The sequence below is a fragment of the Roseateles sp. AC306 genome, assembly GCF_979253795.1.
In genome coordinates this window covers 167,381-222,247 of sequence record NZ_CEEDEB010000007.1, presented here as the reverse complement: position 1 = coordinate 222,247, position 54,867 = coordinate 167,381, and the positions used below count along the sequence as shown (strand labels likewise).

General features: G+C 67.4%; 55 protein-coding genes and 1 tRNA gene (2 of these 56 only partly in view). 23 read left to right on the top strand and 33 right to left on the bottom strand.

Annotated features, from left to right (window positions below):
• The 8 genes from hpxZ to AC0IZJ_RS16090 form a co-directional block, all read right to left on the bottom strand.
• On the bottom strand, positions 1 to 77 hold the beginning of the coding sequence (gene hpxZ, locus AC0IZJ_RS16125) for an oxalurate catabolism protein HpxZ (protein ID WP_471851672.1). Its footprint begins 325 nt before the window's first position; the window shows 77 of its 402 coding nt (coding positions 1-77); its start codon is at positions 75 to 77; the stop codon falls past the left edge of the window.
• Positions 77 to 1,879, bottom strand: a complete 1,803-nt coding sequence (gene atzF / locus AC0IZJ_RS16120; RefSeq protein ID WP_471851669.1) for an allophanate hydrolase — start codon at positions 1,877 to 1,879, stop codon at positions 77 to 79. Before atzF ends, hpxZ begins: the two co-directional genes overlap by 1 nt.
• Complete coding sequence (locus AC0IZJ_RS16115) at positions 1,876 to 3,414, bottom strand: ABC transporter ATP-binding protein (protein ID WP_471851668.1); 1,539 nt, start codon at positions 3,412 to 3,414, stop codon at positions 1,876 to 1,878. The genes atzF and AC0IZJ_RS16115 overlap by 4 nt, the downstream gene beginning before the upstream one ends.
• Positions 3,415 to 3,427: 13 nt before the next feature.
• Positions 3,428 to 4,120 (bottom strand): biuret amidohydrolase, encoded by a 693-nt coding sequence (gene biuH / locus AC0IZJ_RS16110; RefSeq protein ID WP_471851666.1) that lies wholly within the window; start codon positions 4,118 to 4,120, stop codon positions 3,428 to 3,430.
• A 13-nt stretch (positions 4,121 to 4,133) separates the two neighbouring features.
• Positions 4,134 to 5,060 carry an ABC transporter permease gene (locus AC0IZJ_RS16105; protein ID WP_471851664.1) on the bottom strand — a complete coding sequence of 309 codons (927 nt, stop codon included), beginning with the start codon at positions 5,058 to 5,060 and terminating at the stop codon, positions 4,134 to 4,136.
• On the bottom strand, positions 5,057 to 6,181 hold the full coding sequence (locus tag AC0IZJ_RS16100) for an ABC transporter permease (RefSeq protein WP_471851662.1): 1,125 nt from the start codon (positions 6,179 to 6,181) through the stop codon (positions 5,057 to 5,059). The genes AC0IZJ_RS16105 and AC0IZJ_RS16100 overlap by 4 nt, the downstream gene beginning before the upstream one ends.
• Positions 6,182 to 6,218: 37 nt before the next feature.
• Entirely contained in the window at positions 6,219 to 7,337 is a 1,119-nt protein-coding gene (locus tag AC0IZJ_RS16095) for a BMP family ABC transporter substrate-binding protein (protein ID WP_471851660.1), read from the bottom strand.
• A gap of 357 nt (positions 7,338 to 7,694) precedes the next feature.
• Complete coding sequence (locus AC0IZJ_RS16090; protein ID WP_471851658.1) at positions 7,695 to 8,015, bottom strand: hypothetical protein; 321 nt, start codon at positions 8,013 to 8,015, stop codon at positions 7,695 to 7,697.
• Positions 8,016 to 8,144: 129 nt separating this feature from the next.
• On the opposite strand from AC0IZJ_RS16090, the gene AC0IZJ_RS16085 reads away from it, so the two are divergent.
• Together AC0IZJ_RS16085 and AC0IZJ_RS16080 are read left to right on the top strand one after the other, a co-directional pair.
• Entirely contained in the window at positions 8,145 to 10,421 is a 2,277-nt protein-coding gene (locus tag AC0IZJ_RS16085; RefSeq protein WP_471851655.1) for a family 1 glycosylhydrolase, read from the top strand.
• A gap of 67 nt (positions 10,422 to 10,488) precedes the next feature.
• Positions 10,489 to 10,626: a hypothetical protein gene (locus AC0IZJ_RS16080; RefSeq protein ID WP_471851652.1), complete on the top strand. Its 138-nt coding sequence runs from the start codon at positions 10,489 to 10,491 to the stop codon at positions 10,624 to 10,626.
• Positions 10,627 to 10,678: 52 nt separating this feature from the next.
• Here AC0IZJ_RS16080 and AC0IZJ_RS16075 read toward each other — a convergent pair whose 3' ends face one another.
• The 3 genes from AC0IZJ_RS16075 to AC0IZJ_RS16065 form a co-directional block, all read right to left on the bottom strand.
• Positions 10,679 to 11,635, bottom strand: coding sequence for a DUF4142 domain-containing protein (locus AC0IZJ_RS16075; protein WP_471851651.1), 957 nt, complete (start codon positions 11,633 to 11,635; stop codon positions 10,679 to 10,681).
• A 195-nt stretch (positions 11,636 to 11,830) separates the two neighbouring features.
• On the bottom strand, positions 11,831 to 14,041 hold the full coding sequence (locus AC0IZJ_RS16070) for a xanthine dehydrogenase family protein molybdopterin-binding subunit (RefSeq protein ID WP_471851649.1): 2,211 nt from the start codon (positions 14,039 to 14,041) through the stop codon (positions 11,831 to 11,833).
• On the bottom strand, positions 14,038 to 14,532 hold the full coding sequence (locus AC0IZJ_RS16065) for a (2Fe-2S)-binding protein (RefSeq protein ID WP_471851646.1): 495 nt from the start codon (positions 14,530 to 14,532) through the stop codon (positions 14,038 to 14,040). The genes AC0IZJ_RS16070 and AC0IZJ_RS16065 overlap by 4 nt, the downstream gene beginning before the upstream one ends.
• Before the next feature lie 339 nt (positions 14,533 to 14,871).
• On the opposite strand from AC0IZJ_RS16065, the gene AC0IZJ_RS16060 reads away from it, so the two are divergent.
• Positions 14,872 to 15,801 carry a LysR family transcriptional regulator gene (locus AC0IZJ_RS16060; protein WP_471851644.1) on the top strand — a complete coding sequence of 310 codons (930 nt, stop codon included), beginning with the start codon at positions 14,872 to 14,874 and terminating at the stop codon, positions 15,799 to 15,801.
• A 15-nt stretch (positions 15,802 to 15,816) separates the two neighbouring features.
• A complete protein-coding gene (locus AC0IZJ_RS16055) occupies positions 15,817 to 16,107 on the top strand; it encodes a winged helix-turn-helix transcriptional regulator (protein WP_471851797.1) in 291 nt (96 codons plus the stop codon).
• A 300-nt stretch (positions 16,108 to 16,407) separates the two neighbouring features.
• On the opposite strand, the gene AC0IZJ_RS16050 is transcribed toward AC0IZJ_RS16055, so the two are convergent.
• Positions 16,408 to 16,662: a hypothetical protein gene (locus tag AC0IZJ_RS16050; RefSeq protein ID WP_471851642.1), complete on the bottom strand. Its 255-nt coding sequence runs from the start codon at positions 16,660 to 16,662 to the stop codon at positions 16,408 to 16,410.
• Between the two features lie 225 nt (positions 16,663 to 16,887).
• On the opposite strand from AC0IZJ_RS16050, the gene AC0IZJ_RS16045 reads away from it, so the two are divergent.
• Together AC0IZJ_RS16045 and AC0IZJ_RS16040 are read left to right on the top strand one after the other, a co-directional pair.
• A complete protein-coding gene (locus tag AC0IZJ_RS16045) occupies positions 16,888 to 17,091 on the top strand; it encodes a hypothetical protein (protein WP_471851640.1) in 204 nt (67 codons plus the stop codon).
• 214 nt (positions 17,092 to 17,305) lie between these two features.
• Positions 17,306 to 18,322, top strand: coding sequence for a hypothetical protein (locus AC0IZJ_RS16040; RefSeq protein WP_471851638.1), 1,017 nt, complete (start codon positions 17,306 to 17,308; stop codon positions 18,320 to 18,322).
• 265 nt (positions 18,323 to 18,587) lie between these two features.
• Here AC0IZJ_RS16040 and AC0IZJ_RS16035 read toward each other — a convergent pair whose 3' ends face one another.
• Positions 18,588 to 18,833 (bottom strand): hypothetical protein, encoded by a 246-nt coding sequence (locus AC0IZJ_RS16035; RefSeq protein ID WP_471851636.1) that lies wholly within the window; start codon positions 18,831 to 18,833, stop codon positions 18,588 to 18,590.
• A gap of 16 nt (positions 18,834 to 18,849) precedes the next feature.
• Here AC0IZJ_RS16035 and AC0IZJ_RS16030 point away from each other — a divergent pair, with 16 nt between their 5' ends.
• Genes AC0IZJ_RS16030 through AC0IZJ_RS16020 form a run of 3 tightly spaced genes read left to right on the top strand, consistent with a single transcriptional unit; the run spans position 18,850 to position 20,633 of the window.
• Positions 18,850 to 19,161 (top strand): hypothetical protein, encoded by a 312-nt coding sequence (locus AC0IZJ_RS16030; RefSeq protein ID WP_471851633.1) that lies wholly within the window; start codon positions 18,850 to 18,852, stop codon positions 19,159 to 19,161.
• 54 nt (positions 19,162 to 19,215) lie between these two features.
• Complete coding sequence (locus tag AC0IZJ_RS16025) at positions 19,216 to 19,725, top strand: hypothetical protein (RefSeq protein ID WP_471851630.1); 510 nt, start codon at positions 19,216 to 19,218, stop codon at positions 19,723 to 19,725.
• Between the two features lie 11 nt (positions 19,726 to 19,736).
• Positions 19,737 to 20,633, top strand: coding sequence for an ankyrin repeat domain-containing protein (locus AC0IZJ_RS16020; RefSeq protein WP_471851629.1), 897 nt, complete (start codon positions 19,737 to 19,739; stop codon positions 20,631 to 20,633).
• A 26-nt stretch (positions 20,634 to 20,659) separates the two neighbouring features.
• On the opposite strand, the gene AC0IZJ_RS16015 is transcribed toward AC0IZJ_RS16020, so the two are convergent.
• On the bottom strand, positions 20,660 to 21,673 hold the full coding sequence (locus AC0IZJ_RS16015) for a hypothetical protein (protein WP_471851627.1): 1,014 nt from the start codon (positions 21,671 to 21,673) through the stop codon (positions 20,660 to 20,662).
• Positions 21,674 to 21,861: 188 nt separating this feature from the next.
• Here AC0IZJ_RS16015 and AC0IZJ_RS16010 point away from each other — a divergent pair, with 188 nt between their 5' ends.
• Complete coding sequence (locus AC0IZJ_RS16010) at positions 21,862 to 22,998, top strand: hypothetical protein (RefSeq protein ID WP_471851625.1); 1,137 nt, start codon at positions 21,862 to 21,864, stop codon at positions 22,996 to 22,998.
• Positions 22,999 to 23,014: 16 nt separating this feature from the next.
• Here AC0IZJ_RS16010 and AC0IZJ_RS16005 read toward each other — a convergent pair whose 3' ends face one another.
• From AC0IZJ_RS16005 to AC0IZJ_RS15990, 4 genes are all read right to left on the bottom strand, one after another.
• On the bottom strand, positions 23,015 to 23,734 hold the full coding sequence (locus AC0IZJ_RS16005; protein WP_471851622.1) for a hypothetical protein: 720 nt from the start codon (positions 23,732 to 23,734) through the stop codon (positions 23,015 to 23,017).
• A 22-nt stretch (positions 23,735 to 23,756) separates the two neighbouring features.
• Positions 23,757 to 24,887, bottom strand: a complete 1,131-nt coding sequence (locus AC0IZJ_RS16000) for a WG repeat-containing protein (RefSeq protein ID WP_471851619.1) — start codon at positions 24,885 to 24,887, stop codon at positions 23,757 to 23,759.
• Positions 24,888 to 24,940: 53 nt separating this feature from the next.
• Positions 24,941 to 25,426, bottom strand: a complete 486-nt coding sequence (locus tag AC0IZJ_RS15995; protein WP_471851617.1) for a hypothetical protein — start codon at positions 25,424 to 25,426, stop codon at positions 24,941 to 24,943.
• A gap of 96 nt (positions 25,427 to 25,522) precedes the next feature.
• Positions 25,523 to 26,953: a hypothetical protein gene (locus tag AC0IZJ_RS15990; protein WP_471851615.1), complete on the bottom strand. Its 1,431-nt coding sequence runs from the start codon at positions 26,951 to 26,953 to the stop codon at positions 25,523 to 25,525.
• Between the two features lie 272 nt (positions 26,954 to 27,225).
• On the opposite strand from AC0IZJ_RS15990, the gene AC0IZJ_RS15985 reads away from it, so the two are divergent.
• Positions 27,226 to 27,771, top strand: a complete 546-nt coding sequence (locus AC0IZJ_RS15985) for a hypothetical protein (RefSeq protein WP_471851612.1) — start codon at positions 27,226 to 27,228, stop codon at positions 27,769 to 27,771.
• Between the two features lie 552 nt (positions 27,772 to 28,323).
• Here the strand turns inward: AC0IZJ_RS15985 and AC0IZJ_RS15980 are convergent.
• The 4 genes from AC0IZJ_RS15980 to AC0IZJ_RS15965 form a co-directional block, all read right to left on the bottom strand.
• Positions 28,324 to 29,037, bottom strand: a complete 714-nt coding sequence (locus tag AC0IZJ_RS15980; protein ID WP_471851610.1) for a phosphatase PAP2 family protein — start codon at positions 29,035 to 29,037, stop codon at positions 28,324 to 28,326.
• 132 nt (positions 29,038 to 29,169) lie between these two features.
• A complete protein-coding gene (locus AC0IZJ_RS15975; protein WP_471851607.1) occupies positions 29,170 to 30,591 on the bottom strand; it encodes a sensor histidine kinase in 1,422 nt (473 codons plus the stop codon).
• Positions 30,560 to 31,246, bottom strand: coding sequence for a response regulator transcription factor (locus AC0IZJ_RS15970; protein WP_471851605.1), 687 nt, complete (start codon positions 31,244 to 31,246; stop codon positions 30,560 to 30,562). The genes AC0IZJ_RS15975 and AC0IZJ_RS15970 overlap by 32 nt, the downstream gene beginning before the upstream one ends.
• Positions 31,246 to 32,046, bottom strand: coding sequence for a MipA/OmpV family protein (locus AC0IZJ_RS15965; RefSeq protein WP_471851601.1), 801 nt, complete (start codon positions 32,044 to 32,046; stop codon positions 31,246 to 31,248). The genes AC0IZJ_RS15970 and AC0IZJ_RS15965 overlap by 1 nt, the downstream gene beginning before the upstream one ends.
• 295 nt (positions 32,047 to 32,341) lie before the next feature.
• Here AC0IZJ_RS15965 and AC0IZJ_RS15960 point away from each other — a divergent pair, with 295 nt between their 5' ends.
• The 6 genes from AC0IZJ_RS15960 (at position 32,342) to AC0IZJ_RS15935 (ending at position 36,623) form a co-directional block, all read left to right on the top strand.
• Positions 32,342 to 32,494, top strand: a complete 153-nt coding sequence (locus AC0IZJ_RS15960) for a hypothetical protein (protein ID WP_471851598.1) — start codon at positions 32,342 to 32,344, stop codon at positions 32,492 to 32,494.
• 529 nt (positions 32,495 to 33,023) lie between these two features.
• The gene (locus AC0IZJ_RS15955) at positions 33,024 to 33,422 is read left to right on the top strand and encodes a hypothetical protein (RefSeq protein WP_471851595.1); all 399 of its coding nucleotides are present in this window, start codon (positions 33,024 to 33,026) and stop codon (positions 33,420 to 33,422) included.
• A 586-nt stretch (positions 33,423 to 34,008) separates the two neighbouring features.
• Positions 34,009 to 34,290: a hypothetical protein gene (locus AC0IZJ_RS15950; protein WP_471851593.1), complete on the top strand. Its 282-nt coding sequence runs from the start codon at positions 34,009 to 34,011 to the stop codon at positions 34,288 to 34,290.
• Between the two features lie 587 nt (positions 34,291 to 34,877).
• Complete coding sequence (locus AC0IZJ_RS15945) at positions 34,878 to 35,276, top strand: hypothetical protein (RefSeq protein WP_471851590.1); 399 nt, start codon at positions 34,878 to 34,880, stop codon at positions 35,274 to 35,276.
• Between the two features lie 522 nt (positions 35,277 to 35,798).
• Positions 35,799 to 36,122: a hypothetical protein gene (locus AC0IZJ_RS15940; protein ID WP_471851588.1), complete on the top strand. Its 324-nt coding sequence runs from the start codon at positions 35,799 to 35,801 to the stop codon at positions 36,120 to 36,122.
• 78 nt (positions 36,123 to 36,200) lie between these two features.
• Positions 36,201 to 36,623, top strand: coding sequence for a DMP19 family protein (locus AC0IZJ_RS15935; RefSeq protein ID WP_471851586.1), 423 nt, complete (start codon positions 36,201 to 36,203; stop codon positions 36,621 to 36,623).
• 443 nt (positions 36,624 to 37,066) lie between these two features.
• Here AC0IZJ_RS15935 and AC0IZJ_RS15930 read toward each other — a convergent pair whose 3' ends face one another.
• From AC0IZJ_RS15930 to AC0IZJ_RS15900, 7 genes are all read right to left on the bottom strand, one after another.
• Entirely contained in the window at positions 37,067 to 37,225 is a 159-nt protein-coding gene (locus AC0IZJ_RS15930; RefSeq protein WP_471851584.1) for a hypothetical protein, read from the bottom strand.
• Positions 37,226 to 38,006: 781 nt separating this feature from the next.
• Positions 38,007 to 38,381: a tryptophan 7-halogenase gene (locus AC0IZJ_RS15925; RefSeq protein WP_471851583.1), complete on the bottom strand. Its 375-nt coding sequence runs from the start codon at positions 38,379 to 38,381 to the stop codon at positions 38,007 to 38,009.
• Positions 38,381 to 41,440: a glycosyl hydrolase family 28-related protein gene (locus tag AC0IZJ_RS15920; protein ID WP_471851581.1), complete on the bottom strand. Its 3,060-nt coding sequence runs from the start codon at positions 41,438 to 41,440 to the stop codon at positions 38,381 to 38,383. The genes AC0IZJ_RS15925 and AC0IZJ_RS15920 overlap by 1 nt, the downstream gene beginning before the upstream one ends.
• Positions 41,441 to 42,382: 942 nt before the next feature.
• A tRNA-Ala gene (locus AC0IZJ_RS15915) sits at positions 42,383 to 42,458 on the bottom strand.
• Between the two features lie 77 nt (positions 42,459 to 42,535).
• Complete coding sequence (locus tag AC0IZJ_RS15910; protein WP_471851579.1) at positions 42,536 to 45,124, bottom strand: [protein-PII] uridylyltransferase; 2,589 nt, start codon at positions 45,122 to 45,124, stop codon at positions 42,536 to 42,538.
• Between the two features lies 1 nt (position 45,125).
• Positions 45,126 to 45,947: a type I methionyl aminopeptidase gene (gene map / locus AC0IZJ_RS15905; protein WP_471851576.1), complete on the bottom strand. Its 822-nt coding sequence runs from the start codon at positions 45,945 to 45,947 to the stop codon at positions 45,126 to 45,128.
• Between the two features lie 12 nt (positions 45,948 to 45,959).
• Positions 45,960 to 46,817 (bottom strand): undecaprenyl-diphosphate phosphatase, encoded by an 858-nt coding sequence (locus AC0IZJ_RS15900; protein WP_471851574.1) that lies wholly within the window; start codon positions 46,815 to 46,817, stop codon positions 45,960 to 45,962.
• Between the two features lie 148 nt (positions 46,818 to 46,965).
• Here AC0IZJ_RS15900 and AC0IZJ_RS15895 point away from each other — a divergent pair, with 148 nt between their 5' ends.
• The 3 genes from AC0IZJ_RS15895 (at position 46,966) to AC0IZJ_RS15885 (ending at position 49,787) form a co-directional block, all read left to right on the top strand.
• The gene (locus AC0IZJ_RS15895; protein ID WP_471851571.1) at positions 46,966 to 47,601 is read left to right on the top strand and encodes a TetR/AcrR family transcriptional regulator; all 636 of its coding nucleotides are present in this window, start codon (positions 46,966 to 46,968) and stop codon (positions 47,599 to 47,601) included.
• A gap of 44 nt (positions 47,602 to 47,645) precedes the next feature.
• Positions 47,646 to 48,299 carry a protein-L-isoaspartate O-methyltransferase family protein gene (locus AC0IZJ_RS15890; RefSeq protein ID WP_471851569.1) on the top strand — a complete coding sequence of 218 codons (654 nt, stop codon included), beginning with the start codon at positions 47,646 to 47,648 and terminating at the stop codon, positions 48,297 to 48,299.
• A 141-nt stretch (positions 48,300 to 48,440) separates the two neighbouring features.
• Positions 48,441 to 49,787, top strand: coding sequence for a TolC family outer membrane protein (locus AC0IZJ_RS15885; protein WP_471851566.1), 1,347 nt, complete (start codon positions 48,441 to 48,443; stop codon positions 49,785 to 49,787).
• A 38-nt stretch (positions 49,788 to 49,825) separates the two neighbouring features.
• Here AC0IZJ_RS15885 and AC0IZJ_RS15880 read toward each other — a convergent pair whose 3' ends face one another.
• A complete protein-coding gene (locus tag AC0IZJ_RS15880; protein WP_471851563.1) occupies positions 49,826 to 50,323 on the bottom strand; it encodes an Lrp/AsnC family transcriptional regulator in 498 nt (165 codons plus the stop codon).
• 108 nt (positions 50,324 to 50,431) lie between these two features.
• On the opposite strand from AC0IZJ_RS15880, the gene yedA reads away from it, so the two are divergent.
• A complete protein-coding gene (yedA, locus tag AC0IZJ_RS15875) occupies positions 50,432 to 51,331 on the top strand; it encodes a drug/metabolite exporter YedA (RefSeq protein ID WP_471851561.1) in 900 nt (299 codons plus the stop codon).
• Here yedA and AC0IZJ_RS15870 read toward each other — a convergent pair.
• Positions 51,309 to 52,163, bottom strand: a complete 855-nt coding sequence (locus AC0IZJ_RS15870; RefSeq protein WP_471851558.1) for an MBL fold metallo-hydrolase — start codon at positions 52,161 to 52,163, stop codon at positions 51,309 to 51,311. The two genes, yedA and AC0IZJ_RS15870, sit on opposite strands and share 23 nt — an antisense overlap.
• Before the next feature lie 33 nt (positions 52,164 to 52,196).
• Here AC0IZJ_RS15870 and yaaA point away from each other — a divergent pair, with 33 nt between their 5' ends.
• Both yaaA and AC0IZJ_RS15860 read left to right on the top strand, forming a co-directional pair.
• A complete protein-coding gene (gene yaaA / locus AC0IZJ_RS15865; protein ID WP_471851555.1) occupies positions 52,197 to 52,976 on the top strand; it encodes a peroxide stress protein YaaA in 780 nt (259 codons plus the stop codon).
• Positions 52,973 to 53,815: a 2OG-Fe(II) oxygenase gene (locus tag AC0IZJ_RS15860; RefSeq protein ID WP_471851552.1), complete on the top strand. Its 843-nt coding sequence runs from the start codon at positions 52,973 to 52,975 to the stop codon at positions 53,813 to 53,815. The genes yaaA and AC0IZJ_RS15860 overlap by 4 nt, the downstream gene beginning before the upstream one ends.
• A 6-nt stretch (positions 53,816 to 53,821) precedes the next feature.
• Here the strand turns inward: AC0IZJ_RS15860 and AC0IZJ_RS15855 are convergent, their stop codons facing one another.
• Positions 53,822 to 54,769 (bottom strand): DUF3667 domain-containing protein, encoded by a 948-nt coding sequence (locus AC0IZJ_RS15855; RefSeq protein WP_471851549.1) that lies wholly within the window; start codon positions 54,767 to 54,769, stop codon positions 53,822 to 53,824.
• Positions 54,766 to 54,867, bottom strand: partial view of a LuxR C-terminal-related transcriptional regulator gene (locus AC0IZJ_RS15850; RefSeq protein ID WP_471851546.1) — the final stretch only. 447 nt of this gene lie beyond the right edge of the window; the window shows 102 of its 549 coding nt (coding positions 448-549); its start codon lies beyond the right edge, outside the window; its stop codon occupies positions 54,766 to 54,768. Before AC0IZJ_RS15850 ends, AC0IZJ_RS15855 begins: the two co-directional genes overlap by 4 nt.

Genomic DNA, 54,867 nt, shown 5'->3' with positions numbered 1-54,867 from the left:
AGCGCCTGCTCGTAGGCCTCGAACACGGTGCCGAGTTCGGCCAGGACGGCCGGGTCGTCGATGTGGCTGGCGTCCATCATGAGGACGCCGCCAAGTAGGCGCGCCAGCCGCCGTGGTGGCTGATGTCGGGGGCGCCGAGGAGCGCCGCGCCCTCGCAGATGAAGCCCTTGACCCAGCTTCCGTCGGCCAGCTCCAGGCTGCCCAGGCCCAGCGGCGGCGGGATCAGCGCCAGCAGCGAGCCGATGTCGGCCTGCGGCAGCTGGTAGACCTCGACCTCGATGGGGTGGCCGCTGTCCGCATCGGCCACGCGCGCCAGGCCGGGCTTGGGCGGCACCGTGCCGGGCAGCGCATGCAGGCGGTAGCGCGGTGCGGTCTGCGTGCGGGCCTGCAGCCGGGCGCCACGGGCTAGCAGCTGGCCATGCAGGGGCAGGCCTTGCAGATGGGCGCCGACGACGGCCAGCAGCAGCGTGGGCTCCGCGCGAGGCAGGGCCTGCACGCGGCGGTCGGCGGCCTGCGCGTCGCGCAGGCGGGCGCCCAGCGGCGCGGGGCCGGCGGCCTCCCAGCGCAGGCCGAAGTCGACCAGCGCCGCGTCGGCCCCGCCCGGGGCGATCAGCGTGATGCCGAAGGGCAGCGGGCTCTCGCCTTCGGGCAGGCTGCCCGGCAGGGCCAGGGCCGACCAGCCCAGCAGGTTGACGAAGTTGGTGTAGCGGCCCAGCTCGCTGTTGCGCAGCACGGGCTCGGCGGCCACGGCGGCGCGCGTGGGGCAGGTGGGGGCGGTGGGCACGAGCAGTGCATCCACCTGCTGCCACAGGCTTTGCAGCTCGGCGCGCAGGCTCTCCAGCTGGTAGCGGCCCTCGAAGGCGGCCACCGCGTCCACGCCTCGGCCCTGGGCGATGACGCGGGCCACGGTAGCGTCCAGGGCCTCCGGGTGGGCGGCCAGCAACGCTTCGACGACGCTCAGGCGCTCGGCCACCCAGGGGCCTTCGTAGAGCAGTTTGGCAACCTCGAAGAGCAGCTCGAAGTCCAGCGGCACCAGCTCGGCGCCCAGGGCTCGGGCGCGCTCCTGCGCGGCGTCGAAGGCGGCCGACCAGCCCAGAGCGGCATCGCAGCCGGGCTCCAGCGGTACGCCCAGGCGCAGCACCGTGCGCGAGCCGCCAAGCCAGGGCGGGCGCGGCGCGGCGATGTGAAAGCGCGGCTCGTCGGCCTCGGCGCCCTCGAAGAGAGAGAAGGCCAGCGCCGCGTCAGCCACGGTCAGCGCGAACACGCTCACCACGTCCAGCGTGCGGCAGGCCGGCAACACGCCGCGCATGGGTACGCTGCCGGGCGTGGGCTTGAGGCCCACGAGGTGGTTGAAGCCGGCGGGCACGCGGCCGGAGCCGGCGGTGTCGGTGCCCAGCGCCAGCGGCACCAGGCCGCGTGCGACGACCGAGGCCGAGCCCGAGCTGGAGCCGCCGCTGACATAGGCGGGCGCGAAGCTGTTGGGCACCTCGCCATAGGGCGAGCGCGTGCCGACCAGGCCGGTGGCGAACTGGTCCAGGTTGGTCTTGCCGACGACGATGGCGCCGGCCGCCTGCAGGCGCTGCACGCAGGTGGCCGAGTGTTCAGGCAGGTTGGCGAAGGCCGGGCAGGCGGCGGTGGTGGGCATGCCGGCCACGTCGATGTTGTCCTTCACGGCCAGCGGCACTCCCCACAAGGGCGTGGCCGGGCCGCGCGGCGGCAGGGCAGCGAGTTGCGTGGTTAGTTGCTCGGGTGTGCAGCGGTGTATCCAGGCGGTGTCGCCGGGGTCAAGGCTTGCCAGCAGGCCGGCCAGCAGCGCTTGCGGCTCGGCGCCGGCGGCGTAGGCGGCCTGCCAGTCGGCAATCGTGTGCAGCGTCGTCATGCGTGGCCTTCCTCATCATGTTTGCCGCCCATGAAGGCGCCGAGCGACTGGCGCGTGGCCTCGGTGGCTGCCACGTCGTGCACGATGCGGCCTTCGCTCATGACGACGATGCGGTCCGCCAGGGACAGCAGTTCGTCCAGGTCCTCGCTGACCAGCAGCACGGCCGCACCGCGGTTGCGCGCGGCCATCAGGCGGCCGTGAATCTCGGCGACGGCGGCAAAGTCCAGCCCAAAGACGGGGTTGCTGACCAGCAGCAGCTCGGCCTCGCCCGCCAGTTCGCGGGCCAGCACGGCGCGCTGCACATTGCCACCCGACAGCGTGCGGATGGCGGCGCGCTCGCCCTGCGTCTTGACGCCGTACTCGGCGATCCACGCGCGCGCCCGCTCGCGCAACGCGCCCCAGCGCACCAGGCCGCCGCGCGCCCACGGCACCTCATCAAAGCTGCGCAGCGCCATGTTCTGCGCCACGCTCAGCGGCCCGACGCAGGCATTGCCCAGCGGCTCCTCGGGCAGGCTGCGCACCTTGCGCGCGCGGTTCTCGGCGCGCTTGGCGAGGAAGGTTTCGCCATCCACCGTCACGCGGCCGCCCAGGCGGGCCCGCTGGCCGACCAGCGCCTGCATCAGCTCGCGCTGGCCATTGCCGCTGACGCCTGCGATGCCGACGATCTCGCCGCGCCGCACGTTCAACGCCAGGTCGCGCACCGCGGGCTCGCCACGGTCGCCCATCACGCCCAGGCCGGCGATGGCCAGCTTGACTTCGCCGGGCGCGCGCACCTCGCGCACCCACTTGCTTTCGGTCACCGTGCCGCTATGGCTCTCACCCACCATCGCGGCGGCCAAGCTGTCGGGCGTGCAGTCGGCCACCGCGCCGGTGGCAGCCAGCGCGCCTTTGCGCAGCACGCTGACGTCGTCGGCGTAGGCCATTACCTCGCGGAACTTGTGCGTGATCATCAGCACCGAGCAGTCCATGGCATGGGCCCGCTCGCGCAGCGCGCCCAGCACCTCGTCGGCCTCCTGCGGTGTCAGCACCGAGGTGGGCTCGTCCAGGATCAAGAGGCGCGGCTTGAGGAAGAGCTGCTTCAGGATCTCCAGCTTCTGCTTCTCGCCGGCCGACAGCTCGCTGGGCCGCGCGTCCAGCGGCAGGCGGAACGGCGTGGTGCTCATGAAGTCGTCCAGCTCGGCGCGGGCGGCCTTCCAATCCACCACCATCGGCAGCTTGCCGCGTGCCAGCAGCAGGTTCTCGGCGACGGTCATGCCGGGCACGACGGTGAAGTGCTGGTAGACCATGCCCAGGCCCAGGTCGCGCGCCGCCACGGGCGAGTTGATCTCGCGCTCGCGGCCGTCCACCAGCACGGCGCCTTCCGTGGGCCGGTGGTAGCCGACGATGGCCTTCACCAGCGTGCTTTTGCCGGCGCCGTTCTCGCCCAGCAGCGCATGCACGGTGCCGGGCCGCACGGTGATGGAGACGTCGTCCAGCGCCGTGAAGCTGCCAAAGCGCTTGGTGAGGCGGTAGGTCTCGAGATGCAGGGCGTGCATGAAGAAGGCCTTCTCAGAGCGGCGCCAGCAGGTCCAGCACGGCCTGCGAGTCGGCCACGGCGCCGAACACGCCGCCCTGCATCAGGATCATGTTGAGCGCGGCGGCGTGGTTGCCGGGGTCGGTGGCGCCGGTGCAGTCCGACAGCATCAGGCACTCGAAGCCGCGGTCGTTGGCCTCGCGCATGGTCGTGTGCACGCACACGTCGGTCGTGATGCCGGTGAGGATGAGATTGCGTATGCCGCGCGTGTGCAGCACCAGCTCCAGGTCGGTCGCGCAGAAGCTGCCCTTGCCGGGCTTGTCGATGATGGGCTCGCCAGCGATGGGGTAGAGCTCAGGGATGATGTCCCACCCCGGCTCGCCGCGCACGAGGATGCGGCCGCAGGGCCCGGCGTCGCCGATGCCGCGGCCCTCGGTGCCGATCTGCCGCGAGCGCCACAGCTTGTTGGCGGGCAGGTCAGACAGGTCGGGGCGGTGGCCCTCGCGGGTGTGGATGACGTGCATGCCGACGCGCCGTGCGGCGGCCAGCAGCACCATCAGCGGCTCGATGGGCGCGCGCGTCATCGACAGGTCGTAGCCCATCTTGTCGACGTAGCCACCGATGCCGCAGAAGTCGGTCTGCATGTCGATGATGACCAGCGCGGTGTTCTGCGGCGTGATGTTGCCGTCGAAGGGCCAGGCATAGGGCTGGGAGTGCAGGGTGGGCATGGTGGGTTTCCTTTCAGCGCGAGACGCCGAGTTCGGCGGGCGCCCCCTTGAGGGACTGGCTCGGTGTGCAGGTGATGACCAGGATCACCAGCGTCAGCACATAGGGCACGGCGTTGAACAGGTAGTAGCCGCCGCTGACGCCCACGCTTTGCAGCGCCGGGCCGATGGCCACCGCACCGCCGAACAGCAGCGCCGCACCCAGGCAGCGCCAGGGGTGCCAGCGCGCGAAGATGACGAGGGCGACGGCGATCAGGCCCTGGCCGCTGGACAGGCCTTCATTCCAGCTGCCGGGGTAGTAGAGCGACAGCGACGCGCCGCCCAGGCCGGCTATCGCGCCGCCCGCCGTGGTGGCGGCGATGCGCACCGCGTTGACCGAGTAGCCCAGCGCGCGCGCGGCATCGCTGCTGTCACCGGCCATGCGCACCACCAGTCCCCAGCGCGTGTTCTTGAAGCCCCAGGCCAGCAGCGCCGCCAGCGCCACGCCGATGGGGAAGAGGGCATTGACCGACAGGGCGGTCTGCACGGCCGACGAGTCGCTCCAGGCGCCGAGGTGCAGCGACGGGATCTGCGGCGCCTGCGGCTGAATCAGCGGCTTGCCGAGGTAGAACGCCAGACCGGTGCCGAGCAGCATCAGCGCGATGCCGGTGGCGATGTCGGACACGCGCGGCAGCGAGCACAGCAGGCCGTGCAGCAGCGCCAGCAGCGCGCCGGCCGCACAGGCCGACAGCACGCCCAGCCACGGCGAGCCGCCTAGGTAGGCGCCGCCGAAGCCAGCCATGGCGCCGAAGACGAGCACGCCTTCCAGGCCGAGGTTGATGCGGCCGCTCTTCTCGGTCAGGCATTCGCCGAGGCTGACGAAGAGGAAGGGCGTGCCGACGCGCAGTGCGCCGCCGATGACGGCGAGCAGCAGGTCGGGGATGGCGGCGAGATCGAGACTCATGCGGCCCCCTGAACGGCTGCCGTCGGTCGTGCCGGCGCAGGCCGCTTGGCGACAACGCGCGGTGCGAACAGCCGGCCACGCAGAGCCTCGGCCGCGAGGATGAAGACGAAGGCAAAGCCTTGCAGCACCAGCACCGAGGCGTCGGGCAGATCGAGCCGCCGCTGCAGCAGGCTGCCCGCCGCCGCGAAGCCGCCGAACAGCACCGCCACCGGCGGGATGGCCCAGGGGTTGTGGCGCGCCACGAAGCTGACCAGGATGCCGGTGTACCCCAGGCCGGCGATCACCGAAGCATTGGCCGCCGTGTGCACGGCCGCCACTTCGATGGCGCCGGCCAGCCCGGCGGCTGCACCGCCCAGCGCGCAGGCGAGCAGGATGATGCGGTCGGTGGGCAGCCCCACCAGGCGCGCCGTGCGGGCGTTGCCGCCCACCACGCGCATCGCAAAGCCCGAGGCGCTGAAGCTCAGCCAGGCGCCGCAGGCCACGCACACCCCCACGCCGATGACGAGGCCCCAGTGCACGTCGCCCAGCCAGGACGCCATGGCCGCGTCGCCCATGATGGGGCCGATGCGCATGCCTTCCGCCAGGGGGTGGGTGGAGGGCTTGTTCAGGCTCGCCGGGTCGCGCATCGGGCCTTCCACGAAATGCTTGAACAGCGCGATGGCGATGTAGCTCAGCAGCAGGCTGGAGATGGTCTCGTTGACGCCGCGCCACTGGCGCAGCCAGCCCGACAGCATCACCCAGCCGCCGCCCAGCAGCGCACCGGCCAGCAGCACCAGGGCGCTGCCGACCACATTGGCCGGCGGCCCGAAGAGATAGGGGAGGCCGGCGCAGCCGAGAGCGCCGAGCACCAGCGCGCCCTCGCCGCCGATCATCGTCAGCCCGGCCTGCGCCGGCAGCGCCACGGCCAGGGCCGTGAGCATCAGCGGCGCGGCGCGCAGGAGCGTGTTCTGCCAGGAGAACGCGTCACCAAAGGCGCCCAGGAACAGCAGCTTCCAGGCCTCCACCGGGTCCGTGCCGCCCAGCCACACGAAGACGCCGAACAGCAGCAGCGCGGCGGTGAGCGCGAAGACGGGCAGCAGCAAGGCTTCGGCGAAGCCTTGCGCTCGTGAGGTGGCGACCATGGCGGCGGCTCCTGGCTGGGTCAGAGGAAGGACGGGGTCAGACCTTGCCGATGACGCCTTCCACCAGGTAGGCCATGCCTTCGAGCTCCATGTCGGTCTGCTTGAACGCCTTGCCCGCCGGGATCACCACCTTGCCGGTGTTGTCCTTCAACTCGCCCTTGAAGATGTCGAAGCTGCCCGCGAGCATCTGGGCGCGGATGGCCTCGGCCTGCTTGCGCGCGCCTTCGGGCACCGAGCTGCCGTAAGGGCTGCTCTTGACGAAGCCGTCCTTGAGGCCACCGCGCACGAAGTTCGGGTGCGGCTTGCCGGTCTGCGCGGCTTCGATGATCTGCTTGTACGCCGTGATCCAGTTCCACTCGGCGCCCGTCAGGTAGGCCTGCGGTGCGAGCTTGGCCTGGCTGGCGTGGTAGCCGCAGACGAACTTGCCGCGCTTGGCCGCCGTCTCGACGATGACTTTCGGGCCGTCGACGTGCATGGTGAACACGTCCACGCCCTGGTCGGCCAGGCTGTTGGTCGCCTCGGCTTCCTTGACCGGCATGCTCCAGTCGCCGGTGAAGATCGCCGTCGTCGTGATGGCCGGGTTGACGCTGCGTGCGCCCATCGTGAAGGCATTGATGTTGCGCAGCACCTGCGGGATGGGCTTGGCGGCGATGAAGCCGAGCTTCTTGCTCTTGGTTGCGTGCGCGGCAATCACCCCGTTCAGGTACTGGGCCTCGTCGATGTAGCCGAAGAAGCTGCCGGCGTTCTTCGGATGCTTGGCCGCGTTCCAGAGGCCGCCGCAGTGCGCGAAGCGCACGGCCGGGTACTTGGGCGCCAGGGCCAGGATGTGCGGGTCGAAGTAGCCGAAGGAAGTCGGGAACAGCAGGCCCGCGCCGTCCTGGGCAATCATGCCCTGCATCGTTTTCTGCACCGAGTTGGTCTCGGGAACGTTCTCCTCCTCCACCACCTTGAGGCCGGGCATCTTCTTGACCAGCGCGGCCGCCTCGGCATGCGCCTGGTTGTAGCCGTAGTCGTCCCGCGGACCGACGTAGATGAAGCCCACCGTCAGGGGTTTTTGGGCCAGCGCCAGCCCGCTCCACCCGGCGGTCATCACTCCCGCCCCGGCAGCCCCCGCGCTGCTCAGCCAATCCCGGCGGTTCCACTGTGATCGCGTCATCTCGACTCTCCTCAGGTTGTTCGGCCACGACATCCGCCCGGCTGCGTGCCGGATGGTGTTCAGTCTGGTATACAAGCAGAGGTCGTGCCAGGCTTTCTGCTCGATGAGGCTGGACGCAAGCGCACTCGGGCGGTGCGGAAACAGGGCTCAGTGGCGCAAATGAGGGCGTGTGGGCACGATCCCGACATCAGGCCGGCGCGTCGTGCTGGCGGCTTTCATCGGAACGTCGAAATTCGACTTGCTGCGCCAGTGACTGCAACGTGCTGTCGGATCTTGCGGGACGCTATGAGAGCGAAGCGCTCGCTTTCCGACCGGGGTCTCGCGACTGCACGAGATCCTCGGAAGAGCCGCCGTGGTTCAGTAGGCGCCCAGCGCTTCGCCAAGCTCATGCTGCAGGTGGTCCCGCTGGCAAAGCGCAACGACCATTTCGGGCGACGTGTTCGGGATGCCGACAAAGTAGGCCGCCAAGCCCACCTCGTCCGAATGCGTGAGTGCTGCCGCTATCAGCGCCTGACGGGTCGCGTCTCCGGGCGTCCATTGCTCGTCCGTGTTCACGACAGTCGGCGCTGGGGACAGCTTCACCAACTCGGCGGCTAGATCGCGGATCAACTGGGCGGCATCGGCGTCATCAGTCCTGAATGTGCGCGCAAGAGCGATGAGGTGAGTTCGGGTGCTCATGGTCGTGCTGCGGCAAGCTGCGTGCCGTCTCAGGGCCCGCCGTAGAGGGGCATGCGGATTGCTGCGCGACGACTCTTCGCCACTCCGGCCGACTCGCGGGCGCACCTTGCGGGGGGCCGCTCATGCACCATGACCCTTACCGACGACACGACCCGTCCGCCGCTGGCGCTGTGGGGCGGCCTCGAGTGCACCGTCAACCGCGTGAAGGACCAGTACTTCTGCCAGATGCAGCGCAATGGCCACGCCGCGCGCGACGGTGACCTGGAGCGCTTCGCCTCGCTGGGCATCCAGGCCATCCGCTACCCGGTGCTGTGGGAGCACACCGCACCCGCAGGCCTGGCTGCGGCGGACTGGTCCTGGCCGGACGAACGGCTGCCACGGCTTCGGGCACTGGGCATCACGCCCATCGTGGGCCTGGTCCACCACGGCAGCGGCCCGCAGGACACCCACCTGCTGGACCCTGACTTTGCCGAGCGTCTGGCCGAGTTCGCCGGTGCCGTGGCGCGCCGCTATCCCTGGGTGAGCCTTTACACGCCCGTCAACGAACCCCTCACCACCGCCCGCTTCAGCGCGCTGTACGGCGTTTGGTATCCGCACGCCCGGGACGACCGCAGCTTCGTGCAGGCGGTGCTCAACCAGTGCCGCGCGGTGGTGCTGTCGATGCGGGCGATCCGTGAGGTGAACCCGGAGGCGCAGCTGCTGCAGACCGACGACCTCGGCAAGTCATACAGCACGCCTGAAATGGCCTGGCTGGCGGACTTCTACAACGCCCGCCGCTGGCTGTCCTGGGACCTGCTCTTTGGCCGCGTGGCGCCGGGGCATGAGATGTGGGACTACCTCATCTCCACCGGCGTGCCGGCTGCCGAGTTGCTGTGGTTCCGCGACAACCCCTGCCCGCCGGACATCGTCGGGTTGAATCACTACCTGACCAGCGAGCGCTGGCTGGACCACCGCACGGAGCGCTTTCCGGCCAAACACCTGGGCAGTTCCAGCGGCGTGGCCTTTGCAGACATCGAGACGCCCCGGGTGCTGGCGACACCGACGCCCGGCATCGGTCCGCTGCTGCAAGAAGTCTGGGAGCGCTACGGGACGCCGATGGCCATCACCGAGGTGCATCTGGACGGCACGCGGGAAGACCAGATGCGCTGGCTGCAGGAGGTCTGGCACGCGGCGCAGGCCTCGCGCGCCGCTGGCGTGGAGCTCCGCGCCGTGACGGCCTGGGCGCTGCTCGGCGCTTACGACTGGAACTGCCTCGTGACCGAGTGCCGCGGCTACTACGAGACTGGCCCTTTCGACGCCCGTTCCCCCACGCCGCGGCCCACGGCCCTGGCGCGCCTGATGCGGGAGCTGTCGTCCGGCCGGCAACCCGCGCACCCCGTGCTGCAGGGCCAGGGCTGGTGGCGGCGCCCGGGCCGCTTCTGGTGCCCGCCGGTCTCGACGCCCAGCACGGTGGCGGTGCTGGCCGCGCAGCGCGCAGTGGCTCGCAGCCACCTCGGCCGGCCGGTGATCATCAGCGGCGCCACCGGCACCCTCGGCCGCGCCTTCGCCCGGCTGTGCGAGAGCCGCAACATCGCCTACCGCATCCTCAGCCGCCAGGAGATGGACATCACCGACCCGGTCTCGGTGGACGCCGCCCTGCGCCAGCACAGCCCGTGGGCCGTTATCAATGCCAGCGGCTATGTGCGGGTCGACGATGCGGAGGCCGATGCCGAACGCTGCCTGCGCGAGAACGGTCTGGGCCCGGCGATCCTTGCGGCGGCCTGTGCCCGCCAGGGCGTTCAGCTGCTCACCTTCTCCAGCGACCTGGTCTTCGACGGCGAGCAGCGCACGCCCTATGTCGAGTCCAACCCGGTGCGGCCGCTCAACGTCTACGGCCGCAGCAAGCTGCAGGCCGAGCAAGGGGTACTCGCCGCCCTGCCCAGCGCACTGGTCGTGCGCACCAGCGCCTTTTTCGGCCCCTGGGACGAGCACAACTTCGTGAACCATGCCATCGACACCTTGCGGGCGCCGCGCCGCGTGCGCGCCGCGGGCGACGTCATCGTGTCGCCCACTTACGTACCTCACCTCGTGCATGTGTCGCTGGATCTGCTCATCGACGGCGAAGCGGGGCTGTGGCACCTGACGAATGCCGAGCCGGTGAGCTGGGCCGAACTGGCCCGCCGGGCAGCGCGGGCGGCCGGGCTGGATGCCGCCCTGGTGGAGGAGGTGCCCGCCACCACCCTCGGCTGGACGGCGGCGCGGCCGTCATACAGCGCCCTGTCCAGCGAGCGTGGGCTGCTGCTGCCGTCGCTGGACGAGGCCCTCGCTTGCCATGTGCAACTGCGCGCGGGCTTGGCTGCGTCGGTCGACCGGCACGACAAGGAGCCGCCCGGCCACTACGGCAGCTACAGCAGCGGAACCAGCTAGCCGCATCACCTGAGCTTCGGACGCTGCCAAGCCGATTTCAGGTAAATCTGCGTCAGAAAAGCTTGCGGTGACTATCGTCCGCGTCGGGCGCACCGGCGTCGACAACCTCTATGCCGCAGGCGATGTCGTCAGCGCGCTGGACCGGATCGGCGGGGCGGTCAGGCAGGCCGCCACCGCTGCGACCGCTGTGCACAACAGCCTCTAGCTGGGCGGCGCGGGCAGCCAGTCGAACGACCGCCGCCTGGCGAGCTGGCACATCAACGCTGCTGGCCGGACGTGCCACCGGCAGAGCTGGCACCGACCGCCTGCGCCAGCGCCTGAACATGGGAGAGGTGCTGCCTCAGCGTCGGCAGCGTCTTGCTCGCGAACGCCTTGAGCTCGGCGTCCTGGCCCGAGGAGGCCTGCTTTTCGAACAGCGCCACGTCCTTCTTGTGCGCATCCAGCATCGCCTGGACGTATTGCCGGTCAAACGCGGCACCCGACTGGCGCTGCAGCCGGTCGGCCATCGTGCGGTGCTCGGCGTCCAGCTGCGCTGGCACCTCGACGCCCTTTGCCGACGCGATGCGCTTGAGTTCCTCGTTGGCCTGGCCGTGGTCCTTGACCATCTGCGCGCCGAACTGCTTGACTTCGGCGCTCGCGCCCTGGCGTTGCGCCAACTGGCCGAGCTGGACTTCCGCCTGGCCGCCGATGGCCGCCTTGGTGACGAAGTCGCGGTCCGACGACATCCCCGCTGTCGCGTTGGCCGACGGGCTGTTGCCAGGCGCCTGCGCGATGGCGATTTCGGCGGCGCCGAGCGAACCGATGAAGAGGACTGCGGCTTGAATCAGCTTTGCATGCATTGGAATGGCTCCGGAGTTGGTGTGGGATGAGATCCGCACCGGCGTGCGGACCGAGTGCCTGAGCAAAGCGTGTTCCCCGGGGTTGCGGTGTGGGCGGACCGTGCCGCCAACCCATTGCGGCGAGACGGCCGCCGAGGCGATGCCGGTGGCGATCTGCCGGCAGCAGCAGGCCCGGTGCAAGGACACGTGGCGCAACGACACGACCGCCTCTTGCTTGCCCCGCGCGTGAGCGTGGCGGCAGTCGGGGACCGATGCCGATTCGTCGGAGAAGACGCGGGAGATCAGCACGACCGTGCTTCGCCAACTCTTTGACGAGGCGCTGCTGCAGCGGCGCGACGGCGGTTGAAACGACAGGCCAGCGGCGCTGAACTTCAACGCCGCTGAAGCAGAAGATCTTGCTGCAACCCTCGATGGCTCAGAAAAAATGCGAGCGTGTCATCCACCTCGATGCCGACGTTTGGCAGTGGAGGAACACTGGTCATCCGCTTGCCTATGCCGGCATGCCAGTGTTCGCGTCGTTTCAACTGGCGTTGACCAGGCAAGCGCGGCACCAGTGCCAAGCACCGGCCGTCATGCCAATCGCAGCGGCAGCCGGCGCAGGCGCTGCCCAGTCGCCGCCGCGACGGCGTTGGCAATGGCTGGGACCGTGGGCGGGCCGGCGATCTCGCCGATGCCGGACGGCGCCGTGGGGTCGCCGGGCACCCAGTGCACTTCGATGCTCGGGCACTCGGGCAGGCGCAGGATGGGCATGTCGTGGAAATTGCTCGCCTGCACCTGGCCGTTCTTGAACCGCACGCCGCCGTGCAGCGCCGCGGTCATCGCCCAGATGACGCCGCCCTCGACCTGCTGACGTGCGGTGCTCGGGTTGACCACGAGGCCGCAATCGACGGCGCAGACGATGCGCTCGACGCGGATTTCCGTGCCGGTGACCGCGACCTCCGCCACGACGGCGCAGTAGCTGTTGCCATGCATATAGGGCGCCGCAGCGATGCCCTGCGCCCAGCCGGGCCGTGCGGCCTTGGGCCAGCCGGCCGCGCGGGCAGCCGTTTCCAGCACGGCGCGCAGGCGGGCGGGCTGGAACGGCGTGCCGTGGCCGATGTCGCGTGGCGCGGAGTCGGCCAGGTGCGCGAGCCGGTAGGCCAGCGGGTCTCGATTGGCGGCCAGCGCCAGCTCGTCGACGAAGCTTTCCTGCCCGAACATCCAGGCATTGGCCACCACGGAGCGCCAGGCGCAGCTTGGCAGCACGGTGTGCGTCTCCAGGTCGCGCTGGGCATGCTCGACCATCGCCGCGGCATAGGGCATCCACGCGACCTCTCCGCGCTCGGGAGGCTCGGGCTTGTCGCCGGCCTTGCGCCGGCTCCATTGCGTGCGGGCCTCCGTCTGGCGCCAGTGGCGGATGTCGCCGTTTTCGCTCACGCCCGCCTCGAAGCGGGCCTGCGTGTAGGCGTGGTAGTGGTTGGTGGCGACATCGTCCTCCCGAGTCCACATCAGCTTCACCAGCCGGTGGCCGGCCTCGCGCGACACGAGCAGCGCCTCGATGGCGAAGTCCGGAAAGAAGCGCCGCCCGAAGCTGCCGCCGCTGGGCAACAGGTGGATGCGGACCTGGGCCTGTGGCAGGCCGGTCAGGCGCATCACCTCCGCGGCGAGGTAACCAGGCGACTGGGTCGCCACCCACAGATCGCAACCCGTGCCGTCGGCATGCCAGTGCGCCGCGCAACTGAGCGGCTCCATTGGCGTGTGCGCCTGATGGGGGTATTCGTAGTCGGCGCTGTGCTGGCGCATGGGTTCGGCCACAGCGGCACCGCGGCGGCCGGAGACCGGGCCGTCCTTGGCGATGAGCCCTGCGGCGAAGCGGGCAAAGGAGTCGCTGTCGTGCGTCTGCGCGGGCGACGGCGTCCAGCGCACGCTCAGCCGCCGGCGGGCCTGGAGCACGGCCCAGGTGTCGTCGCCCCAGACCGCCACGCCGCTGCGCACGACGAAGGGAAAGCCGCCGGTTTCCGGCACACCCGGCAGGTCGATGCCGTGATAGCCGGCGATGCGGGCACAGCCGCGCACGCCGGGCAGGCGCTTCACCTCCGCCGCGTTGAAGGCCTTCACGCCGCCATGCAGGTGCGGGCAGCGCACGATGGTTGCCATGAGCATGCCGGGCAGCCGCAGGTCGATGCCGTAGCCGAGCCGGCCGCGCACGATGTCGGGTGCCGTCACGTTGGGCCGCTCACGACCGGCAAATTGCAGTGCGGTGGCGGGCTTCAGCGCAATGTCGGCCTTGGCGAGGTCGTCGAATGCCGGCAGCGGTTCGAGCGACGCGGCTGTGGCAACGTCGGCATACCGCAGCGAGCGGCCGCTGGCGCGGTGGTGCAGCCAGCCGGCCCGGGCCTCGCAAGCGGTCACGTCGACCTCCCACCGGGCGGCCGCCGCCGCGAGCAGGCGCTCGCGCACGACCGCGCCGAGCTTGCGCAGGGGCAGCCACAGCGACATCAGCGTCGTGCTGCCGCCGGTGCCGAACGACACCGCGCGGTGAAACGGCGAGAACGACACGCGCACGTGCGACCACGGCACGTCCAGCTCCTCGAACAGTGCGGTGGCCAGGCCCGTGCTGACGCCCTGGCCCATCTCGTGCCGGGCCAGCAGCAGCTCGGCACTGCCATCCGGATGCAGGCGCAGCAGCGCGCCGAACTGTGCAGCGTCGCCATCGGCGGCCGACGCGAGCGGCAGCCGCATCTGCACCGCCAGCACGCCGCCCGCCGCCATGCCCCAGCGCAGCAGGTCGCGCCGCTTCATGCCTGGCCTCCGCGCATCAGTTCGGCCGCGCGCGCCACCGCCTGGCGGATGCGCGGGTAGCTGCCGCAGCGGCACAGGTTGCCGGCCATGGCGGCGTCGATCTCCGCGCCAGTCGGCGCGGGGTTGTGCTTGAGCAGCGACGCCGCGCTCATCATCTGGCCGGCCTGGCAGTAGCCGCACTGCGCCACATTGAGCGCCAGCCAGGCCTGCTGCACCGGGTGCAGGGCCTCGGACGTCGCGAGGCCTTCGAGCGTCGTGACGGCCTTGCCGGTGAGGGTGCCGACCGGCGTCTGGCAGGCCCGCCTGGCTTCGCCGCCGACCAGCACGGTGCAGGCGCCGCACAGGCCGGCGCCGCAGCCGTACTTGGTGGCCGTGAGGCCCAGGTCGTCACGCAGCAGCCACAGCAGCGGCTTGTCCCTGGCGGCGCGGATGACATGGCCGGTGCCGTTGACGGTGAAATCCAGGTGCATGGGCGACGATCCCGCGGTCATGCGTGGCAGCCGGTCAGGGGAGGGGAGATGACGTGCTGGCTGCTGGCCGGCTGCTCTTCGACCGCACAAGCGGCCGCGTGGGCTGCCTCGGCTGGCAGGGCGGGCCACGCGCTGCGGATCGTCGCCGCTGTCATGCCAACGGCCCACAAGCCGACGGCAAAGGGGCTGGCTGCGCACTGCGCTGGACTGCGAGGTTCGTATGGCATGCATCGCTCCGGTCATGGGTTGCACGAAATGTAGAAATCGGCGGCGCCACGGGGTAGCCTGCGACGCGCTGCTAGAGTGACAACCGAAAGTTGTTCCCCCGCCTTCCCAGCAAGCCCTGCACCCCATCTCGCCATGGACGAGCTCCGCGCACTGCGTCTGTTTCACACCGTGGCCGCCACGGGCAGCCTGAGGCAGGCGGCCGTCAGCGAAGGGCTCACCCCGCAGGCCGTCAGCAAGAGCATTGCCCAGCTGGAGCAGCATCTCGGCGTCCGGCTGCTCAGCCGCACCACGCGGCGCAGCAACCTGACGCAGGAAGGCATGCAGCTGCGCGAGCAGACGGCAGGCCCCATCGAAGATCTGGCGAACGCGCTGCGCCGCGTGCGCTCCGCATCGGAACGCATCAGCGGCACCTTGCGCCTGAGCGCTGCACCGTCGGCGCGCAAGGTCCTCATCGCGCCGCTGGCCGCCTTCTGCGACCTTCATCCGGAGGTCACCATCGAATTCATCGCGGCCAACACGTTCACAGACACCGTGCTCGAACAGGTCGACGTGGGCTTCCGCGCCGGCCTGCTGCCGCAGGGCGACGTCGTTGCGCGGCGCCTCTTCACCGTGCCGCAGGTCGTGTGCGCCGCACCTGCCTACCTGGCCCGTTACGGCACGCCGTCATCGCCGGATGAGCTGCGCCGCCACCGCTGCACCGGATTTCGCCACCACGCCTCGGGACGCCTGCTGCCGTGGGAGCTGGAGGAGGGCGGGCGGCCGATCACCGTCGATGTCAGCCCTTTCTTCTGTACCAACGATCCGGAGGTGGAACTGGCCGTCGTGCGCTCAGGCGTGGCCATCGGGCTGATTGACACCATCAACGCTGCCCAGGATCTGCGCGCAGGTCGCCTGGTTGCGCTGTGGCCGCACCTCGCGAACAACTCGCTCGGCTTTCACATCTACTACCCAAGCCGCAAGCGCCTGCCGCGCCGCACGAGAGCGTTCATTGACGACATCAGCGCCACGCTGCTGAACGATGGTCGCTTCACGCTGGCGGCTTCTTCTGATCATCCGAGTTAGCGATCCGCGGTCGGTATCCATGGGGCACGGCTTTCGACCGGTTGGCCGATCTCCAGCAACATCCTCGTGGAGCGCCTGACGCGACTGGAACAAAACGGCATCGTCGTGCGGCAGGCGGCGACCGACAAGCGCTCGACGCTCTACACCTTGACCGAGAAGGGTAAGGACCTCCTGCCGGTCATGCTCGAACTCACAGCGTGGAGCGCCAAGCACGATCCTCTGACCAACACGCCAACCGGTTTCATTTCGACTTTGCAGCAATCGCGGCAGGAGTTGATTGACGGATTTTTGGCGAAGTTGCGTTGATGTGCTGTTGAAAACGATCCGGAGCGGTAAGCGTCTGGCCAAGTCATGTTGACTTGGTCGGCTGGCGTCAACTCGCGTCCGAAGGCCACGCCGTCACGCCGTGCTGCGCTGCGTGGTCGAAGCTTAATGCGTCGCCAGGCCTAATGTCCGGGTCCTTCGGAACTGATGAGACGCGCTTCGCGCCCTGCCGACCAGATCGCCGCGCCGCTCTCCCGCCATGCCGGTTGCCGGGGCACGCTGCCGCTTTGCGGCGAAAGAAAACCCGCCAGCGGCGGGTGGGTCACTGAGAGCCGCATGAAGTCAGACGTTCGGGACGGCCGCCTTGGCCGAAGCCACTGTCGTTTCGGTCGCCACTGCACGGCGACCTTCGATGACGACGCGTGGCAACTTGGCGATGACCACTGTGTCCGCGCGCTTGCCGATGACGACCACACGCTCCAGCTTCACAACTTCAGTTGCAGGGGCTGCGGTGAAGTTGGCCAAGCCCAGTCCGGTGGCCGCAGCGGCGGTGACGGCGGCAATGGCGATGAAGAGGGTCTTGGTGGCGGTGTTCATGGTCGGCTCCGGTGGTTTTGCTCTGTCAGTGAATGCAGTGTCTATAGGCCTGCTCGTCGCTACGAGCGCCAGGCGATGGATCGCGGGCAGGACCGGATGAACCGCATTTCTTTGCGACGGACGGGAAGGTGAGTTCGCCACCTGAAGGGAATCGCCATGCCAGGGCGTCCAGGTCACGGCCCTTTCCATGCCCGGTGATCGCGGCTCTTCTTCCTTCACGCTGGCGTGAACGAGCCGCTTGGCGAACAGGCCGGTATTGATGAACTGCGCTGCGCGCTGAGCCGGCCAGATCGTCACACCGGTCACCCGCCAAGCCCGTTGCCGGGCCGCTCTGAACTGCTCGCAGCGGCTCGTCCGTCGCGCCAGTCGCTGCACTTGGTGTCACGCACCGCAGACGACGCGCAATTCGCCATGGCCTTCGTGGCCTGACTGAAGCAATTGAATCAGGCCGGGGCAGCCACGAAGCGCGGCTGCAACCGATGCCGTGCACAGTGGCGGACAGCCACCGCACCCCGTAGGTGGCCATCGAACCGCGCTTCAGCTTCGTGCGGCCATTCCATCAGAGGCTGGCGTACGTCGGCCAGGGCCGCACCACGGGCTACATCAACCACCAAGGCCAGTTCGTCTGGCGAAGCGAGGCGCCATGAAGCTTCAAGTGATCGCCGGCTGGTCTCTGCTGTCCCTGGAGGCGGCGTTCGTGCTGCTGCTCGCGCTGCAGCGCAACATGGGCGACGACGCGGCAGGCCGCGGCATGGCGATGGGTTTCGCGATGCTGCTGGCCCCCGTCGTGCTGGTTGCGGGTGCGCTGCTGTGGTGGGGCAGTCGCGGCGGCCCCGCGGTGGCTTGGTGGCTGGGCTTCTGCATCGTTGTTTCGCCCGTGGCGTACGTCGCCTTCGACTTCTCCAGCGGGATGCTGAAGAAGGTCGAACGCGGGCTGTGGCAAGCACAGCGGGGCCGCTTTGCGGACGCCCGCCTCAGCGATCTGGCGCGCGCCATCGATGCCCAGGACCGCGCTGCCGTGCAGCGCCTGCTGGCAGGCGGGCGGGTCGACTGGAGCGCGCGTGACCGCTGGGGCCGCAACTTGCTGGGCCACGCCATTGAGAAGGCGCTGAACGACAACAGCGCATCGGACCGTCCCGAGTTCGTGCGCCTGCTCCTGGCGGCGGGCGCACCGCCGGCGGTCGATGCCCTGGCCGCGCAGGAGACGTCGGCGTCCGTCAGCGTGCACAAGCTCGTCTACCACCTGTACGGCGTGCACAACCCCAACGCGCTGGCGATCATGGACATGGTGCTGGCCGCAGGCGCGAGCCCCGATGTCATCGACGAGGACGGGCGGCCGATCTACTTCTCCACTTTCACAGTCTTGCCGGCGCTGGAGATCCTGGCGCGGCATGGCGCTGACTTCACGCACCTGGACCCGCGTTCCGACCGGCTGCAGCACACCGCGTTGATGAACGCGGCGTCGATGCAGATGTGGGCAGAAGCCGAGTTCTTTCTACGGCAGGGCGTACCCCCCTCACACCGGGCGCCCGACGGGCAGAGCTTGCAGACCATCCTCGCTGACGTGGACCCGCCAGGCAGCACTTACCACGGGAACGAGGCGGATGCCCACACCGCCTTCAAGGCCGCACTGGCCCTGCGTGTGTCGTCGGCCCCCTGATGTCTCGCACGGGCAGCCGAAGCGGGCCCCCGACCGCCCGACGCAGCAGCTGCCCGATCGTCGACTCGAGCCGCACAGGTGGTGCGAACGGAGTCATTCACCAGGGACACCTTCGGCACGGCGCGTAAGCGCGCCGTGTCGGGGGGGGGGCGGCAGTCAGTCGAGGCGCGGACCATTGAACAGCCGGTCGTTGCGGCCATCGACGATCGATACGCAATACCGGATGTCTCACGCCAGTCGTGACCCGCAGCAGGAGCCGCCAGAGTCAAGGACCGTTCATGCCGAAACCAGCAGCACGGGTCAGGCGTTGCGCGCCTTGAAGGGCGCCGCTGCGAAGTTGAGTCAGGGTGTTCAAACGGGCGGTTCCGCTGGTTGCCAGAAGTCGGCCGGTGTTGGGGTCGAGAGGCGCAGTGCGCGTCGGCAGCGTCTGGCGCAACAAACGAAACAAGATCACAGCGCGCTTGAAGCGGGGCTGATGCAAGCGGTGACCACAGTACAGGTCTTCTGTCACTGTCAGGGGCTAAGCCATGAACCGCACGCACCGTTCGAGTGTTCGCAAGATCCAGTCATCGTTGACCACCTGCATAGCGGTCTGCTGCCTGGCAGGGGGGCTGTCCTTCTCGCCGGCCAGCCATGCGGCCGATGACCTGGGGCCGCTCAAGGCCCTGCTGGCAGAAAGCCTGGCCAAGGGCCGCGGCGTCACGGTGCATGCCGGGGGCGCGGCGATTGCGATGGTGGTGACGTCGGTCGAGGCCTGTTGTGTGGTCGGCCGCAACGCGCAGTCTTCGCGCATCGTGGTGCGCGTGGACCGCATCGATGCCGTTGTAGCCAGCTTTTGAAGCCGGGCCGATGCAGCCCCAAGACGCTCAAGCTAGACCCGGGGCATACACACCATGAATCCAATCTCGATGACGATGCTCGCCAGCCTGTTCACCTGGGCAGGTGCGTTCGTCGGCGCCCCGTCGACCGTGGTGCTGGTGCTCTACGGCTTGTACAGGGCGGTGGGTGCTGGCCGCGACGCGAGTGACCGTGCAACGAGCGCCGAGTTCGGCAGCAACCCCGACGCGATCCTGCTGATGCTCAAAGGGGTCAGCACGGTCATCGCATCCATCGCCAGCGCGGTGGGCTCGGCAGCGCAGTTCGTGTTCAACGTCATGGCCATGGTCGCCGTGGCGGGCTTGGTGGTCGCAACCCTGTGCTGGTTCACCGGCCGGGGCCTTGCGGCACAGGCCGCCTGGGCGCGCGTCAGCGCCGGTGCGATGTTCACCCTGCTGCTGTTGCCGTCGCTGCTGCTGGCCTTGTCGGCAGGCAGCGGCATTCGCTTGCCCATGCTGGCGCTGGCGGCCTTCTGCCTCTTGGCGCTGCACACCGTGTGGGCCGGCTACTTGCCGCAGAGCCCTTGACGAGTTCGCCTTTGAAAACCCGGCCAGTAGCCGGACTGCTGGCGGGCCTGCTGCTCGTGGGTGCCGCGCAGGCCCAGGGCAGTGAGAAGGCATCCGCCACCGCCGCACAAGGTCTGCCCATGACCCGCCACATCGAATTCACCGCTGAATGGGACGATGCGCTCCAGGCCCGTGACGTGCAACGCGTGACCGCCTTGATGCGCCGCGCAAAGGGCGAAATGCCGCGCAACAGATTCGGCGACACGCCGCTGCACAAGCTGCCCGCGTGGCATGAGTCTGGCGATGTCGTGCCCGTGATGGCGGCCCTGCTGGCCAACGGTGCCGACGTGCACGCCGCGACACCGGGCGGCTTCACGCCGCTGCACATGGCGGCCTTCTCCGCCTGCACACCCTGCGTGCAGCTGCTGCTGCGTGCCGGTGCCCGCGTGCAGGCGGCCAGCCAGAAGTACGGCACGACACCCCTGCACATGTCGAGGCCCGAGACCCGCGCCGCCTTGCTGGCCGCCGGGGCGGACATCGCCGCGCGTGACAAGCTGGGCCGCGTGCCCTTGCACACGGTGGCAATGCCCAGCGCCAACTTAATGGGCCCGGGCGTGGGCATGACCGTTGTCGACGCGCAAGGCTTCACGCCTTTGCACTGGGCGGCCTTCGAGGGCGAGCATGAGGCGGCCGAGTGGCTGCTGACCCATGGCGCGAACCCGCGACTGCGCAGCACGGCCGCCTATGTCTACACCGACCCCATCCTGGCTGCCGAATGGGCGTCCACCGTCACCTACCCGGCGGGCTTGCGTCCCTACGACCTGGCCAAGGCACGACACGACGAGGCCAAGTGGTCCACGGGCAAGTTCCGTCGGGTCTGGGAACTGCTGGACAAGGCCACGCCGCGCGAGGGCTGGTTCTCTCGTTGAGGGCGTCGGCCTGTTGAACGCGGTTGTCAGCGGCGGCTGTCGTCGGGGCGCAAGGCGTGTTCAAAGGCGGCCAGCGTCGGCGCGAAGTCCACGCCGCTGCCCTCGAACTTCGTGGCGAGGGCTGCGAAGGTCTTGCGGCCCCATTTCAGCAACTGCTTGCGACGCTCGGGCGACATGTAGTTCGGCGCGGGAATCCCGTCCGTGAATCGCTGCAGCGCGGCGCGGGTCGGCAGGGCCAGCAGCGCCTTCTCTTCGGGCGACAGCGTGGCGGCCAGCACAAATTCCAGTGCGTGTTCGTTCCTGCTGCCCGCCAGTTCCGCAGCCAGGCGCGCGGGGAAGTCGGCCACCAATCGCAGGCGCGCCGTGGCGGCCTCGCGCACGGTGCGGTCGCGGTAGCTGTCCGCCAGCTTGAGCAGGTCCGCAAAGCCGAGGTCGGTGTGTGGGTCGAGGCGTGCCATCTCGGCCAGTTGCGCAGGTGCGTCGTCATGGGCCTGCTGCAAGTGGTGGACGATGCCGGCCACGCTGCCGAGCCCCGTGCGTGCGAGCTGAGAGCCGAAGAAGCCCACGCAGGCGACCAGGCTGAGCGCGGCAAAGGCGGTCCATGGCCAGCGCAGCCACTGCAACGAGGACCCGAGCGCCAGGCCAGGATTCAGGCTCAGGCAGATCAGCAGCGCCGTGGCGAGCGGAACCACGACGATCAGCGGCAGATAGATCACCCGCGGAGAAAACCCCGGCTGGATGAACATGGCCACCAGCACGAAGCAAGCGACGGCCAGCGAAACCGCCGCAGCGACGGTCAGCACATGGAGGGCAGGGCGCCCCAGGCGCAGCCCATCAAAGCCACCGCCGGCGGTGACGCAAAGCAGTCCGCCCATCAACAGCAGCCACTGCGGAATCAGGATGAACAGCACCTCCGGCTCCCAGCCATTGCGGAATGCCTTTTCGTGGGAGTAGGCCCACAGCAGGTGTTGCAGCGGCCACAGCAGCAGGACGGTGGCGATGGCAGCGCAGACATTGCCGATGGTTTGGTAAGGCAGCATGGTGGGTCGGGCCTGGGCGGTCACCCTCAATCGGGCGGCTGAATGTAGGGGCCGGCGGCCGCCCATGCCCGCCGCTGAGACCAGTGAAACAAAGGAAACGCGCAGGGCCCTTCGGGAAGGCGGATTGAAACGCGGCGTGTCGACACTGCCGGCATTCCGGCAATAGATGCATCGCAGGCGACACGACCATGAACACGAGCAACTCGCAGCGCCTGGCCATTGGCGGCGCGCTCCTGCTGGCCGCTGCCGCAGCGCTTGGCATGCAGAGCCTCTTCACCGTGAAGTCAGGCTCGGGCGCCCCAATGGGCCCCTCGGTGCGAACGCCGCAACACGTGGCGACCTTGATCTCCACGCTCGAGCCGTATGTGCCGTCGCTCCACCACAGGCCCGAGAACGACCGCTACACCATCAGCCTGTTGCTGGTGCCGGTAGACGGGCGCTCGGGCGAGCAAGTCATCCCGATCGCCAAGGGCAAGCGTTCCGGCGAGCTGACGCTGGCGCGCCTGCTGGGCGGTGATGGCAGGACGGTGTGGTTCAACGTGGCGGGCCTGCGCGGCGTGGATGTGGCCTCACGGAAGCTCATCGGCCCGGCCGAGCTGCGGCGGGCCAATGCCGGGCTGGACGAGCCCTGGGACGACTACCGGCGCGTCGAGTTCGACCAGCGGCTGCGCGTGACCTCACCCGACCGCCAGCGCGTCCTCGCCATCGACCCCGCCACGCTGCGCGCCGAGCCCGTGGCACCGGCCAAGCCGCAGTTGCCGTTCAGCCCCGACGTGCAAGACTTCCTGAGCGTGGGTGCGCACGCGGCGCCGCACCAGTGGCTGGCTTTGCTGTCGCCGCAACAGGCGGCACGCGAGTTCCGGCCCGGCCAGCGGCTGTCGCCGGTGATTGCGGCAGAAAGCGCCAAGGTGATGCGGCGCCTGCACCGCGCCGAGCTGGGGCCGGTGATGGACCGCGGCATGCGCACCATCCAGTCGCTGACGCCGCTGTCTGCCGACGAGTACTTCAACGCGACCTTCGTGCGCAGCGCCAACGCGGGCGAGCCCATCCGTGTCGCCTCGCCGGACAGCTTGCTGATGGCCTACAGCGCCTCGGCCAGCCCTGGCGCCACGGTGGTCGTGGCCCGCGTGGACAGCGCCGGCAAGTTGCTGTGGCGGGTGGACACGGGCATCGAGCGCTTCAAGCTGTCGCAGATCCTGCCCGGCTCGCCCTGGGTCGCCTTCATCGGCACGCGGCCGCCGGTGCCGGACAAGCTGTCCGAGCCGCTGCTGGTGCGGGTGAACAGCGAGACCGGCGCCATGGCCACCACGTCCTTGTGGAAGTGAGCATCGTGCAGGTGGGTCAGGGTGGGCTCATCGAGCGCCAGATCACCCGCCAGATGTCCAGCTCTGACAAGGGCTGGCCCTGCTGCGCGCGCCACAGCGCCAGGCGGCAAAACGAGCGCAGCAGGGGCCAGAGGTCGGCCTCCTCGCTGCAAGACGCCTCGGACGGGTAATCGCCCTCATCGGTACGCACGAAGCGGCCGGCACGCCACATGAGGGTGCTGCTGCCTTCCTTGTCGGACCGGCTGAAGCGCGCCCCTCGTTTCAGCGCATGAACGATGGCTTGCTGAATGGCTTCGACGCTGTCCGGGCAGGTGAGCGCCTGCGCATGCTGCGATGGCTGCGGGCCAGGGCGGGCTTGAGTGGGCAGTCGCTGCGTGGCGCCTTCAGCGCCCAGCGGCTGACCGGGCGGCGCGTGCGACCTGCGGATGGCGTCCATGTCGGGCAGCTCCGGTTCCGCACTCGGTGGCAGCAGCACGAAGAAGTGGCGCCCCGCGTCCGTGAGCTCGCCGCTGGTGATGGCGCTGTTGCGGGCGCGGAAGACCAGGCCCTGGCCGCTGGCAGCCGGGCGCGTTGCCAAGGCTCGGGCGAGCAGGACATAGGCACCCACGGGTGGCGCCGGGAAGCTGTGGCCGATGTCCTCGATGGCATTGCCCGCTGTCAGCTCCGCGTGCACCAGATCGCGCAGGGCGCCGGGAAAGCGCGCCAGCTCTGCGTGCTGATCAGCGGTCAGGGGCATGTCGATGCGGAGTTCACGGTGCTCAGGGATTGGCGCTGCGCCACACGGCCAGCCCATCGGCATTGATGTAGCTTGAGCTTCGCCCCACACCCACGAATGCCAGGCCACGGCTGAAGGGCCGCGCGAAGCTGTACTGCGGCGCGATCGCGGCATTCCCGCGCTTGTCGATGTAGCCGTGCAGCTTGCCCACCTTGACCACCGCCAGACCCTCCGAGAATGACCAGGCGCGGTCCACCGCCGGCTGCAGCTGCACCTGGCCCTGGGCGTCGATGAACAGGATGCGGTCGCCTTGTTTCACCAGGGCCAAGCCGTCGGCGAAGTCCTCTGCGGTGTCGTACTGGGCCGGCACGATCATCCGCCCCTCGCGGTCGATGTAGCCGTACTTGCCGCCCACCCACACGCGGGCGCGGCCCTCGCTGAACTCGCTGGCCTGCTCGAACCGCGGCGGCACGAGCAGCTCGCCGGCCACGGTCATGTAGCCCTGCTTGCGACCCTCCCACACCCGGACCATGCCGTCGGCGGGGATGCCGACGAAGTCGATCTTGGGCGGCGTGATGTCGCGCCCCGTCGCATCGAAAACGCGGTGTGTGCGCTGCTTGCTTTCACTGCGCACCAAGCCGCCGGCGGCGGGCAGCAGCTTGTCGTGCTGGGCGGCCACCACCAGCTTGCCGGCGCGGTTGATGGCGCCGTACTTCGGGCTGCCCCAGGCATCGTCCAGACCCACCACCGCCACACCGCCCGAGAAAGGCCCGGCACTGTCGTAGGCGGGCTCAATCGCCCATGCACCCGCAGCGTCCACATAGCCCCAGCGTGCACGGCCCTGTGCGTCCTTGCCCGGCGCCGGCATCAGGCCTTCGGTGTAGGGCAGCGTCCAGGCCTCCTGCGGTGCCACCACCATCCGGCCGGCTCCGTCCAGATAGGCCGTTCGCTGGCCCTTGCGCACCAGCGTCAAGGGCTGGCCCGGGATGACTTCCCGGAACTCCGGCGGCAGCACGACGCGGCCCTGGGCGTCGATCAGGCCGAAGAGATCGCCCTCCCGGATGGTGTGGAGCACCGCTTCGGCCGGCACGGGCGTGGCCGCCATGGGGACCCGGGCCACCAGCAGGCCGCACATCGCCAGCAGGCATTGCACGGTCTTGCGGACCCATGTCATGAGGACACTCTCCGGCTGTTGCTTGTCGGGGGTGGTCATGGCGGTTGCGGCCGTCACTGTTGGTAGAAGTAGTAGCAGCCCAGCATCGTGCCGAGCTCGGGCTTGGTCAGCGGCGCGGTCAGCATGGCCGTGCGCTTCTCGGCAATCGGGCGATCACACATCAGCGCGCCGTCGCTCTTGTCGCAGTTGCCCAGCGACTGCCCGACGAGCTTTTCATAGGCCGGCTTCACGTCGGCGGACACCGCCTTGACCGTGACGGCAAAGCCCACACCCATGCCGATGCTCTGTGGCGTGATCTCGATGATCGGCTTGCCCAGCCAGCTCATCGGCCGACGCGGCTTCCACGTCGGCGCCCTGTCGTCCTGCACGAAGTGGGTCTTGATGACCTCGGCAAACTTCTGCGCGCGTGCCGGGTCGTCCTTCATGTCCAGCCAGGAGTCCTGGCACGAGGCCAGGCGCGACAAGGTGTCTTGCGGTTCGGCGGCCTGGGCCGCAGTGCTGATCACGAGCAGGGCAAGGACCGTGGAGAAGTTGTTCATCGAAGGGCTCCGGTTGGGTATGCCGGCACGATGCCTTGTCGGGGTTTCAAGCGCGTTGCCTGCAGGGCGTGGGCTTGTTTCGTTGGTTGCAGCGGGCTACCTATGGCCGCCCAGGTCGCGGATGAATTCGTCGCGCTCCATCGACAGCGCCGCACCTTCGCCGCCACTGGTAGCGCTGCCCGCGTAGCTGTGGGCCCATTGCACCGCCTTGAGGCGTGCATGTGCTGCACCGGCTGTGTCGCCGGCTTGGGCCAGGCGCAGCATGCGTCGGCGGTACATGTGTGCAATGGAGATCAGCACGCCGATGTGGTCGCAGCCCCGGCGCATGGCCTGCTCGGCTTCTTCCAGTCGGTCTTGCGCCTCCAGCGCGTCGGCTTCCCGCGCCCATTCGGGCTGGCCGTCGTCGGGGGCCGGCGGCTCGAACTCCATCTGGAACTGGATGCCATACAGCAGCACCTCGCCCAGGTCGCCAGCCATCGTCGCTTGCTCGCGCGTGGTGGTCACACGGGCACGCAGCGCCGTCTCGGGCGCATTGCCGGCCACCAGCAGGTGCAACTGCGCGATCGGCTCGGGGCCGTCGTCGATGTCAAACACCGCCAGGCCGACGGTGGCGCCACTGGCGATGCGCTGGCACTGCGGCGCGGGGTAGGCGGCGCGCGCTTCCGCCTCGAAGCGGTTGAGCAATGCCTGCAGGTCGCCCCCGGGCGCGGGCAGTTGCTCCAGGCTGATCTGCACCGAGCTGTCGGGGTGCAGCAGCAGCAAGCGCCGGCTGTCGTCCAGCAGGTGCCAGCCCAGCGGCACGGCCAGCACGGCCTGCAGCGCCGGGCTGACCACCCAGGCCCGGCCGTTGTCTTCGTCCATCGCCTGGATGCGCGGCGCAAAGCCCTTCCCTTGCTCGAGCAGCGCCTGGTTGATGGGATGGGTCTGCTCCAGCGTGGCGCGGCCACCGGCCAAGGCGAAGCTGCCGATGTCGGGCAGGGTCGTGTCGTCGCCTGGCGCCGCGGTCATCACCTCGGGCTGGGCGTGCAGCAACACCGTGGCGCCTTGCGGCGCGGCCAGCCGAAAGCTGGCCAGGACACGTTGCCAGACCTCGAACACGTGCGCACCCAGCGCGTCCGGGCCGATGACACTGAGGTGCAGCAGCCGCCCGCCGTCTTCTGCAAAGGCGAAGAACATCGTCATCGGGCCGAAGTCGCCCTGCACGGCGCACTGGCCCACGATGGCGGGCAGGTCGCCCAGGTTGGCGGGGCCCAGCGTGCTGGGCTGCACCTGGTGTTGCTGGATCAGCCACAGCGCCCAGTCCTGCACCGTGCCTTCGTCGAAGGCCGGCCGGGCCGATGCGACGAGGATGATGGCGGCATAGGGCGACGCCACGGCGGCCAGACCGAACAGCCGGGTGGCGTCGTCAAAGGTGGGCTCTTCCTCGGGCAAGCCCTGGGCTTGCCAGCTGTCGGGCAGTTCGACGGAAAAGCCGAGGTTGGCGATGCGCGGGGGGAAGTCGCGCTGCACGAAGTTCGATGTGGTCATGGCGGTGTCCGCGAGGGTGGGCGATTCCGCCATCGTGCTTGGGCGACGTTTCAATCAGATTTCGTTTGCACCGGTCACGTCATGCCGAAGCTGAAACCATCGAAACAAGCCGCTGTGTTGCATGGCCTCGCTGAACAAACGAAACAGGTGGACCCGGGAGCGTGAACTGTCTTGAAGCGCAACTGAAACAAGCGCTCTGGAAACTGTGGCCCAAAGCAGTGCCGTACTGCGATGCCCTTGCTTCCCTTCAGTGATTTCAGTGATACCTCGCCATGCAGACTGAACTCGTCTACGACATCACGCAGCAAGACTCTTCTGAAATCTACTGGCTGATGGCTGCCGCAGGGGTCTTTGCCCTGGCCTTGGCAGCCTGGTGCTACCAGCGGCGTCCGGGTCGGGCGCCCAAGGTGCACGGCTTCTTCGTCGTGATGATCGGTGTGGCCTTGCTGGCGGTGGCTGCCACGGTCTGGGACCAGCGCAGGCTGGTCGCCAAGCTGCAGGCGGGCGATGTCGCCGTGGCTGAAGGCCCGGTGCAGGCCTATGCGTTGCAGCAGACAGCCGTCTACAACACCAGCACGAAGCGCCACGACCGCGCCACCTGGGAGAGCTTCCGCGTCGGTGGCACTGACTTCGTCTACCGCCGCAGTGGCGGTGGGGGCTCCGGCTTCCATAACGGCAGCGAACCACCGCTCGCCATCAGCGATGACGTGCTGTTGCGCTTGCACTATGTCGAAGACGTCGAAGGCGACCGCAGCCAGCGCCGCATCCTGCGCGTGGAGCGGCTATGCGCCACGCCTTGCCGATCCGAGGTGCGCTGATCGGGTCGTGTGTGTGTCAGTCGATACGGCAGTTGATGCGTTCGATCCCCGTTGGTTCTATTGCCCGGGAATACCTCGCGAGCGTCCGCGATGGTCGGGTAGTGCTCCGGACGCCACGCCGGCAGTGCGCAGCGAAGATTTCCGCATACCCGCGCCCGCGAGAGGCGGCTTCTCGGCGCAAACCAGACCTCCGAGTCGGCCGCGACGAGCGGCTGCAACCGCGGCGCTGCTGTCCTCCGTCGTCGGTCGCGAGCTTCGGCTTTGAGCACATCGCTGCCATTCGCGGCGCACGATATGCGTCCGGCCAACTCACCTTGAACGCCCGGTGGCCGGCGGCCAGGATGGTGCCCACCAAACAAGTGAACTGACCTCCAGAAGTTGGACAGCCAGTGTCTGTGCCCAAGCGCTGATCTGCAACGGGGTTGAGCAAAATATCGGGGGTCGGCTTTGCAACCATCTTGGTCGGTCGACGCCGGGCCTCGCGGCGTCCCGTGGTGGCGAGATTCCATTTCCAGGACCTGCTGACGATAGATGCCGTCGGCCTTGCTGCAGTCACTTGCGACGTTGGTTGTCTTGATGGCACCTCGAATTCAGGAGGTGGAATGACAGCGCTGCAATCAACCAGCACACCCAGCCCGTCCACGACGCGTGGCTGAGGTAGTGCGCGCCTCGCGTCATTTGAACCCATCCGAGACAGAGTCCGGCGGCCACGGTCACGAACAACCACCTCCTGGCCGCGACCGGGGCTTTTTCGCGAAGGGCGTACCACCCCGGCAGAAAGGCGAAGGCCGTGGAAGCGTGGCCTGACGGGAAACACCCGCCAGCGCCCCCGTCGTTCATTCCCAGCGCCCAGTGGGGCACGTAGTGCGCAAGGCTTCCGCCGAATTCCGCCAGCGACCACGGGCAACTGGTGATGCTCGCGCGCTTGAGCAGCGGGATCAGCGCCGCGCACAGCAACGTCGTCCCCAGCCACCAAGCGCGCTCGCGACATAACAAGCCCCGTGCGAAGCGCATTGGCCACCACAGCCCGAGCAGCAACCTCCCGAACACGGCCCACGCGATCAGGCGAGCGCCGCCGTGCAAGACGCCGCCCGTCAACCAGTGGTTCCTCCAAGCGAAGCCGTGCGAGCTGCCGTATATCTGCACCAACGGAAGGTCCAGCCCGGCAACGTCCCACAGCACCAGCAGCAGAAATCCTGCCCCGATTGCTGCCGCATCACGCAGCGCCGGGGTCGAAAAGCGATGGACGGAGGAATCAGTGAACATCGGGCCTGCTGCTGTCGTGGCCCGGCGTCCCTCGGTATGAGCGGCCAGGCGGACAGCATCGTCAGCGGCCATCACTTTCCGAACACTTACCAGCCATGGCGTCGTGAGGTGGTGGGCGATGGAGCGAAGGCCTCAAGCCGACACGTTCCCGCCCGCGTCGGCCGGTCGTTCCACCACAACGCGAAGCCCAGGCTCTGCCCGGCTTGCTCTGAGCGTCCATCCGTGGGCCTGCGCGATCTCTTGGCAGATCGACATGCCTAGCCCCGCGCCCTTGTCGCGGCGATCGGGGCCACGCCAGAAGCGAGCGAAGATGCTCGACATCTGGTCCTGAGGGACGCCCGGCCCCCAGTCGCGCACGGTCATGGAGGTGTGGTCGACGTCAACGCTCACCAGCGTGCCGGCCGGCGTGTGCTGGATGGCGTTCTCCAGCAGGTTCTTCAGCAAGGTGAACAGCGCGCCCCGGTCGGCCTGCCAGCGGACGCCCGCGCTCCCGGCAAGCTCCAGGCGCACGTCAGCCGCCTCGGCCATGCGCAGCAGGTAGCTGGCGGCTTCGCGCACAAGCTCGTGCATGTCCACGGTGGTCAGCCGATAGTTCTGCGCTTCGCTGGCCTCCGCCAGATGCAGCAGCTGTTGCACCTGCCGGCTCATGTGCTGGACGTCCTGGAGCAACATGCCGCTCTCGCTGGACGGCGGGCTCAGTTCAACCTGCGCCCGGATCAGCGCGAGCGGTGTCTTGAGTTCGTGGGCGGCCGTCGCGAGGAACTCCTGCTGGACGCGGTAACCGTGCTCCAGTCGTTCGAGCACACGATTGAAGCTGTCCACGAACGGGGCGATCTCCCGCGGGACCTCCTCGGTGTTCAACCGCACATGCAGTGACCGTGGCGAGATCCCGGCGGCCGCCTCCGACACCCGGTGTACCGGCTTAAGGGCGTAGCGCAGCGTGAAGTAGACGCAGGGCCCGAAGACCAGCAGCAGCACCAGGGTGAACAGCGTCACGCCGACGGCGCTGAACGGCAAGGCGAACTCCTGGTACATCAGCCGCAGGAAGCGTCGGCTGATCGCAAATTGCACGTACCAGACCCGGCCGTCTCGCTCCACGGCCTCGGTGGCAGCGCGCATCGTGACGCCTTCGTGCTCGAACTCGTAGCGGCCGGGCTTCAGCATGTACTCCGCGTGAGACGCCGGCCAGAAGGTCACGCCCGGTGCGGATGACAGCACGACCTTGCCGGATGCATCCAGCACGCGGAATGCCGCCTCGTGCTTCAGGCTCTCGAAGAGCTGCTTGGCTTCGTCGTCGAAGGCGAAGTCGGCGTTGCGGTCCAGCGGATCGGCGCCGATCCTGACGGGCGTGCCGTCCTTGTCGAACTGGAGCTCTTCGGCGAGCTCGCCCGCGGTGTCCGCCACGTCGAAGCCATACACCACGTCGCCCTCGGTATAGAGGATGGCGAAGGCGGTGGCCACGATGAGCAGGACGCTCAAGACCGCGCCGCCGACGTAGGCGAGCACGACCTTGACGCTGAGGCTATTCATCCACTGCATCTTCACGAAGCGCATAGCCGAGGCTTCTCACATTGACGATCTTCTGGCACGAGCCGATGGCGCGCAGCTTGCGGCGGATGCGGTGCAAGGCCACGTCCAGAGCGTTGGGTGTTACCGCCTCGCTGAGGCCCCAGGCCGCGGCTTCCAGTTTCGAGCGGGGAACGGTGTCGCCCCCTTTTCGGGCCAGCGACAGCATGATCTGCATCTCCGACGCCGCCAGCGACACGCATTCGTCGCCGCAGTGGAGCATGCCCTGCGCAGGGCGCAGCACGAGATCGCCGTGCCCCGGCTCGATGGGCAGGCTCTCGGCAGGCCGGCGCAGCAGGGCTCGCACGCGCGCCACCAACTCGTCCATGGCAAAGGGTTTGGGCAGGTAGTCGTCGGCACCGGCATCCAGGCCCTGGACGCGATCGTTGAGCGCATCGCGCGCCGAAAGCACCAGGCAGGGAATGCTCAGTTCGGCGTCTCGCAGCCGTTTCAACAGCGCCAGCCCATCGCCATCGGGAAGACCGCGGTCCAGAACCAGCGCGCCATAGGAAACCTGCTGGAGGGCGGACCAGGCGGCGTCGATGCGCTGCACGGCGTCGACGGCGATGCCCGCGGCGCTCAGGCCGTTCGTCACAAGTTGCGCCAGCCGCTCATGGTCCTCGACCAGCAGGATCCGGTTCATCAGAAGTTGTAGACGTAGCCGAGGATCACCTTGCTGGTGCTGGAGCGGTCCACGAGCGGGCTGGCCTTGATCTGCTTGGCCAGTCGCGTGACGCTCACATCGAGTAGCACCGAATGGTGCTCGCCGAACCGGTACAGGGTGCGCATGCCAATGTCCACGTTCGTCGCGCCCTTGCCGGCATAGGCCGCACGCGTGGCGATGGCTTCAGCGGCTCGTACGCCGTAGTAATAGTCCACGTACTTCTTGTCCAGCAAGTTGGCCGTCACATAGGGCATGACCATGGTGTTCTGTCCCAGGCGCCACTGCTTTTTCAGGCCCAGGCTGAGCTTTCGGCCCTTGCTGTGGCCCGACGCGTCGGCGGTCCACTCCGCGCTGAGATCGACGACTTCATTCTCCCATTCCGTCTTGGCGCCGGCCCAGAGTCCGCCCTTGCGCTCGGCCATGCCGGCGAGGATGGGGGCGTCTTTCGCTTCATAGCCGCTCATGTCGTACTCGCTCACGAGGCCGAACTTGATGCGGCTGCGCTCGCTGAGTTTCAGGCCAGGGAGCTTCACCTCAAGGCCGAGTCCGAAGAACTCCACGTACTCGTTCTCGAAGCGAAGCACGGGCACGGCCTGGGTCTCCCGCTTGATCCCGCGGTAGGCGTCTTGCTTGACGATCACGCCAAGGCCCAGGCCCCACTCCGTGCCCTGCGAACCGCCATCACCGCCCGAGCCCTGGGCGGTGGCCGTGGATGCAGCGCCGCTGAGGACAAGGGCCAGTGCGACCAGCCGCGCTCCGCTGGTGGTGAAAGCGCTCAAGCGCGGGTGATGAGAACGTGCCATGTGATGCCCTGAAAGGTCGTTGAGGAGACGAGATCGTCATCGGCCGACTCTTACCGCGCACTTTCCGAACGACGGGGGCTTTCGCAGTCGTTCGGAAAGGAGCCAGAAAGACAAGCGACGAGACGATGGATTGCATCCCGGGCAGTTCACCGGGCCACAAGACGGCAAAGCGCCAGCACCCCCAGGGCCCAACTGGAGGACATCGAGGTGCTGCGCCCGACGCGCCGACGATCTTGCCGTCTTCAAGGGATTTGGCGGCAGGAGCGACTGCATGAACCCGACTCACACCCGTCCGCGGGAGCGCTGCCGCCATGGCGAGCATGAAGGAGAACTGATTGGACAAGCCGAGCGGATCATCAGCACGCCATGGAGCTGCTTTCTGGACGTTGATGCGCGGCGCTTCGCTCGCTGCCATGGCTCGTGACTCGCAGGGCCGCTCCGCGCCCGGTCGCCAGAAGCTTCACGATCAAGCGGCAAACGAGCTTGACGGCGACCGGCCCAAGGAACGTGCCGTTGATACATCGAGCGGTTGCCATGCCGATCTCATCGATCAGAGCAGGGGGTAGATCCCCACTGCCAGCACGTTTGCGGCGAAGGGCTGCTGTGCAGCGGTTGCAGCCGCTCATCGCGGCCGACTCGGAGGTCTGGTTTGCGCCAAGAAGCCGCCTCTCGCGGGCGCCGGAATGCGGAAACCGGCCCGGCCGTGGGGCTGAATCTTTGCAAAGTCGCCGCCGGCAATTTCCACCGTTGCGCCAGGTTCAAGCCGCTGGCAAAGTCGCGCCTATCGCTGCCGCCTTCCACATGAATTTAATGGGGTGGTATCCTGCTCGTCAAAGGATTTCTCTTTACCGAACAAGGACTTACCGTGACTGTGATCGACCTGGTTAAGCAGCAGCTCTCGGAGTTAACCAGCACGGCGTGCTGGATAAACTAGTAGTTAGCCCTCATCGAAGATGCCAGGCACGTTCTACGATCCCGACGTGGCGCCAGACCCCAAGGAGTGGCTGGCGTTGTCCGAAGTCCAGCGAGTTCGGCTAACCCAAAGCTATCACCAAGCTGCGCGCATCAAGCCCAAGAACGTGAAGTTGCACGCGGCCCTTCATGCCGCCGTCGAGAATCAGATCGCCGCGGGTAGCGGACCAACCTGCCGTGCAATGGTGCGGCTGCAAGCGCAAGGCCTCACTCGCCACGAGGCTGCCCATGCCATCGGTTCTGTGCTCGACCGATTTGTCGCCGAACTTTCGAACCCGGCGGTTCGTGCGCAGCCAGACTTCAACCGTCGGATGAATGCAGCAATCGAAGCCCTGACTGCGACAGAATGGCGGGCCAACTCTAGAAGTGCAGGGGAATGAGGGCTAACAAGTCGATCGACACGGACGCCCAAGGGCGTCCGCGGCTACGCCGCTCCTGTTCCTTGGTCGCCGGTCATCTCCGACGTTGAGCAGCAAAGACCAATCGTGAATTGGCTAGAGCCATGGATCTCAGTAGACGATATTGGCGAGCGCTTGGCTCAGGGGCTTCTGCGACAGCTTCAAGTCGAACTCCCGCCAGGGCACGCGCTCTATGGGGTGCCACTAAAAGTGTTGGCGCGCGGGAACGGGGACGATGTTCTTTTCGAAGTATTGGATGGCAGCAATAGGGTGGCCGATGTTCATCTCACGTGGTCGAAAGGCCAAGAGCGGTTGCCGTGGCCGGGGACCGAGGTCTATGCGTCCCTGCAAGACTGGGTAGCGCATGTCATGGAGCCGGAACATCGTGACTGGGCCCCAGTTAGCGTCGCGGCCAATTTGCTGCCCAACCTTTCGCTGCAGCGGACGGCTTCGCCGTCCGCTGAGCTCGCACGTTATGCGGCTTCTTGACTCCGCGAAGAGCTTCGCGACCGCCATGCGCGCGACCGCCGCAGCCGGTCGGGGATTTCGACTTCGCGATGGTGGAGACATGCGCGGTGCGCTGACACAAGCGCGCATCGGGCTGGCGATGCTGAGCAAGCCGTATGTACGCCGCACCAATCCACCGGAAGCATCGGTGCTTGTATCGCTTACCGTTCTTGCAGAAGAGTCGTCAATTCAACTATGCGAGCAAGGTGCTTCCGTCACCGACCTTCTAGATGCAATCGGCACGATCAAGCGAATCGGCGAGGATGGCGATTCTCATTGGCAAGCATCACTTTTATTCTTGGAGGCGCGCCTTGTTGCAACGTCCTCGGCTCCATCCGCATAACCAGTCGCTGCAGCGGACGGCTTCGCCGTCCCCTGAGCTCCAACGTTAGGCATCACCCACCACCGCGGCGCCTGAACTCTCGAATCGCAAAACCCAAAGGAGCACCATGCAACCGCAGCACGAGCCGTCCATCTTCATTTCATTGCTACCGCTAATTTTCATGTCGCTATTTGTCTCGGTAGGCTCCTTCTTCTTGGCGAAGGAGAAGGGGCGTAACGTTGTCAAATGGACGATCCTGGGTGCAATCCCACTCGTGAACTTCGCGTGTGTTTGGTTCTTTGTCGGTGCCGCCAATCTCCACACTGAGCGCAAGCTTGACCAAATCCTCGCTGAACTACAGAAGAACTCGAGCCGGACATCGTCCTAGCAGAGTGTAATGACTAACCAGTTTGTTAACCGGACACGCTCTGGTCGGCTTTGCCTCCCGGCGCGTGCCGGTTACCCAGGCACCAATCCGCTGGCGTTCAAGTCAGCTGTTGCTCGGCCTGATGAGGGGCCAGTGCTTTGGTAGTCCATCCCGCCCTAACCGGGCGCTCCAGCCGACGGCCTACGGCCGTGGCTGAGCTGTCGCGTTGGACCGACAACCCATGAGTGATGTTCGACGCATGTTCGTAGTCAAGATGCCTGGGGGCGTACTGCCGCTCTTGGTTGCAGTGTCAGTCGCAGCTGCCTTCTTTGCCGGCAAGCGCATCGCCGAGCAAAATGCCGCCAAAAAAGAAGCTGAGAGAGCGCGCTTCGTACAGGTGAGCGCCAGCGCCGATCAAATCAAACTGTACGCATCCCTGCTTGCTTCAATCCGATCAGGGCAAACGGACGGAGCCATTCGAATGCTTGAGTTCCAAGCGCACGCAGAGAGCAAGAGCGCGGCTGAGTGCTTGTCCGATCAACTCTGCGCGACCCTCGCGGCGCCAACGCCGGAGAAGCGAAGTCAGTTGCAAGGGCTGGTGGCAACTCATGCCGCCTGGCCATCAGCGACGACGAGATAGACTGACAAGCATGCTTGATTTCACGCGGTCCAACAGGTTGTTCGACACGGACACGCACCGGCACTTCGCCGCAAGGCGTGCGACTACGCCAAGCGGCGAAGCACCGGTGCGCGCCGGTCAACTCCGACGTTAGCCAGCAGCATGTCGCGCTTAGCGAGAGTCGTCGTTGTTATTGCAGTCGCTTGGGTGGCCGCATCCCCGATGCTGTGGTGGCACAACATCTTGGGTCGCTATCGCGTGCCAATTCCCTGGGAGTCCATGGTTCAGCTTGGAGTCCTTGGAGTAGTTGCCTTATTGGCTCTGCCCGCGCTTTGGCGCGGAGTTCGCTGGGTTGCATGGCTCGTGATCGGCGCCGCTCTGTTGGTCGTGCTGTCGCAGTTGGCGCTTCCATCGGCAATGCCCGGCGGGCTGCTCTTGAATGGAGCCTTGCTGTGCGTGGCTGCATGGCTAACCATTCGCCCAAGCGAACCTGCGCCAGCTAGACTGACTGGTCCGCTTAGGTAGTACGTTAGCCATCAAGCCATGCGATTCAGCGTCCACGAAGTCAATCAGGCTGCGAGCGGCGGGAGCTATGTCTGCATCTTTAATGCGGACGTCGAACTGACGCTCGCGGACGAAGTCTTGGTATCAATCGAAGCCGTCGAGCCGGCGGATACCGACACAGAGCTAGTTGAGTCAGCAAGCACGGCAATACGAGCAGGTGCGGTCCATGTGCTGTCGCCGCTGCGTAAAGGCGCCCGAATCCGAGTGACGCGACTAGTCGTCAATTTCGTCGACTTCAAGCCGAGCCGGTTTACGTTGTACACCGCGCGCGAAATCAATAGGCTTGCGCAGTGCGAGGCTTGAGGAAATGCCCGCGTTGATGGCTAACTTGTCATTTGTGTGGGACGGCTTCGCCGCCCCACAACTTCAACGTTAGCCGTCATGAGCGATCTCGATTACGTCTTGGAGCGCATCGATCCGTGGATCGACAAGTACATCGCGTCCGGACCACGTGGGCTTACTGGTCTAGAAGCTCTTGCTGTTGGTGTGTGGATGCTTGAGGCCGAGGTAAACAACGGAGGCTTCGACCAGTACTACTTCAACTCGGCAGGTGATTTGGCCCTTCAAACCGTTGAAGCGTTAGAGGCCATAGGCGCGAGCAATACAGCTTCGTTGCTGATGGCTGCAAATGCTGAGTTTCCAGCTGCGATGCCTCCCATGGACCGCTCCGAGCGCCAGCATGTACTGGAAGGCATCCGCGAGGGCGCTAGATTCGCCGCGCTTGAGGCAGTGTTCTATCGCGACGAGGAGAATCTCCTTGCAAGGTTGGCGAACTATCTCAGGACGCACGATGCTGACAGCTAACCCTGCTTTGCAGCGGACGGCTCCGCCGCCTGCTGAACTCCAACGTTAGCCAGCCAAGCGTATGAACGAAGCACAAGCGTGGGAGCAGCACCTGGCGTGTTACCGCGAAGCCGACGCGTTGTATCGCACTCGCGACTTGAGGTCCGCTCAGCGAGCGTTCTTCAAAGCGCTACGCTTGGCTCCCGACGATGTCGATACGTTGTGGGCTCTTGGTTCGTGTTTCAGCGAGTTAGGCAAAGCGCGCGCGGCGGAACGATACTTTCGGCGCGCTCGCGCTCGTTCGGAATGGGAGCGCAGAGGGGATCTGCTCTACAACATCGCCAATTCACTTTTTGACCAAGGGCGAGTTCGAGCTGCGTTGCAGCTCTATATCCGCGTCCCGCATCACTCAAAGGCATTTTTGCTAGCGCGGCGCAATGCACTTATGGCACGTCGTAGGCTGGCTAACCTTTTGCTGCGGCGGACGGCTTCGCCGCCCGCTGAACTCGCACGTTAAACAGCAGGAAGCGCACAGTGGCACTTCGACGTATCGAGCAAATCAAGATCTCGCCGATGGGCCAATTGTTCGTGCGGCCAGCGCCGGCGGACAGCGCGATGGACATTGGCAAGGCTTCCTCGATCTGTGAAGCTGACTCAAGTGAAGACATGCCTTCCTGCGAAGGGCCAGTCGCTTAACCGTTTTCTGCAGCGGACGGCTGCGCCGCCCGCTGTGCGCCAACGTTAAGACGCACTCTTGTTGCTTCCATCTGCACACGACCCCGCCGACATATTTGCCTACGCCATGTCGTTTGATGCATACGGGGTCTTCGGCTCCTTCGAGGCTGCGGCGGATATAGCGCGGCGCGCTCCGCGTTCAACGCTAGAGGAAGTCCGAGCGGAGCTGTTCTTTAAGGCTCGTGCCGCGCGGCACTCGGGTGCCGACTTGCATGTGCAGATTTATTCGGATCTGTTGCCGCTCCTTGAGAAATTTTCGGAATCCACTGGAGGCCACGGCAGTGCGGCTTAACCTTTCATTGCATCTGACCTGCGCCAGCTACGGTGGCTGGTCCGCTGAATTCGCACGTTGAGCCGTCGATGCAACTATGAGCGCAGGATTCATCGTGGCTGTCTTGGTAGCAGCGCTCGTTGTCGTAGCGCCATCGGTCGTGCTACTGCGGCCCGCGTCGCGAACCGGTACGGTTGGCCGGATGCTTGCAGTTTTGGCGCTTGCACTCCTGATCGCGCTGGCCATGATGTTCTCGTCGTCGGGCTCCAAGTTAGACGAAGAATCTGCGCTAACCTGCCTCGCGATGTGGGGCTTGCTGCTGATGGTCGTCGGTTCCGTCGGCGCATTCGTTTGTGCGGTCCACCGCCTGATGCGGGCGGCGGTGCGGCGTAGCAGTTCTATCCAGCCGACGCCTGGCGGCCCGGCTCATATCGACCGTTGACCGGCAGCTTTCTGGAGGCCTGGCAGGCCTTGTGCCGACGTCCGCTTCGGGCACTTCCCGGACACCCGTGGTGGTGCGGCAATAGCACCTGGCCCACCATCACCTGCAGCCAGCTCGGGTCGGCGAAGAGGTCGCGGTGCGCCTGGTGCAGGCGGCCGGCGCGGCCGAACGCGTCGAGCTTGCGGCGCAGCAGTTCGGGCACGTCCATCGTGCGCACGTGGCGCCCGAAGGGGCTGTCGTCGCGGCGGGTGAGGTGGTAGTGCAGGACGATGAAGTCGCTATGCCGTGGGGCTGAAAGCGGTGACAGCGTGGCAGTCGGCCGACCGCGCATCAAATCCGAGTCGAATACAGCGCGTGGTGCGTCAAGATGAACAGCGTCCGCTTGTCCGCCCCGCCGAAGATCAGCTGCAGTGGCCGCGCCGGCACATCGATTCGCCCGATCTCCTCGCCATCCGGTCCGTAGATGAAGATCTGCCCATTGGCCACATACACGTTGCCATCCGGCCCGACCGCCGCGCTTTCGCCGCCGCGGTCGGCCACCTTCTTCAGGTCGGTGATCGCGCCGCCGGCGCCCACGAGCCCGCTGTAGGTGATGTTTTCCGAGCTGTTGGTGAACACGGCCCGTTGGCCGACCGCGGCGTAGACGAAGCCGTGCGTATCCAGCGTGTGGGACCAGCGGTAGCCCAGGTGGTCGGGCGAACCGTGGCGCGTCACGCGGAAGGCCGGCAGCACCAGCGAGCCGTCCGGCGAGACGTATTCGCGCGCCTTCGGTGTGGCCGCGTCGCGCACGAACAGCTCATTGAGCGTCGTGAACTCCATCGTGTCGTAGTTCAGCTGGTCCCAGAACTCGCCGTTCCTCCAGAAGTTGGCCGGAATGGCGACGTGCGCGTTAGGGCGCGCGGCGTTTGCGGTCGGAGAAATCACGGAGATCGTCGCGCCCGGCACGTTGGGCTTGAGCGAGTACACGGTCGCTTCCTTGCCGGCGGACGACAGCACCATCAGGTTGTCGCTGCCGTCCACGGCCAGGTTGACCGGGTCGGGCGGGTAGTCGCTGACCATCTTCAGGCCTTCGCCCTGAGCGTAGCTGTAGATGTTCTTGAACCAGCGGTCGATGAAGTACAGGCGGCCTTTGGAGTCGACGGCGGCGCCGGCGATCGAGTGGAAGCCGTCTTCGAGCTTGTCCACCTTGGCGCGGGTCGGCGTGGCCGGGGCGCTTGTCTGCTTGCCGGTGTAGTCGAGCACGGCGAACATGCGCTCACGCACTTGCAGATGGTGCGTCACGTCCGTGATCGCGTTCTCGTAGGGGTACTTGGAGGCGCGCAGGTAGGCGGTGCAGCCGTTTTCGTCGCAGGTCGGGAAGCCCGATTCGGCGTTGACCGCCACGTTCCGGAAACGGATGTCGCTCGAGTTGCTGATCTTGATGGCGGTCGGGGCCGGCTTGATGGAGCGCGTCACGCGGTAGCCGTGGTAGTTCGCAAACAGCAGGTGCTTCGAGTTGCAGATGTCGAGCGAGACTGCATCCATGCCGTCGCGGACTTCTTCTTCCGTCTGCGGCGCGTAGAACGACCAGTTCTCTACGCCGTCCAGCACGATTTCGTTGCGGATGTGGTGCTCGGCCGAGAGTTGGTAGACGCGCCCCGGCGTCTTCGTGTTCGTCACGTAAAAGCCCGCCTGCGCGTAGCCACTCGGCGACCAGATGCCGGTGAAGGTGCCGCCGCCGCCGTCGGTCACCCAGATGCTCGGGTACTGGCGGTCCCACCAGGCGGTGGTGTCGAAGTTGCCGGTCTTCTTGTACGGGTCGGCGCGCGAGCCGTCGTACAGGCGTGTGCCGTGGCCGCCCTGGATGCGGATGTCGTCCACGATGGAGCGCTCGCCGGCGCGCCACAGCAAGGCCACAGCGCGGTTGTTGACTTCGCCGGTGGCCAGGCCAATGCCGGTGATGAAGGCATCGCCGCCCTGGGCCGACTCGAGCAGCGCCTTTGGCGTGTCAGCGCCCTGGTACAGCGGGGAGCCGTTCCGCAGCATCAGCTGGGTCAGGCCCGGGTGCAGGCCGATGAGGACCGTGTCGGCCTTCAGGCGGATCGTGTCGTTGACGGCGTAGAAGCCCAGCGGCAGGTAGACGACGCGTTTCGTGTTGATGGCCTTTTGGATGGCGGCCGTGTCGTCGGTAGTGCCGTCGCCCTTGGCGCCGAAGCCGTGCACGCTGGCCCATTCGCTCACCGGCGGCAGGTGGCGCCGCACGCGCTCTTCCGTCGCCTTAGCCGCAACCGCCGCGCCGGCCGTCATGTGGACGAGGGTGTCGAAGCGCCCGGGGGCGCCCAGCGTGTCGATCTTCAAACCGTGGGTGAACTCGCTGACCTGGTAGCTCTCGCCCTTGCCGGCGACATCCCTGCTGCTGTCGCGGAAGTGCGCGAACACGGGCGTGTTCTTCGCGCTGATCTTCTCGAAGCCGATCTGGGTGTAGACGCTGTTCTCGTTGCTTATCACGACGCCCGCTTTCGACACGTTCTCGAAACGCACGTCGGAGCCCCACAGCCAGTCGCCGTAGCCGCGGTCGATCTCGATACCGATCGGCGTGTTGCGGATGTCCGAATTGATGAGGGTGAGGTTGGCTTCGTGTTCGCGCACGGCGGCGTCTCGCTGACCGTCGAAGGTGGAGTCGAGCAGCGTGAACTGCCAGGCGGGCGAGGTCTTCTCGGCCAGGATGCCGTAGCGGCCGCCGTGGAAGTGCAGGTCGTAAGCGTAGTTGCCGACCTGGTAGACGCCGGCCAGACCTGAGCCCATGCGGAAATCGATGTGGGACAGGTTCGAGTGCTGCGCGGTGTGCATGCGCACGCCGGCGGCGGCCGGGTTGCCGTCAGCCACTTCGAAGTCGACGTTCGACAGCACCGAATAGAACGTACCCGAGTTCGCGTCTTGCACAGGCTTGGCTCCCGGGGTGCCGGGGGCCGGCACGGCACTTGGCACAGGTTGGGCGACGCCGCCGATGTTGTAGGCGTCGGTGCCCGTGAAGATCACCATGTTGGCCACGCCCTTCTGGAAGCCGGGCGTGTCAGCCGCCAGCACCAGCACCGGACGGGTCTTGCCGATGCCGTACACGCGCACGGCGATCGGAATGAGGATCGTGCGCGTGATGCGGTAGCGGCCCGACGGCAGGAACACGACGCCGCCGTTGCCGCCATTGGCGGCGCTGTCGATGGCCTGCTGGAGCGCGTCGCTGTCATCGGCAACCCCATCGCCCTTCGCCTTCACGACGACCGCGCGCGGATCGTCCGGCAGCGTTTGGTAGGCAGACACGGATGCGGCAGGCGTGGCGGCAAAAGCGCCACCAGAGGCGACGAGCACGGCGGCAAGCGCGAGGGTATGCGGGCCGGTGGGATGGAAGGTCATGGGGAAGTCTCCAGTTCTTTTGCCACGCAGCCCCGGTGCGCTCGGTGCGCGGCGCGGTGAGCTTCATGCGTGCCCGTTGCTGGGCATTGGTTTTGCGCTGCTTGCCCACGTTCCCGCAGTTCGGCCGAGCCAGGATCGCAGCGATGGGATAGCGCTATCCTAATAAGCTGGTGAAGGGGCCGTCAGAGGGTTTTCCTGGTGCCAGCGAGGACCGGGCAGCGGAGCGAAACCCCATCGGAGGCACAGTGCAAATCGTTGGCTGCACTGCCACCAGCACGATGAACTGGGCACTTCCACGTTGCTGACGCCCGCGACGCTTGGCCTGCGGCTGCAAGGGGGCGAGAGGGCCGTTCCATCGCTTCGAGCAGCAGACATTCCGGCGCGAGTTGATGGCCACGGCCGGCGCCAGCCAAGCTGAACGACCGCATCACCCTCGACACCGGTCGCCCTTGCAGCGTTGCACGCACGCGCTGAACCGCCGCCTCGGCCTTTCGGATCGTCGTCGACGCAGACCAGCAGCCGCTTCTCTGTCGGGCAGCGTCGGCGGCTTCTGAACGGGTTCGTAGCTGATCCTGCGTCCCGGCCCAAGGCATCGCGAGGTTCACCCCTCCTTGCGCCCCATCTAAGTCTTCTTGCGCTTGACGGCCATGATCCGAAGAGTGTCCGGTAGAGACCTGCGCCGTCGCCAAGCCGGGACCTGCGATCGCCCAGCTTGATGGCCTTGATGGTGGCGTTTGAGGGGATGAGGTGCTACGGCATGCAGTAACTTTTCAGCGGGAACGTCGAAATTTTTGAGTTACTGCGCCAGTTACTGCAATGTGATCTCGGATCGCGTGGGATCGCTTGGCACACTGTTAGGAAAAGAAAAAAGCCCCAGAGCGTTGATTCTCAAGGGCTTTTCGGAATTTCCGGGATGGTGCGGGACGGCCTGGAATGATCGGTTGGTGGAGAGGAGGAGGATCGAACTCCCGACCTCCGCATTGCGAACGCGGCGCTCTCCCAGCTGAGCTACCCCCCCACGCGCCGCGGCAGTATAGCCACGGGGGCTGCCAACGATTGTGCAAGGGCACGCGCGTCAGCCGACGTGTCGGCCCCTCAGGCCGGCAGCGACACGGCGTCCAGCAGTTCGCTTTCAATCTGCAGTTGCGCCTTGTTGTGCTGGAGGGCCGGGCCGTCGAGCAGGAAGGTGTCTTCGACACGCTCGCCCAGCGTCGAAATCTTGGCGAGCTGCAGATTGATGCCGTGCCGTGCCAGCACGCGGGCGATGGCGTAGAGCAGGCCGGCGCGGTCGCTGGTGGAGATGGTCAGCAGCCAGGCGGTGGCTCGCTCGTCCGGGCGCAAGGAGATGCGCGGCGTGTAAGGGAAGCTCTTGACGCGGCGGGAGAGTCGCCCGCGGCGTGGCTCGGGCAGCGGGCCGCCCGCCAGCAGGACGGCAGCGAGCTTCTGCTCCACCATGGGCACGAGGTCGCGGTGATGCACGTCGGCCTCGGGGCGGATGGCCTGGAAGGTGTCCAGCGCGTAGCCCTTGCGCGTAGTGTGCACCTTGGCATCCAGGATGCTGAAGCCGGCGGTGTCAAAGTAGCCGCAGATGCGGGCGAAAAGGTCGGGCTGGTCGGGCGCGTAGACCAGCACCTGCAGGCCTTCGCCGATGGGTGAGGGGCGGGCGCGGACGACGGGCACGGTGGTCTCGACATGGCGCCACAGCGAGCGCGCATGCCAGGCCAGTTCGGCGCCCTCGTGGCGGGCGAAGTAGCTGACGGCCAGCGTCTTCCACAGCGGCTCTTCGGTACCGGGCAGCTGGGAGTGCAGGGCCAGGCCTTGCCTCGCCTCCTGCTTGCGAGCCTCGATCTCGGCGTCGACGTTGATCTTGGCGCCGCCCAGGGCGCGCAGCGTGATGCGGAAGAGGTCCTCCAGCAGCTTGCCCTTCCAGGCGTTCCAGACCTTGGGGCTGGTGCCGCGGATGTCGGCCACCGTGAGCAGGTAGAGAGCCGTCAGGTGGCGCACATCACCCACCTTGGCGGCAAAGGCGGCGATGACGTCGGGGTCGGAGAGGTCTTCCTTCTGCGCCACGCGCGACATCGTCAGGTGATGCTCGACGAGGAAGACGCACAGCGCCGTGTCGTCGGCGCTCACGCCGTGCTGGCGGCAGAAGCGCTTGACCTCCACGGCGCCCAGCTCGGAGTGGTCGCCGCCGCGGCCCTTGGCGACGTCGTGGAAGAGGGCGGCGATGTAGAGCAACTCGGGCGTGTCGAACTGCACGGCGAGCTGCGAGCAGAAGGGGTACTCATGGGCGTGCTCGGGCACGAAGAAGCGCCGCACATTGCGCAGCACCATCAGGATGTGCTGGTCCACGGTGTAGACGTGGAAGAGGTCGTGCTGCATCTGCCCGACGATGGCGCGGAACACCCACAGGTAGCGCCCCATGACCGACGTCTCGTTCATGAGCCGGAAGGCATGCGTCTGGCCTTCGGGCGCCCTCAGCATGGCCATGAAGGTGGCGCGGTTGACCGGGTCGCGCCGCCAGGCGGCATCCATCAGGCCGCGGGCGTTGTACAGCGCCCGCAGCGTGCGCGCCGACAGGCCCTTGATGCCCGGCGTCTGCTGGTAGACAAGGAAGGTGCGCAGGATGGCGTGCGGGTCGCGCTGGTAGAGGTCGTCGCTGGCCACCTCCAGCATGCGGCCGCGGTCACGGTAATCCGGCTGGCCTTCGATGGGATGCAGCAAGCCCTGCTGCGACTCGTTGATCTGCTCCTCCAGGTTGAGCAGCAGGATCTGGTGCAACTGGGTGACGGCCTTGGCCGCCCAGTAGTAGCGCCGCATCAGCACCTCGGAGGCGCGCTGCGAGGCCGTGCCCTCGAAGCCGAAGCTCTGGGCCACCGCGGTCTGCTGGTCGAAGACGAGGCGGTCCTCGCGCCGGCCGGCCACCGCGTGCAGGCGGGCGCGGATGAGCGTGAGCTGACCCTCGTTGCGCTGCAGCTGGCGGCTCTCGAACGGCGTGATGAGGCCGCGCTGCGCCAGCGCCTTCCAGGTGTCGCCGAGGCCTGCCGCGCGGGCGATCCAGATCAGCATCTGCAGGTCGCGCAGGCCGCCGGGGCTTTCCTTGCAGTTGGGCTCCAGCGCGTAGGGTGTGTCGTCGAACTTGGTGTGGCGCTGCAGGCTCTCCAGCGTCTTGGCGCGGAAGAAGGCCTTCGGGTCCATGGCCAGCAAGAAGCGCTTGGCCATCTGCTTGAAGAGCTTGGTGTCGCCGGCCAGCGGGCGGGCTTCGAGCAGGGCCGTCTGCACGGTCACGTCGCCTTCGGACTCGCTCAGGCATTCGCCCAGCGTGCGCACCGACGAGCCGATCTCCAGGCCGACATCCCAGCAGGCCGTGATGAAGCCCTCGATGGCCGTCTTGATGGCGCCGGGCACATGGGCCTCGACGCCATCCGGCAGCAGCACGAGCACGTCAACATCGGAATGCGGGAACAGCTCGCCGCGGCCGTAGCCACCCACGGCGGCGAGGCAGGAGCCATCCGGCATGCCGGCCTGTGCCCACAGGCCGCGCAGCGTGTCGTCGACGTGGCGGGCCAGGCGGCGCAGCAGGCGATGGGCGTCGGCCTGGGTCGGGCGCTCGGCCAGGAAGCCGTCGATCAGCGCCTGCTTGCCGGCCTTGAACTGCTGGCGGAGATCGGCGAGCGTCGCCACGTCAGGCGGTGGCAGCCGCAGCCTGCGTGATGAAGGCGGGCGGCGGCGGGCTGCCGGCGGACACGGTCATGACCTCGTATCCGGTGTCGGTGACGAGGATGGTGTGCTCCCACTGCGCCGAGAGGGACCGGTCCTTGGTGGCGATGGTCCAGCCGTCGCCCATCTCGCGGATCTCCCGGCGGCCGGCGTTGATCATCGGCTCGATGGTGAACATCATGCCAGGCACCAGTTCGTCCAGCGTGCCCGGGCGGCCGTAGTGCAGCACCTGCGGTTCCTCGTGGAAGACCTGGCCGATGCCGTGGCCGCAGAACTCACGCACGATGGAGAAGCCGGCGTTCTCGGCAAAGGTCTGGATGGCGTGACCGATGTCGCCCAGGCGCGCGCCCGGCTTGACCTTGGCAATGCCCTTCCACATGGCTTCATAGGTGAAGGCGCACAGGCGCTTGGCGGCGATGGAGCCCTCGCCGACGAGGAACATGCGGCTGGTGTCGCCGTGCCAGCCGTCCTTGATGACGGTGACGTCGATGTTGACGATGTCGCCGTTCTTCAGCGCCTTCTCGTTCGGGATGCCGTGGCAGACCACCTGGTTCACCGACGTGCAGATCGACTTGGGATAGGGGATGTAGCCGGGCGGGCAGTAGTTCAGCGGCGCCGGGATGCCCTGCTGCACGTTGACGATGTAGTCATGCGCGAGCTTGTCCAGCTCGTTGGTCGTGATGCCCGGCTGGACGTGCGGCGTGAGCATGTCCAGGACTTCGGACGCCAGGCGCCCGGCGATGCGCATGCCTTCGACGTCGGCTGCGGTCTTGATCGTGATGGCCATTGCGGAATTATCTCAGTCCGCCCAGACGACGGTGCCCGTCAACCATGTGGCCAGCACGACGAGCCCGAAGGCGATGCGGTACCAGGCAAACACGGCGAAGCTGTGGCTGGACACGTAGCGGATCAGCCATCGGATGCACAGCAGCGCGCTGAAGAACGCGAACACCAGGCCGACGGCGAACATCGGCAGGTCGGCCCAGGCGAGCGCATCGCGCTGCTTCAGCACCGAGTAGGCGCCGGCGCCCATCAGCGTCGGGATGCCGAGATAGAAGCTGAACTCGGCCGCCGCCTTGCGCGACATGCCGAGCACGACGCCGCCGATGATGGTGGCGCCGGAGCGGCTCGTGCCGGGGATCATGGCCAGGCATTGCAGCAGGCCGACCTTGAGCGCGTCCGTCGGGCCCATGTCGTCGACGGTCTCGATGCGCGCCTTGCGGCCGCCCTGCATGTCCATCGCGCCGTACAGGCGCTTATGGCGCGCCTCCACCCACAGGATGATCAGCCCGCCGACGATGAAGGCCAGCGCCACCGGCACCGGATGGAAGAGGTGGGCCTTGATGTACTTGCCGAAGGCCAGGCCCAGCACGACGGCGGGCAGGAAGGCGATCAGCACATTCAGCGCGAAACGCCGCGCCTGGGGTTCGTGGGTAATGCCCTTGACCGTGTTGGCCAGGCGCTCGCGGTACTCCCAGACGACGGCGAACATCGCGCCCGTCTGCACGGCGATCTCGAACACCTTGGCCTTCTCGCCGACGAAGTTCAGCAGAGAGCCGGCCAGGATCAGGTGCCCGGTGGAGGAGATCGGCAGGAATTCGGTCAGCCCTTCGACGATGCCCATGATGGCGGCTTTGATCAGCAGGATGACGTCCACGTACAGCTCCGGGAATGCAACGATTGAAAAAGGGCGGCGCAGTGTAGCCAGCCCCTGTTGGCGCCTTGTTGCACGACTCGTGCCGGAGCTTGCCGCGCGCTGACCCCAGGGCTACATTACTGACCCTTCGGTCATTAACTCCGCCGTCTTGGCCACTGCCGCCCCCCGTCAACGCCGCAAGGACGCGCGCCCGCAGGAGCTGCTGGACGCGGCGCTGGCGCTGTTCGTCGAGAAGGGCTTTGCCGCCACGCGCAGCGAGGAGGTGGCCGCGCGCGCCGGTGTGGCCAAGGGCACGCTCTACCGCTACTACCCGAGCAAGGACGAGCTGTTCAAGGCGATGGTGCGCGAGAACCTGTCCGTGCACATCGCCGAGTCGGCGGCCCAGGCGGCGCAGTACGAAGGCCCCATCGCCGAGCTGCTGCACCAGATGATGCAGGCCTGGTGGGCCAAGGTGGGCCATGGCAATGCGGGCGGCGTCTGCAAGATCATGATGGTCGAGGCGCGCAACTTTCCGGAACTGGCGCAGTTCTATGTCGACGAAGTCATCAACCCGTCCAAGCAGCTCATCGGCGGCCTGATCGAGCGCGGCATCCGCAGCGGCGAGTTCCGCGCCGTGCCGGTGGAGGCGACGGTGCACCTGCTGATCGCGCCCATGCTGCACATGCTGCTGCACGACCACTCCTTCGGCAGCCATGACATCTGCCACAAGACCATGAGCGCCGAGGCCCTGTTGGAGGCCCAGATGTCGCTGCTGCTGCATGGTCTGTTGGCCCAGCCGGCCTGACCTCTAGAATTTTGCTTTTTGCCGTACCGCGCCCGGAGAACAAGATGAACCTCGAACAAGCCCGCTTCAACATGATCGAGCAGCAGATTCGCCCCTGGGACGTGCTCGACCCCAGCGTGCTGGAGCTGCTTCATGTCGTTCGCCGCGAGGACTTCGTGCCGGAGGCTCATCGGCATCAGGCCTTCGTCGACGTCGAGCTGCCGCTGACCGCCACACGCCGCATGCTGGCGCCCAAGGTCGAGGCGCGCCTGTTCCAGGAACTCAAGGTGCAGCGCCACGAGAAGGTGCTGGAGATCGGCGCCGCCACCGGCCACGTGGCCGCGCTGCTGGGCCACAAGGCGCAGCGTGTCATTGCGCTGGAGGCCGATGCCAGCCTGGCTGCCGTGGCCGCCGCCAACCTCAAGCGTGCCGGCGTGCTCAACGTCAGCGTGCTGAACCAGGACGGCGCCAGCGGCCTGCCGACCGAAGAGCCCTTCGACGCCATCCTGCTGTCCGGCTCCGTCGCCACCGTGCCGCAGGCGCTGCTGAACCAGCTCAAGGTGGGCGGCCGCCTGGTGGCCATCGTCGGCGAGGAGCCGGTGATGCGGGCCGTCATCGTCACGCGAACCGGTGCGAGCGACTTCCGCCGTGTCGAGCTGTTCGACACTGTGGCCGGCCGCCTGCCCGGCTTCGCCGAAGCGCCCGCCTTCAGCCTCTGAGCTGGATGGACACCGCCCGTCGCCGCCAAACGCCGCCTGCCGCCTTCGGGGGGCAACTCGTCACATGGCTTCAGTCACCGTCGGGCTTTGCGTCTATAACCCCGGCCGCTGCTTAAAACATTGCTCCAGCCAAGGAATCCCATGCCTCTCGTCACAGCCCAACGCCTGATCCTGCAACCGCTGGCCATCGCAGCCAGCCTTTTGCTCGCAGGTGCGGCCCACGCCCAGAGCCTGCAGGAGCTCTACGACGCCGCACGGAGCTACGACGCGACCTTCATGTCCACCCGCGCCAGCGCCGAAGCGGCAGCCGCCCGCGCGGCCCAGGCCGAGGCGCTGACCCGCCCGTCGCTGGGCCTGTCGGCGTCCGGCACCCAGTCGCGCTCCGATCCGCCCGCCGGCGCTGCGGTCAACAACCGCACGCTGACGGCCGGCCTGCAGGGCCGCTACTCGGTCTACAACGCGGCCAACCTGCCCACCATCGACAAGGCCCGTCGCGGCTTCGAGGTCGCCCAGGCAGACCTGGAGTCGGCCGAGCAGGACCTCATCGTGCGCCTGGCCACGGCCTATTTCGATGTGCTGGCCGCCAAGGATGCACTTACCACCTCGCAGGCCAACAAGGCCGGCATCGCCGAGCAACTGGCCTCGGCCAAGCGCAACTTCGAGGTCGGCACCGCCACTATCACCGACACGCGGGAAGCCCAGGCCCGGTACGACCTGGCCGTGGCGCAGGAACTGGCCGCCGACAACGACCTGCGCGTCAAGCGCGTGACGCTGGACCAGTTCGTCGGCCGCGTCGGCGTCGAGCCCAAGGGCCTGGCCGTGCCGGTGGCCCTGCCGGCCCTGCCGAGCACCAACGTCGACACCTGGGTGGCCACCGCCGACGAGCAGCACCCGGTCGTGCGCAAGGCCCGGCTGGGCCTGGAAGTGGCCCAGCTCGACACGCAGATCGCCCGCGCCGGCGAGCGGCCGACGCTGGACGCCAGCGCCACGCTGGGTGGCCAGAACCTGCACAACAACCTGAACGGCATTGCCGCGCAGTCGTCGGGCGTGGGCACCAGCAAGACGGCCAGCATCGGCCTGACGCTGACCTACCCGCTCTACACCGGCGGCCTGACGCAGAACCGCATCAAGGAAACCCTGGTGCTGGAGGACAAGGCCCGCAACGACCTCGACTTCGCGCGCCGCGCCGTTGCCGAGGCCACGCGCCGCGCCTTCTTCGGCGTGCAGTCGCTCAAGGCCCAGGTTGCCGCCTATGAGGCCGCCGAGTCGTCCACCAAGCTGGCACTGGAAGCCACCCAGCTCGGCTACAAGGTCGGCGTGCGTGTGAACCTGGACGTGCTGAACGCGCAGACCCAGCTCTACTCGACCCAGCGCGACCTGGCCAAGGCGCGCTACGACGTCGTCGTCAACAGCCTCAAGCTGCGCCAGGCATCCGGCCAGCTGCGCGCCGAGGACGTGAACGGCGTCAACACGCTGCTGGTCAAGTAAGCCGCTGCGCGTCACTTCGCCCAGCCCCGCAGGTCACGTCACTTGCGGGGTTTTTTCTTGGCCGGCGCGGCGGCGACTGGCGTCGGTTCGGCCGTGGGCAGGGGCCTGATCGGCGCGTGCTCGCGCAGCGCGTGCAGGATGATGGCCGTGGAGGTGGGCGCCTGCTGGCAGAAGCGCGACAGCGCCGCGCGCAGATGGGCCACATCGCGCACCGCCAGTTCGAGGATCCAGCTGTCTTCGCCCGTCACGCCGTAGGCGGTCAGCACCTCCGGGCTGGATTCAAGCGCTCTGGCCATCGAGGCGTCGTCCAGGCTGGCGATGCGGATGATGGCGCGGATGCCGTAGCCCAGCTTGCTGGCGTCGACGACGGCGCGGTAGCCGCAGATCACGCCACCTTCTTCCAGCTTGCGCACGCGCTCGGTCACGGCCGGCTGGCTCAGGTGCACGCGCCGTCCCAACTCGGCCATCGTCAGGCGGGCGTCGGCCTGCAATTCAGCCAGGATGCGGTGGTCATGGGGATCAAGCTCGACGGCCATCAAAGTCTCTGCAAAGCGGCGGAATGTTCTTGAATATTAAGGCGACGCGCTGAATCAACCTTCAAAGCGCCCTGTTGCCGCAAGGCTGGAATTTCTACGATGCCCGCCATGAACACAACGACGCTGCCGCTCAAGACCGCCACCAGCCTGGGCCCGAAGCTGATGCTCTGCCTGGCCGCTACCTGGCTGGTCTGGGGCTCGACCTATCTGGCCATCAAGGTGGCGCTGGTCAGCCTGCCGCCCTTCCTTCAGATGGGCAGTCGCTTCCTCGTCGCCGGCGTGCTGCTGGCCGCATGGATGCGCTGGCGTGGCGCGGCGTGGCCCAGCCGCAGGCAGTGGCTGCATGCCCTCGCTATCGGTGGATTGATGCTGGGCGGCGGCATGGGTGGCACGGCGGTGGCCGAGCAGACCGTGGGTTCGGGCCTGGTCGTCGCCTTCATCGCCGTCATGCCGCTGATGATTGCCGCCCTCAACCTGCTGTGGGGCGAGAAGCCGGGCTGGGTCGAGAGCCTGGGCATCGCCTGCGGCCTGGTGGGCGTGCTGCTGCTGACGCAGGGCCAGGGTTTCGGTGCGTCGCCCGGCGGGCTGCTGGCCATCGTCGTGGCCTGCGCGAGCTGGGCGGTGGGCAGCGTGCTGTCGCAGCGCCTGTGGCCACTGGCGCCCGGCGCAATGGGCTTTGCGAGCGAGATGCTGGCCGGTGGCGCTGTGTTGATGGCCTTGAGCTGGTTCAACGGTGAGGCGCTGCCCGCGCACATCGAGCCCAGCGCGCTCTGGGCCTGGGCCTATCTGGTCGTCTTCGGCTCGCTCATCGCCTTCAACGCCTACATGGTGCTGCTGGCGGAGGCGTCGGCGGGGCTGGCGTCCAGCTATTCCTTCGTCAACCCGGTCATCGCCATGCTGCTGGGCGTGACGCTGGCCGGCGAGCACATCAGCGGCCACGAATGGCTGGCGGCGGGCATCGTGCTGATCGGAGTGGTGCTCTTGCTCATGGGCCGGGCAAGGCGTTGACGGGGATGCGCAGATAGGCCACGCCGTTGTCTTCGGCGGGTGGCAACTGGCCGGCGCGGATGTTGACCTGCAGGGCCGCCAGCATCAGCGCCGGCACGCCCAGCGTGGCATCTCGGGCCTGGCGCATTGCCACGAACTGCGCCTCCGTCGTGCCGTCGCGCACATGGATGTTGGCGGCGCGCTGCTCGGCCACCGTCGTCTGCCAATGCGCAGCGCGCCCTTGCGGGTAGTCGTGGCAGACGAAGAGGCGTGTCTCGTCAGGCATGGCCAGCAGCTGGTGCATGGAGCGGTAGAGCTGGGCCGCGTCGCCGCCGGGGAAGTCGGCGCGGGCGCTGCCGAGGTCGGGCATGAAGAGGGTGTCGCCCACGAACACGGCGTCCTCGATGGCGTAGGCCAGGTCGGCCGGCGTATGGCCGGGCACGAGAAGCGCGGTGGCTGTCACGCCGCCGATCCGGAAGGATTCGCCGTCGCGCAGCAGCCGGTCGAAGCCGTCGTTGACCACCGCCTGGTTGTAGAGCCGCCCGAACGTCGCCTGCACCTTGCGGATGTGCTCGCCGATGGCGATGAGGCCGCCGGCCTGCATCTTCACGTAGGGCGCGGCGGAGAGATGGTCGGCATGCGCATGCGTCTCCAGGATCCATTGCAGGCTCAGGCCCTGTTCACGCAGGTGGGCCAGCAGCAGATCGGCCGAACGCGTGGCCGTGCGGCCGGCTGCGGCGTCGTAGTCCAGCACCGGGTCGATGACGGCGGCCTGGCGCGTGGCCGGGTCGTGCACGACATAGCTGACCGTGCCGGTGGCCGGGTCGTGGAAGCCTTGGATGGCGATGGGCATGGCGGCCATTCTCCTAGGACAAAATCCGCGCCCATGCTGTTCCTGCTCTCGCCCGCCAAGTCGCTTGACTACGACACCCCCACGCCGCCCGAACTGGCGCCGGCGCTGACCCGTCCGCAGTTTCTCGACGACACCGCCGCGCTGATCGACGTGCTGCGCGGCAAGACCGTGGCCGACGTGCGGGCGTTGATGGACCTGTCCGAGCCGCTGGCCCAGCTCAATGTCGACCGCTACAAAGCCTGGCGCCCGCGCTTCACCGAGCACAACAGCAAACCGGCCGTGCTGGCCTTCAACGGCGATGTCTACGACGGCCTGGACGCGAAGACGCTGAGCACCGACGACATCGCCTGGGCGCAGGCGCATGTGCGCATGCTGTCGGGCCTGTACGGCATCCTTCGCCCGCTGGACCGCATGCAGCCCTATCGCCTGGAGATGGGCACGCGGCTCGCCACGCCGGCCGGCGCCAGCCTCTACGACTGGTGGGGCGACCGCCTGGCCCTGCACCTGAACAAGCTGGCCAAAGCCGAGAAGGCGCCGGTCATCGTCAACCTGGCCTCGCAGGAATACTTCCGCGCCGCCGACCGCAAGGCCTTGAAGCCGCGCGTCATCGACTGCCAGTTCGAGGACTTGAAGAACGGCGAGTACAAGATCATCAGCTTCTTCGCCAAGCGCGCCCGCGGGCTGATGGCGCGCTTCGCCATCCAGCGGCGCCTGGAAACGCCGGACGGTCTCAAAGCCTTCAATCTGGACGGCTATCGTTGGGCCCCCGAGGTGTCATCGTCAGAACGTCTGGTTTTTCGCCGCAAGTCATGAGCCAACAAGTCATTACCCCCGAGCTCTGCGAATGGATCGCCGAGCAGACCCGCGCCGGTCACGCATCCGAGAGCGTGCTGGCGGCCATGCTGGGCAGCGGCTGGGACGAGCAGGTCGCCCGCCAGGCACTGGCGCGCACGCTGGGCCAGTCCGCCACGCTGACGGCGCCGCCCGGCGCGACAGTCGGCCTGCCCGAGCCCGACCTGGCCCGCTTCACGCCGGTCGTCAACGGCGGGGACCGCCCGGTCAAGATCCTCATGGCGCTGCGCCAGCCGCGCGTCGTCGTCTTCGGCGATCTGCTGTCCGAGGAGGAGTGCGACGGCATCATCGACCTGGCCAAAAAGCGCCTGGCGCGCTCCGAGACGGTGGCCACCGCCGCCGACGGCAGCGAGGTGAACGCCGCGCGCACCAGCGACGGCATGTTCTTCGAGCGCTGTGAGACGGACCTGATCCGCAAGGTCGAGTCGCGCATCGCCACGCTGCTGCGCTGGCCGCTGGACCACGGCGAGGGGCTGCAGGTGCTGCGCTATCGCCCCGGCGCCGAGTACCAGCCGCACTACGACTACTTCGACCCCGGCCACGTCAGCACGCCCAACATCCTCACGCGCGGCGGCCAACGCGTCGGCACGCTGGTCATCTACCTGAACACGCCCGTGGCTGGCGGTGCCACCATCTTTCCGGACATCGGCCTGGACGTCGCACCCGTCAAGGGCAACGCCGTCTTCTTCAGCTACGACCGCCCGCACCCGGCCACGCAGACCCTGCATGGCGGCGCGCCCGTCATCGAGGGCGAGAAATGGGTGGCGACCAAGTGGCTGCGCCAGGGCGTGTTCACCTGACCCTGATCAGGCGGTGAGGGCGATCAACGCCACCAGGCTCATGGCCACGAGCCCCAGCAGCAGGAAATACGAGCCACTGAGCAGCAGGCCACGCCACAGGGCGCTGAACCAGCCCAGCCCGTAGACGCGTCGCATCGCCACCAGGCCGTGGCCGAAGACGGCGAACATCATCAGGCCCTCCAGGCCGGTCACCGCCGCAAGCAGCAGCGCCAGGAACCACAGGCTGTGGCTGTGCAGCGAGAACACGAAGTGCTCGGCATAGCGCCGGCCGCTGCCGGCAAACATCAGCAGCAAAAGCGCCGCGAAGATGGGCTGCATGGCCAGCATGGCGTAGGGCGCCAGCGCCCGTGATCGCGACTTCCATTGATCGAGGGTCATGGCCTCGGCCTTGTTGGCCACCTGCGTTACCCAACGCGTGAAGGTGGTGCAGGTCTCCGGGCGGTCCAGGTCGCAGTCAGCGATCTTGGTGCTGACCTTCACGCTGGTGGCGGCGCTTGCCCCTTTGGAGATCGCCTCAGCCGCAGCAGCGGCTTCCGCCGGTGTCTCGCCCGGTTTGACCCGCCGTTGCACCGGCCTGCCGGGCTCCACGACGGCAGGCTCGGCGTCGACCGTCTGCGTCGGCCCTTGCGGCAGCAGCGCCCAGCCGACGAAGAAGATGAAGCTCGCGCTCAGGTAGACCCGCAGCGGCAGCACATAGCGCCGCCGCCGGCCGTGGAAATAGGCGTTGGTCAGGTGGCCCGGCAAGGCGATCAGCGCCCAGAGCGTGCGCCACAGCGGGCCGTCGAAGGCGACGTAATGCCCCAGGTACTCGGTGAACATCTCGCGCACCGACGGCGGATGCAGGTCGGTCTCCTGCCCGCAGTTGCCGCAGTAGACAGGGCGCGGCGCGGCCAGCGTGAAGTGGCAGTTGCGGCAGTAGGGCAGGGCGGGCGCGTGGTGGCTGGTGAGGCTCATGCAGACAACAATTTGTGGATCAGGTCGGGCGTGCTGGCTGCGGCGTATTTCTTCATCAGCCGCGCGCGATACACGTCCACCGTGCGGTGGCTGATGCC

Bases quoted from the DNA above. Each gene is read 5' to 3' on its own strand.
- AC0IZJ_RS15870 (WP_471851558.1), bottom strand. From the start codon at position 52,163: ATGCCCATCGCCATCCAAGGCTTCCACGACCCGGCCACCGGCACGGTC.
- AC0IZJ_RS15945 (WP_471851590.1), top strand. From the start codon at position 34,878: ATGAGTGATGTTCGACGCATGTTCGTAGTCAAGATGCCTGGGGGCGTA.
- AC0IZJ_RS16025 (WP_471851630.1), top strand. From the start codon at position 19,216: ATGAATCCAATCTCGATGACGATGCTCGCCAGCCTGTTCACCTGGGCA.
- AC0IZJ_RS16060 (WP_471851644.1), top strand. From the start codon at position 14,872: ATGGACGAGCTCCGCGCACTGCGTCTGTTTCACACCGTGGCCGCCACG.
- AC0IZJ_RS16070 (WP_471851649.1), bottom strand. From the start codon at position 14,041: ATGAAGCGGCGCGACCTGCTGCGCTGGGGCATGGCGGCGGGCGGCGTG.
- AC0IZJ_RS16065 (WP_471851646.1), bottom strand. From the start codon at position 14,532: ATGACCGCGGGATCGTCGCCCATGCACCTGGATTTCACCGTCAACGGC.
- AC0IZJ_RS16100 (WP_471851662.1), bottom strand. From the start codon at position 6,181: ATGGTCGCCACCTCACGAGCGCAAGGCTTCGCCGAAGCCTTGCTGCTG.
- AC0IZJ_RS15930 (WP_471851584.1), bottom strand. From the start codon at position 37,225: ATGTCCATCGCGCTGTCCGCCGGCGCTGGCCGCACGAACAATTGGCCC.
- biuH (WP_471851666.1), bottom strand. From the start codon at position 4,120: ATGCCCACCCTGCACTCCCAGCCCTATGCCTGGCCCTTCGACGGCAAC.
- AC0IZJ_RS16090 (WP_471851658.1), bottom strand. From the start codon at position 8,015: ATGAGCACCCGAACTCACCTCATCGCTCTTGCGCGCACATTCAGGACT.
- AC0IZJ_RS16095 (WP_471851660.1), bottom strand. From the start codon at position 7,337: ATGACGCGATCACAGTGGAACCGCCGGGATTGGCTGAGCAGCGCGGGG.
- AC0IZJ_RS15920 (WP_471851581.1), bottom strand. From the start codon at position 41,440: ATGACCTTCCATCCCACCGGCCCGCATACCCTCGCGCTTGCCGCCGTG.
- AC0IZJ_RS16005 (WP_471851622.1), bottom strand. From the start codon at position 23,734: ATGCCCCTGACCGCTGATCAGCACGCAGAGCTGGCGCGCTTTCCCGGC.
- AC0IZJ_RS15975 (WP_471851607.1), bottom strand. From the start codon at position 30,591: ATGCGCTTCGTGAAGATGCAGTGGATGAATAGCCTCAGCGTCAAGGTC.
- AC0IZJ_RS16050 (WP_471851642.1), bottom strand. From the start codon at position 16,662: ATGAACACCGCCACCAAGACCCTCTTCATCGCCATTGCCGCCGTCACC.
- AC0IZJ_RS16000 (WP_471851619.1), bottom strand. From the start codon at position 24,887: ATGACATGGGTCCGCAAGACCGTGCAATGCCTGCTGGCGATGTGCGGC.
- AC0IZJ_RS16085 (WP_471851655.1), top strand. From the start codon at position 8,145: ATGACCCTTACCGACGACACGACCCGTCCGCCGCTGGCGCTGTGGGGC.
- AC0IZJ_RS15880 (WP_471851563.1), bottom strand. From the start codon at position 50,323: ATGGCCGTCGAGCTTGATCCCCATGACCACCGCATCCTGGCTGAATTG.
- AC0IZJ_RS16115 (WP_471851668.1), bottom strand. From the start codon at position 3,414: ATGCACGCCCTGCATCTCGAGACCTACCGCCTCACCAAGCGCTTTGGC.
- AC0IZJ_RS15855 (WP_471851549.1), bottom strand. From the start codon at position 54,769: ATGAGCCTCACCAGCCACCACGCGCCCGCCCTGCCCTACTGCCGCAAC.
- AC0IZJ_RS15950 (WP_471851593.1), top strand. From the start codon at position 34,009: ATGCGCGGTGCGCTGACACAAGCGCGCATCGGGCTGGCGATGCTGAGC.
- AC0IZJ_RS16010 (WP_471851625.1), top strand. From the start codon at position 21,862: ATGAACACGAGCAACTCGCAGCGCCTGGCCATTGGCGGCGCGCTCCTG.
- AC0IZJ_RS15970 (WP_471851605.1), bottom strand. From the start codon at position 31,246: ATGAACCGGATCCTGCTGGTCGAGGACCATGAGCGGCTGGCGCAACTT.
- AC0IZJ_RS16040 (WP_471851638.1), top strand. From the start codon at position 17,306: ATGAAGCTTCAAGTGATCGCCGGCTGGTCTCTGCTGTCCCTGGAGGCG.
- AC0IZJ_RS15960 (WP_471851598.1), top strand. From the start codon at position 32,342: ATGAACCCGACTCACACCCGTCCGCGGGAGCGCTGCCGCCATGGCGAG.
- AC0IZJ_RS15995 (WP_471851617.1), bottom strand. From the start codon at position 25,426: ATGAACAACTTCTCCACGGTCCTTGCCCTGCTCGTGATCAGCACTGCG.
- AC0IZJ_RS15990 (WP_471851615.1), bottom strand. From the start codon at position 26,953: ATGACCACATCGAACTTCGTGCAGCGCGACTTCCCCCCGCGCATCGCC.
- AC0IZJ_RS15985 (WP_471851612.1), top strand. From the start codon at position 27,226: ATGCAGACTGAACTCGTCTACGACATCACGCAGCAAGACTCTTCTGAA.
- AC0IZJ_RS15925 (WP_471851583.1), bottom strand. From the start codon at position 38,381: ATGCGCGGTCGGCCGACTGCCACGCTGTCACCGCTTTCAGCCCCACGG.
- AC0IZJ_RS16015 (WP_471851627.1), bottom strand. From the start codon at position 21,673: ATGCTGCCTTACCAAACCATCGGCAATGTCTGCGCTGCCATCGCCACC.
- AC0IZJ_RS15860 (WP_471851552.1), top strand. From the start codon at position 52,973: ATGAGCCAACAAGTCATTACCCCCGAGCTCTGCGAATGGATCGCCGAG.
- AC0IZJ_RS16105 (WP_471851664.1), bottom strand. From the start codon at position 5,060: ATGAGTCTCGATCTCGCCGCCATCCCCGACCTGCTGCTCGCCGTCATC.
- map (WP_471851576.1), bottom strand. From the start codon at position 45,947: ATGGCCATCACGATCAAGACCGCAGCCGACGTCGAAGGCATGCGCATC.
- AC0IZJ_RS15890 (WP_471851569.1), top strand. From the start codon at position 47,646: ATGAACCTCGAACAAGCCCGCTTCAACATGATCGAGCAGCAGATTCGC.
- AC0IZJ_RS16030 (WP_471851633.1), top strand. From the start codon at position 18,850: ATGAACCGCACGCACCGTTCGAGTGTTCGCAAGATCCAGTCATCGTTG.
- AC0IZJ_RS15885 (WP_471851566.1), top strand. From the start codon at position 48,441: ATGCCTCTCGTCACAGCCCAACGCCTGATCCTGCAACCGCTGGCCATC.
- yaaA (WP_471851555.1), top strand. From the start codon at position 52,197: ATGCTGTTCCTGCTCTCGCCCGCCAAGTCGCTTGACTACGACACCCCC.
- yedA (WP_471851561.1), top strand. From the start codon at position 50,432: ATGAACACAACGACGCTGCCGCTCAAGACCGCCACCAGCCTGGGCCCG.
- AC0IZJ_RS15955 (WP_471851595.1), top strand. From the start codon at position 33,024: ATGCCAGGCACGTTCTACGATCCCGACGTGGCGCCAGACCCCAAGGAG.
- AC0IZJ_RS15935 (WP_471851586.1), top strand. From the start codon at position 36,201: ATGAGCGATCTCGATTACGTCTTGGAGCGCATCGATCCGTGGATCGAC.
- atzF (WP_471851669.1), bottom strand. From the start codon at position 1,879: ATGACGACGCTGCACACGATTGCCGACTGGCAGGCCGCCTACGCCGCC.
- AC0IZJ_RS15940 (WP_471851588.1), top strand. From the start codon at position 35,799: ATGCGATTCAGCGTCCACGAAGTCAATCAGGCTGCGAGCGGCGGGAGC.
- AC0IZJ_RS15980 (WP_471851610.1), bottom strand. From the start codon at position 29,037: ATGTTCACTGATTCCTCCGTCCATCGCTTTTCGACCCCGGCGCTGCGT.